Genomic DNA, 56,557 nt, shown 5'->3' on the forward strand with positions numbered 1-56,557 from the left:
AAGTAACCAAAAAACGCTGGCTCCTATCATCCGGCCCCTGCGCTACGCTCCGGGGTTCCCTCGCTACGGTCTTGCTCCCGGGAGTACGCGCTGCAGGCCCCATCCATGGGGCCTCAGCGCTTGACGGGCATCCATGCCCGTCACCTCCCTTCGCAAGCCCTGCGCTCGGCCTCCTGAAGTCGCAATCTGCGTCGCCTGATCTATCGCGCGCTTACAAGCAAAATCAAAATCAAGAGCAGAAACAGAAACAGAAACAGAAGCGAATACAGAAATAGCGTTACTGTGCGAACGCCCGCCCTAACCCACCTGGTACACCACTGCTGTCAGTTTCCTGCCAAGGCCCATTCGGGCTCAACGACCAGCTCCAGCCGTTATCAAACCGATAGTAGGTACGCTGCCGGTAGAAGGTATTGGGCTGCTTCTCCAACACATATACACCCAGCTTGGGATCCCAGTGGCTTGCCCCGCCAGGCGGTGGCGCAAAGCTGGCCGAGGTGCGCGGCATGGGCTTGGGTATCGCCGCCGGCTTGCTCGGCTGAGTGGAAGGCTGCCTGCCCGGCAAGGGCTTGACCACCGGCCCCGACGGCGGCACACGCTCGATCGGAGGCGCGGGCTGCTCGTACGGCTCATGCACCGTACACGCAGACAAACCCAGGGCCAGGGTAATCAGGGTCAGGCGGACGGTGCTGTGCATGGCATTGCTCTCTTACTGGTCTGGAGTGTCGATGGTCAGGCGCTGGGTAGCCTGGGTGGCGCTAGACAACGGCGCACCCCGGCCAATCCACTCACCCTGGGTAGGCTGACCCGCGCGTGATACACGTGCAACCAGTTGGACTTCGGCATACTGCGACAGTTTCATCTGCGGCATCATCGCATCAGCATCAGACAACTCCACCTCGATCGGCAACTGCGCCACGGTCACCCGCTTGGCCGCCAGCGGCATCGGCGGGCCATTGCTGGCGCGAGCGAAGATAAACACCGTGTCGTCCGGCTGAACCTTGTCCTTCAAGGCAGCCGCCAGTTCCACCCGCACTTTCAGGCGAGCCGCCACAGGTGCAGGCTCGGTCGCCTCTGCTGGCGCGCCACCCAGGCGCTCGGCGGCGCGGTCGATACCACCCTGCAGGGCCGCTCGCGATGCATCACCTTCTGGCAACTGCGCCAGCAAGCGCTTCCAGTAGTCGATGGCTTCCTGATAACGCTCGCCTTCAAACGCAGCAATACCGCGCAGGCCCAGGCTGGTCACTTCGTTGGGGTCCGCCTTCAGCGCTTCGTCAGTCAGCGCCTGCAATTGCGGGCTCCACTGCTTGTTGGCGGCAAAGTAGAGCGCCTGCGCCCACTGCCCCAGCAGCTCGGGCTGGCGGCCAGCCAAGGCCACGGCCCGTTCGAACGTACGCGCGGCATCCGCCGGGCGCTGCTCGGCCATGTAGGCCCGGCCAAGGAAATACATGGCCTCGGCCGAATCCGGCTGGGCCTGCACCACGCGCTCAAGGCGCGTGGTCATTTCTTCCATCGACTTGGGTGCCTCGGCAAACTCCTGGGTCAGCGCCACCTTGTCGGCCGCCCCAAAATGCAGGTACAGCCCCAGCGCCATCAGCGGTACCAGTACCGCAGCCAGCAGCGGCAGGAGCTTGCCCAAATGCCCCTGGCGCGGGGCCTCGGCGCCTTCGGTATCGGCCAGCAGCTCGCGGGCAGCCTCGTCCCGGCCCTTGGCCATCTGCGCCTCATCGAGCACACCGGCGGCTTGCTGGGCCGCCAGTTCGGCGACACGTTCCTGATAAAGGGCCACGTTCAAGGCCGTGCGGTCTTCTTCCTCTTGGCGACGGCGGCCACGCAGGATCGGGAGCAGCAAAAAGCTGAGGGCAGCGAGCAGCAGAAGGCCCGCGCTAAGCCAGAATTCAATCATGGGTCTGTTCTTTTTCCAGCAGTTTGGCGAGACGCTCGCGTTCTTCGGCAGACAACTCATCGGCGCCCTGCACGGCCGTAGCACGGCGCCGGCGTACGATCACCGCCAGCACCACGAAGCCACCGGCCAGCAAGATCCCCGGGCCAAACCACAGCAGCCAGGTACGCCCGCTGAGCGCCGGCTTGTAGCGCACGAAGTCGCCATAGCGGTCGACCATGAAGTCGATGATCTGCTGGTTGCTCTGGCCTTCGCCAAGCATGCGGAAGATTTCTCGGCGCAGGTCGGCAGCAATCGGCGCGTTGGAGTCGGCAATATCCTGGTTCTGGCACTTGGGGCAGCGCAGTTCCTTGGTCAACTCTTGGTAACGCTCGCGCTCTGCCTCGTCGCGAAACTGGTAGGTGTCGATAGCCGCCTTGGCCACACCGGCCAGGCTCATGCCCAGCACCGCAGCTGCCAGCCAACGCCTCATGGCTTGGCCTCATCAATCAGGCCCTGGTACAACGGCGCCAGCTGTTCACGCCAGACCGTGGCATCGACGATGCCGACGTGCTTGTAGCGGATGATGCCCTTGGCATCGATCAGGAAGGTTTCGGGCGCCCCATACACCCCAAGGTCCAGACCCAGGCTGCCCTGTTCGTCACGAATATCCAGCTGATAGGGATTGTGGAACTCGGCCAACCACTTCTGCGCGGCGGCGTTGTCATCCTTGTAGTTGACCCCATGGATCACCACCCCCTGCTGTGCCAGCTGGTTCAGGTACGGGTGCTCGACCTTGCACGACGGGCACCAGGTGGCCCACACGTTGACCAGTGCCGGGCGCCCCTGCAAGTCGGCCTGAGTCAGGGTGCGGTCCCCCTGTGTCGACGCCAGGGAAAACGCCGGGAACGGTTTGCCGATCATTGCCGAAGGCAGCTCGTCGGGCTTGAGGAAAAGCCCCTTGTAGAGGAACACCGCCACCAGCAGGAACACTGCAAGGGGCACTACCATGATCCAACGCTTCATGCAGCTGCTCCAGACACGCCCAGGACATCACGCACCCGGGTCTTGACCTTGACGCGGTAGCGCCGGTCGAGGGCCGCCAGCAACCCGCCCAGGCCGGTCAGCAGACCGCCCAGCCAGATCCAGCGGACGTAAGGCTTGATATGTACGCGCACAGCCCAGGCGCCATTCGCCAGTGGCTCGCCAAGCGCGACGTACAGGTCGCGGGTAAAGCCGGCGTCGATACCTGCTTCGGTCATCATCGACTGCTGCACGGTGTACAGGCGCTTCTCCGGGTACAGTGTGGTCACTTCACGGCCCTCGCGGCTGACCACGATGGTGCCCTTGTCAGAGATGAAGTTCGGCCCCTCGAAGTGCTTGGCGCCCTGGAACAGGAAGTGGTAGCCACCCAGCTCCACGCTTTCGCCCGGCGCCATGCGCAGGTCGCGCTCGGCGCTGTTGTTGCTGGACAACACCACGCCCAGCGCACACACCGCCAGGCCCAGGTGCGCCAGTTGCATGCCCCAGTAGCTGCGGCCCAGGCCCGGCAGGCCTTTGACCAAGCCCTTGTGGCGGGTCTTGTCGAAAATGTCACGCAGCCCGCCAAGCACTACCCAGGCGGCCAGGGCGAAGGCCGTCAGCGTCGGCCAGTCGAAGTCGTCGACGATAAAGCCGGCAACCGGGGCAAGGATGGCACTGCCGATCAATACCGGGGTCATCATGCCTACCAACCATTTGCCCGGGGTGTCCTTCCAGCGCACCACCACGCCCACGCTCAGCACCACCATCAGCAGCGCCATCAGCGGCAGGAACAAGGCGTCGAAATAGGGCGGGCCGACCGACAGCTTGGCCCCGGTCAGGGCATCGAGCACCAATGGGTACAGGGTACCGAGCAGAATCATCGAAGCTGCGACCACCAGCACCAGGTTGTTGGCCAGCAGCAGCGTTTCACGCGACCACAGGGCGAAACCGACCTGGCTCTTGACCACCGGTGCGCGCAGGGCGAACAGGGTGAGCGACCCGCCGACCACGAACAGCAGGAAAAACAGGATGAAAATACCCCGCGACGGGTCGGCGGCAAACGCGTGCACCGAGGTCAGCACCCCGGAACGCACCAGGAAGGTACCCAGCAGGCTCAGCGAAAATGCGGCAATTGCCAGCAGCACCGTCCAGCTCTTGAATACCCCGCGTTTCTCGGTCACCGCCAGCGAGTGGATCAGTGCGGTGCCCACCAGCCAAGGCATGAACGAGGCGTTTTCCACCGGGTCCCAGAACCACCAGCCACCCCAGCCCAGTTCGTAGTAGGCCCACCACGACCCCAAGGTGATGCCAACACCCAGGAACGCCCAGGCGACGATGGTCCACGGCCGCGACCAGCGCGCCCAGGCAGCGTCCAGCCGGCCGCCGAGCAAGGCGGCAATGGCGAACGCGAAGGCCACCGAGAAGCCCACATAGCCCATGTAGAGCATGGGTGGGTGAACGATCAGGCCAAAGTCCTGCAGCAGCGGGTTGAGGTCACGGCCATCGGTCGGCACCTGCGGCAGCAGGCGCTGGAACGGGTTGGAAGTAATGATCAGGAAACTCAGGAAGCCCACGCTGATCATGCCCATTACCGCCAGCACGCGGGCCAGCATTACCTGCGGCAACTGCCGGGAGAACACCGACACGGCAAAGGTCCAGCCACCGAGGATCAGCGCCCAAAGCAGCAACGAACCCTCATGGGCGCCCCACACCGCACTGAACTTGTAGTACCAGGGCAAGGCGCTGTTGGAGTTGCTGGCCACATAGGCGACCGAGAAATTGTCTGTCATGAAGGCATGGGTCAGGCAGGCAAAGGCAAACGCCAGGAAGGCGAACTGCCCCCACGCTGCCGGCCGCGCCAGGCTCATCCACAGGCTGTCGCCACGCCACGCGCCAAGCAACGGCACACTGGCCTGCACGACGGCAAAGCAGATGGCCAGAATCATCGCCAACTGGCCCAGTTCGGGGACTACCAGTGCTGCGTTCATGGCTTCGTCTCCCCGCCGGCAGCGGCCTGGCCACTTTCCTTCAGGGCCTTGGTGACTTCGGGCGGCATGTATTTCTCGTCGTGCTTGGCCAGCACTTCATCGGCTACCACCACACCGTCGGCATTGAGCTTGCCAAGGGCGACGATGCCCTGCCCTTCGCGGAACAGGTCGGGGAGGATGCCGCGGTAGGTGATGGGTACCGACTTGTTGAAGTCGGTTACCACGAAACGCACGTCCAGCGAGTCGGCCGAACGCTGCACCGAGCCTTTCTCCACCATGCCGCCGGCGCGGATGCGCGTGTCCAGCGGGGCTTCGCCATTGGCGATCTGGGTCGGTGTATAGAACAGGTTGATGTTCTGCTGCAATGCGCTCAAGGCAAAGCCGACGGCAACCCCGACGCCGACCAGCAGGCCGACGATGAGCAACAGGCGTTTCTTGCGCTGCGGATTCACTGGTTGTTCTCCCGGCGCAAACGGCGCGCCTCTTCTTGCAAATAGCGACGACGAGCCAGCAGTGGCGCACCGACATTCAGCGCCAGCACCGCCAGGCAGATGCCATAGGCCGACCACACGTACAGGCCATGGTGGCCCATGGCGAGAAAGTCACCGAAGGTGGCAAAGCTCATTGTGTGGCCCTCCGCCCCAGGCTGTTCAATACTTCGTCCCTGACCCAACTGGCGCGTGCTTCGCGCTTGAGCACTTCAAGGCGCATGCGCAGCAGCAGGACGGCGCCGAAGAAACAGTAGAAACCCAGCGCCGTGCACAACAGCGGCAGCCACATTTCGGCCGGCATCGCCGGCTTTTCGGTAAGGGTGAAGGTGGCGCCCTGGTGCAGGGTGTTCCACCACTCCACTGAATACTTGATGATCGGGATATTCACCACACCGACAATCGCAAGCACCGCACAGGCCTTGGCTGCACTGTCACGATTACTGATCGCCTGGCCCAGCGCAATAATGCCGAAGTACAGGAACAGCAGGATGAGCATGGACGTAAGGCGGGCATCCCACACCCACCAGCTGCCCCAGGTCGGCTTGCCCCAGATGGCGCCGGTAACCAGCGCCACGGCGGTCATCCAGGCGCCAATGGGCGCGGCACATTGCAGGGCGACGTCGGCCAGTTTCATCTTCCACACCAGCCCCACCACCCCGGCCACCGCCAGTAGCACATAGCAGGACTGCGCCAGCATCGCCGCCGGCACGTGGATATAGATGATGCGGAAGCTGTTGCCTTGCTGGTAGTCCTGGGGGGCGAAGGCCAGGCCCCAGGTGATACCGACCAGCAGCAGGAGCACGGCAGCACCGGCCAGCCACGGCAGCATGCGGCCGCTGATGGCATAGAACCATTTCGGGGAGCCCAGCTTGTGGAACCACGTCCAGCTTATTTTCATCAGGGTACATCCAGGGTATTTGCCGGGCTTGAGAGCCCGGGACTCGTTATTCGCCGACGCTGATCTTCAGGCCGGCCGCTATCGCAAAGGGTGCCAGGGTAACGGCCAGGGCCGTCAGGCTGGCGAGCCAGAGCAGATGGCCGGTTGCCGGCATATTTTGCAACGCCGCTTGCAACGCACCACTGCCCAGGATCAATACAGGGATATACAACGGCAGAATCAGCAACGCCAGTAACAAACCTCCGCGTTTAAGGCCGACTGTCAGTGCCGCACCTACCGCGCCCAGCAAGCTCAATACCGGCGTCCCCAGCAGCAGCGAACCGAGTAGCACCGGCAGGCAATGGCTTGGCAGCCCCAGCATCAGTGCCAGCAGTGGCGCCAACAATACCAGCGCCAGCCCGGAAAAGATCCAGTGCGCCAGCACCTTGGCCAGCACCAGCAACGCCAGTGGGTGCGGCGACAGCACCCATTGCTCCAGCGAGCCGTCTTCAAAATCGCTGCGGAACAGGCCGTCCAGCGACAACAACACGGCCAGCAACGCCGCCACCCAGACCAGGCCCGGCGACAAGGTTTGCAACAATTGGCTCTCTGGGCCCACCGCCAGCGGGAACATGGCCACGACAATGGCGAAGAACACCAACGGGTTGGCCAGTTCGGCCGGGCGACGGAACAGCAGGCGCGCTTCGCGGCGCAACAACAAAATGAATACGCTCATGCAGCCCATTGCCCCAGGTTCAGTTCTCGGTAACCGGAGGGCTTGCGTTCCAGTGTGTGGTGAGTCGTCAGCACCACCGTGCCGCCCTGCTCGCAGTGGGCTGCCAGGTGCGCTTCAAGCTGCGCCACGCCTTGCTTGTCGAGCGCGGTGAACGGCTCGTCAAGAATCCATAGCGGCGGGCAAGCCAGGTGCAGCCGGGCCAGCGCCACGCGGCGCTGCTGGCCGGCCGACAGGGTATGGCAGGGGACGTCTTCGAAACCGCGCAGGCCGACAGCCTCCAGCGCCGCCCAGATCGCCTCGCGGCTGGCCGGCTGGTGCAAGGCGCACAGCCAGGTGAGATTCTCCTCGGCGGTGAGCAAGTCCTTGATGCCGGCGGCGTGGCCAATCCACAGCAGGGCGCTGGCCAGGGCATGACGCTGTTCTGCCAGTGGCTTGCCACCCAGCAGAATCTGCCCGGCCGTCGGCTGCATCAGCCCGGCCAGCAGGCGCAACAGGCTGGTCTTGCCACTGCCGTTGGGGCCACTGATCTGCAGCATGTCACCGGCGCCCAGCTCGAAATCGAGCTGTTCGAACAGCAGGCGCCAGTCGCGCTCGCAGGCCAGGCCTGCGGCTTGGAGGTGAAGGGTCACGGTTTCGCCTTATCTTCAGTAGGGCTTTGGAGCGGCGTCGCCTGTTTCGCGGGTGAACCCGCTCCCACAGAACCCTGTAGGAGCGGGTTCACCCGCGAAGCAGCCAACACCGCTCCAGAACCCTTGTGTCTCAAGTCGCCCCGCGCGCTGCCGTTATACTGGCAACCACGGGCGCTCGGCATTATTACACGCGCCGCCGCGCTGCCAAGAGGCCGGGCTCGACAGGTTGTATACAATCATGACTGAAATCAATAGTCTCGGCGCACAAACCGCGATCAACAGCCAAGCCATGAAGGCGGGCACGACCGGCGAACTGCTGCGCCTTATCCAGGCGCAGCCTGGGTTGCTGGCTCCGGGCGAAACCGCGCAAGCCGAGGTTTTATCGTTGCGCCAGACGGGCCAGGACTTTCAGCTGGTGCTAAGGCTGATGCAGGCCAACGGCGTGCAGACCCAACTGCAGGCCAACGCCAGCCAGCCGCTGCCCCAAGGCAGCCAGATCACCGTCAGCCAGACCGAAAGCAATCGCCTGGCGATCATGTTGCAACAGGCCAGCGCCAGCCAGGTCGCCACCCTCACCCAGCTGGACACCAGCAAGGTGCCGGTCGGCACCTTGCTGCAAGGCAAGGTCCTGACCAACCAGCCGCTGGCCCAGGCTCCCGGCCAACCGGCCGTGTACCGGGCGCTGGTCAGCTTGCTCAACAGCACCCAGGCCGGTGCCACGCTGAGCATCGACAGCCCGCGCCCGCTGGCCATTGGCAGCCTGCTCAGCGCCCTGGTGCAGGGTGATCAGTCATTGCGCTTCGTGCCGCTCAGCGGCAGGCAGGACCAACTCAGCATTGCCCAACAGCTGCTGACACAGCAAAACCGTCAAGCCTCGCTGCCCGGCCTGCTCAACGCCCTGCAACAGCTCACCCGCGACCCAGGCGTCGATGGCGAGCTGCGCGCCAGCGCCGAACGCCTGCTGGCCGGCCTGCCGGACGCCCGACAACTGGGCGACGCCAAGGCAGTGGCCCAGGCCTTGAACAACAGCGGCAGCTTTCTCGAAGCGAAGCTGCTGAGTGGGTCCACCGCCAGCGTCGACACCGACCTCAAAGCGCATTTACTGCGGCTGATGGCCCAGGCCCCTGCCCTCCCGGCAGGGGCCACCACTCTCAGCACCGCCAGCCTGGCCATGACCATGCCGATACTGGCGCGCAGCGCGCTGGGCATGCTCGAGCGGGTCAGCCCCAAGCCGCAGCCGGGCGCGTTCCCATTACCGTCGCGCCTGCTCAAGGCCCTGGAAGAGGAAGGCGACCTGCAACAGCTGCTGCGCCTGGCTGCCGCTGCCATTTCACGTTTGCAGAGCCACGCCATGAGCAGCCTGCAACAAACCGGCACGCTGGAAAACGGCAACCTGCAGACCACCTGGCAAACCGAAGTGCCCATCCGTCACGGCCAGGACTTCATTCCGCTGCAAGTCAAACTGCAGCGCGAAGAAACCCCACAACAACAGGCCGACCGCCAACATGAAGCCCAAAACCCTCGGCAAGCCCTGTGGCGCATCGAGCTGGCCTTCGACTTGTCCCCGCTCGGCCCCCTGCAAGTGCAGGCACAACTGAGCGAGGGCCGCCTGAGCGGGCAGCTATGGGCAGAGCGCGAGCAGACCGCGCGGTTGATCGACGCCCAGCTTGGCGCGCTGCGCGCGCGCCTGGTGGCCCAGGGCCTGGAAGTCGGCGACCTGGAGTGCCACCCGGGCATCCCGCCGCAGGGGCCACGCACACGGATGGAACAACGCTGGGTGGACGAAACCGCATGAACGATACGACACCACGCCAAGCCATAGCGCTGAACTACGACGGCCATCAGGCACCGACCCTCACCGCCAAGGGCGACGAGGACCTGGCCGAGGCCATCCTTGCGCTCGCCCGCGAACACGAAGTGCCGATTTACGAAAACGCCGAGCTGGTGCGCCTGCTGGCGCGGCTGGAGCTGGGCGATCAAATACCCGAAGCGCTGTACCTGACCATTGCCGAAATCATCGCCTTCGCCTGGCAACTGCGCGGCAAGGTACCCGCCGGCTTCGATGATCCGCGCCCGACAGAACGCGATATCACCCCACCATTGCCCCCGCTGCCCGGCACTGGCCAGTAACTATCTACCACCCCCTCCCCCACCATGCGCCCAACCTTGTCGGCCTCCCACGTACAAGGTGACCGTCATGATCGACAGCAGAATCAACGCCAAGGGCGTGCAGTTCGTAGTAGACCATCTGGCCAACATCCCACGCCCGGACCGCGAAGCCAATCGCTTGATCCGGCAGTGGCTTGCCGGGCAAGGTGTGCATATCGACCCCGATCGCGTCGATGTGGTCACCCTGCACTACCGGCCGGATGACCAAGGGTATGTGGCAGCGATCCAGCAGACCCAGAGCATGACCCAGGCGCTGCTGGGCAACTGGCAAGGGGAGTCCGATAACAACCTCATCGGCGCGCTGTTCGCCAACCCGTGGGCAGGCACCTTCCCCCAAGGGCCATTGAGGCTGGTCGATCGCCTGCCAGCGCTGGGCTTTGGCCATCAGGGAGCAGCCTTCGAGGTGTATAACGGCCTGTTCCAGCGATCGTCCCCTGCCCGTTACGATGCTTCGACCCACATTCAAGTTCCGGCTGAAGCCTTCCAGCGGTTCATAGAAGCGCTGGACTTTCACCAGCCATTCAAAGCCATGCTCGACGCTTACTGGCAGGAGCATCAGGACAGTCACCGCCTGGCCAGCAAGCTCAATTTCATCGCCGCCTGCAACGCCCAGGTCAGCCAGGGGCGCCTGAGTGATGCCGCCAGGGAGCTGGCATGGCAAGCCGCCGGCATGATGCCGCAGCGCTTCAAGATACGGGTGAGCACGCTGAGCATCTATGGCTATGCGGCCACCGACCTGCTGTACATCAATGCCCCCCACAGCGATCTGACCCTGCTGTACATGCCAGGTAACAGCTCGCCCTTGCTCGAATTCGCCAGCGAGAACCTGCTCAAGGACTGGGTAGGCGATCAGTGCAAGGACCCTGCCCGACGCGAGGCACTCAAACAACACTTCAGGCTCGCCGACCGCCCTCAGGGCCTTGATTTCAGCGGCCTGGACACCGCGCTCGAGGGTCTTGGCGACTATCCGGACCGGCACCGGCTGCCGCCTGAACATGGTTATTTCAACGATGATGGTGTCTGGCCCCCCAGAACCTACGTGAACTACAAACCTGGCAAGTACAACCCCAAACTGACCGGGGATATGTTCGCAGCCCTGACCGAGCGCCAGCGCCAGCGCAGCTACGACGATGCCGATTTTGTCATCACCACCGATAGCCAGGTTACCAAAGCCAAATGGCGTGGCTACCTCACCAACACGCTCAACCTGCTAGCGCCACTGTGCCTGGTGGTGCCGGGGCTGGCGCCACTGCTGGCGCTCGGTGGCATTGCCCAGTTGGGCCTGGGCCTGGATCAGGTGATCAACGGCCACAGCCTGAAAGCCAAACAGGACGGAGTGGGCGACATCGCCTGGGGGCTGTTCAACGCCGTACCGCTGGCAACGGAGGGCACAGCAGGCATCAAGGCCTTGTTCGAGTTCAAAAGTGATGGTTTTGTCATGCCGCGTGAGGTCAACGAGCAGCTCGGCTATCCGCTAAGCCCGACCAGTCCACCACGGCTTCCTGAGCCAGAAGGCGCGGAGTACTTCCACCACCACGAGCCGATTACACCGCTTGACGAAGGCGACCCGGCTGTTGCCGGCGCGGTGATACGCTTGCCACACTACGATGGCGAACTGGACGACCTGGAATGCAGCATCGAAACCTACAATGCACGCGTGGTCTATGACCTGGAGCACGACGCATTCATCATCAAGGAAACCGTCAACGAGGTCGAGCCGCAAGCCTACATCGCAGTGCCTGGCAGCCGTGACCTTGTGGCGCTCGACAGGCAGCGCCCAGTCACCGACGCCATGCGCACCCGCACCTTGCGCGCGCTGGGTGTCGACCTGCCACTGCCCGTCACCATTCCGACACCGGCCCCGGACAGCACCCCCATCCCCAAACTTATCTCCAGCCTCTGGGTCGGCGACAAAGTCATAAGCGAGCCATTGCTGGCCAACCTTGCCGCCAACGCCGCGCGCCTGAGCGACAGTGAATACAGCATGCGCCTGTTTCTGTCGAAGGCTTCGCCTACCGCCTACGAACAGAACGCAAGGCTATTGGCAGCCCGGGCGCCAGGGCTGCAGGTATTGCCGCTTGAAGAGCAAGGCTTCTTCCGGGCCTTCCGCCAGAGCCGCTATTACGCGCAGTACGAGGCAGCGCTGGATGGCAACGGTGGCATCGCCACCAATTACGCGTCTGCGACCGATGTGCTGCGCTACCGGATGCTGCACCATGAGGGTGGGCTGTACATGGACGTGGACGACTTCCTGCTGCCGGACGGCAAGGGCGAAACGATCGATCAGGTCGAGCTGCGCACCCCACCCGATGGGCTGCTGCTGCCACCGCCGATGTCCAACGAGAAGATGAGTATGAATTGCCTGTACAACACCAGCCTCATTGGTAGCCACCCAGGCAACCCACTGCTGAATGCGATCTCCGATGAAATGCTCGCACGTTTTCAGACCCATGCAGACTTCTACGAAAGCCGACCGAGCCTGGAACAGGACCCGAGCGGTTTCTATCGCTATGCCAACACGCTCAGCTATCTCACCGGGCCGGCGCTGCTCACTGAAGTGGTCGATCGCCATCTACCCGGGTTGCGGACCCTGCGCCAGATCATCAACCTGCACACCATGCCACGTGTCAACACCTATCCATTCATCAACCCTTCGCAAGCCAATACAGCCCTGAAGCAACTGCTGCCCCTGAACCGGTTCGCCGGCGTGGGCGGCAATCACTCCTGGGTTCGCAACTGAAATGAACAGCGGTTACTGAACGGGCCTGGCGACACCTTTCAAATCGAGCGACGCATGGGCGCCGCTCGATTTCCCAGGCGACGTACCTGCTGCCGAGGGTACCCCCGTCAAGGAGCCCGATACACCTTGCTCATCAACTCCGCCTCGGCCTGGGTCAGGCCGCAGCTCTGGGTCAACTCATCGATACTCGCCCCCATCCCCACCAGCTTGGCCGCCTGGCTAAAGGTAACGTTGCTGGGGTCGCGCTGCTCCAGGCGCTCCAGCCGGTCTGGCAGGGTAGCCACCGTCGCACGCAGCTCATGGATGGCCTCACCCATGCGCACCGTGCCGTTCTGGTAGTCATCCAGACGCTTGGCCAAGTCCTTGATGCGCTGGTCACGCAGCGCATCGCCCTCGGCCTGCTGCGCAGCCAGCTCGCGCTGGCGCTTGCTGTAGTTGAGGAAAAACCACAGGCTCAGCGCCCAGGCCAGCGCCAGGAAGATGACAGCAACCTCTAGGATCAACTCAGATGTTCTCCAGCTCGGACCACTCTTCCTCGGTCATCATCTTGTCCAGTTCGACCAGGATCAGCAGTTCGCCATTCTTGTTGCACACGCCCTGAATGAACTTGGCCGACTCTTCGTTACCCACGTTCGGCGCGGTCTCGATTTCGGACTGGCGCAGGTAAACCACTTCGGCCACGCTGTCGACCAGAATGCCGACCACTTGCTTGTCGGCTTCGATGATGACGATACGGGTGTTGTCGGTCACTTCGGTCGGCATCAGGCCAAAACGCTGACGCGTGTCGATCACCGTCACCACGTTACCGCGCAAGTTGATGATGCCCAGCACGTAGCTCGGCGCACCCGGCACCGGGGCAATCTCGGTGTAGCGCAGTACTTCCTGCACCTGCATCACATTGATGCCGTAGGACTCGTTGTCCAGACGGAAGGTAACCCACTGCAGGATCGGATCTTCGGAACCTTGTGCAGACGACTTTTTCATTCCCCTACCCTCAAAATCCGCCGTTGGCGGTATGTTCTGTGTCATTTCTGTTTGGCGTGCATCTGCTTGACCGCACCGCTGGCGATCAGCTCGGCCAGTGCGGCGACGTCGAGCAGTGCGCACATGTGTTCGATTACGGTGCCGGCCAGCCACGGGCGCTGGCCACGCTGGCTGCGCCACTTGATCTCCGACGGGTCCAGGCGCAGCGAGCGGCTGACCTGATGCACCGCCAGCCCCCATTCGTAGCCCTGTACCGAAATCACGTATTGCAGGCCCTGGCGAAAATCATCGCGGTAGCGGTCGGGCATTACCCAACGCGCAGTGTCCAGCACCTTCAGGTTGCCGGCCTGGCAGGTCAGGATGCCGAGGAACCAGTCGGGCTGGCCGAACAGTGGCGTCAGCTCCTGGCCAGCCAGGGTGTAGATCGAGCCCAGGCACACCAACGGCACCGCCAGGGTCAGGCCGGCAACGTCGAACAGCAGGCATTCGAACGGCTCGGCCGCCCACACCGGACGACCGTCGACAGTGGCCGGGGGTACGGGCAGGTTGGGTGCCGGCAGATGCACATCGACCAGCGGCACAGCCGGTTCCACGGTTTGTTCTTCGACCAGTACCGGGATGCTGGCTTCGGCCACGACCTCCTGCTCGACCACCGTCACCACCGGGGCTTCCACCGGCATCACGCTGGGCAGTACCGCCAGACGGGGTTCGGCGAACGGCCGCGGGGCAAAGCTGGCGGCGGCGGCTTCGGCGGGCTCAGGCCGGGCTGGCTGACGGGCATCGCGTGCCTGCTCCTCGCGCACCGCCTCGGCGAACTCATCCGCCACTGCCGGCTGCTCGCTCAGGTCTTCGGCCTCGGTGGCCTCCTGCAGCAGGCCGTCCAGGTACGATTGCAGGGCCATCTGGGGCCGGGTGCTGGTTTGCCGGGTTTGAGTCATCAGGCCACCTGCACTGCGTTCTTGTAGGTGAGCAGGTGCTTGAGCAGCGCCCTGTAGGCGATCAACCCACGGCTCTTGCTGTCGAACTGCGAAGGCGTAACGCCCTTGCGACTGGCATCGCGCAGGCGCGTATCCACCGGAATGTAGCCCTGCCACACATGCTGCCCGTAGGTGTCACGCAGCAGCTTGAGGGTGCCCAGCGACGCCTGGGTACGACGGTCGAACAGGGTCGGCACGATCTGGTACGGCAGCGCCTGCTTGCGCGAACGGTTGACCATGGCCAGGGTGCCGACCATGCGCTCCAGGCCCTTCACCGCTAGGAATTCGGTTTGCACCGGGATCACCAGCTGCTGGCTGGCGGCCAGGGCATTGACCATCAGCACACCCAGCAAGGGTGGGCTGTCGATCAGGGCATAGTCGAAATCCTGCCACAGCTGCGCCAGACTCTTGGCGATTACCAGGCCCAGGCCATTCTGCCCTGGCGACTGGCGCTCCAGCACCGCCAGGGCGGTACTCGACGGCAGCAGCGAAATGCGCTCATCGCTGGTGGGCAGCAGCAGTTGCCCGGGCAAGCCTTCGGGCACCGTGCCCTTGTGCAGGAACAGGTCGTAGCAGCTGTGTTCCAGGGCATCCGGGTTGTGCCCGAAGTAGCTGGTCATCGAGCCGTGCGGGTCGAGATCGACGACGACCACGCGCTTGCCGGCCTCGGCCAGCAGGCCGGCCAGGGCAATGGTAGTGGTGGTCTTGCCGACGCCACCTTTTTGATTGGCTACTGCCCAGACTCTCATCAAGCAAACTCTATCTATTGATTTGGCAGGGACACTGTAGAAACAACCGTCATGCGCAAAACTTCAAAGCTCGCACGCCCCTCTGTGGGCGCGGGCAAGCCCGCGGACACCGGCGTAGCCGGTGCCATTCACCGAGTCGCTGGCTTCGCGGGCATGCCCGCTCCCACAGGGGGCGGCGGCACATTCAAAATCGTGTTCGTATCAGCGACGGGGAATTGACGTATCACGGCCTCGCTACCGTTGCTTGTATTGCCGGTGCACTTTGTGTGCCAGCCCGGCGCAATGCGGCATCCGGTGTGGCATTGGCGCTGCCCGAGCCTGTCAGGCTGCGGCGCACTTCCAGATTACGGGAAATCACCAGCACCACCCGGCGGTTGCGTGCGCGCCCTTCGGCGGTATCGTTGCTGGCCACCGGCTGGTACTCGCCATAGCCCACCGAAGCCATGCGTGCCGGGTTGACGCCTTCCATGGCCAGCAGCCGCACGATGCTGGCCGCGCGCGCCGAGGACAACTCCCAGTTGGTGGGGTACTGAGCGGTGCGGATCGGCAGGTTGTCGGTGAAGCCTTCGACGTGCACCGGGTTGGCGAACGGTTTGAGGATGTTGGCCACCTTCTCGATGATCGCAAACGCCTTGTCACTGGGCATCGCGTCACCACTGCCAAACAGCAGCGACGAGTTGAGCTCGATCTCGATCCACAGCTCGTTGCCGCGCACAGTCATCTGGTCGCTGTTGATCAGGTCGCCGAAGGCATCGCGCACGTCATCGCTGATGGTTTTCAACGGGTCGACATTGGTCGCCGCCAGGCCCGCTTCGGTCTGCTCGCTGTCTTTGACCAGCGGTTCGGCCGGGCGCACGCTCAGCGGCTGCTCATCGCCAATCGGGATCGGCTTCATGCTGCGCTCGGGGTCGTTGAATACCCCTAGCAAGGCCTGGGAAATAACCTTGTACTTGCCCTCGTTGATCGAGGAAATGGAATACATCACCACGAAGAAGGCGAACAGCAACGTGATGAAGTCGGCGTACGACACCAGCCAGCGCTCGTGGTTTTCGTGTTCCTCGGTATGACGACGGCGACGCATGGGTTACTCCATGAAGCCTTGCAGCTTCAGCTCGATCGAGCGCGGGTTTTCACCTTCGGCAATCGACAGCAGGCCTTCGAGCAGCATTTCACGGTAGCGCGACTGGCGCATGACGATGGCCTTGAGCTTGCTGGCGACCGGCAATAGCACAAGGTTGGCACTGGCCACACCGTAAATGGTGGCGACAAAGGCCACGGCAATGCCATTGCCCAGTTGCGACGGGTCGGCCAGATTGCCCATCACATGGATAAGGCCCATGACCGCCCCGATGATGCCGATGGTCGGCGCATAGCCGCCCATGCTTTCGAATACCTTGGCTGCCTGGATGTCACGGCCTTCCTGGGTAAGGAAGTCGACCTCAAGGATGCTGCGGATCGCTTCCGGCTCGGCACCGTCCACCAGCAGTTGCAGGCCCTTGCGCGCATAGGGGTCGGGCTCGCTGTCCGCTACCCCTTCCAGGCCCAGCAGGCCTTCTTTGCGAGCGGTCAGGCTCCAGTTCACCACGCGGTCGATGCCGCCCGCCAGGTCAACCCGCGGAGGAAACAGGATCCAACGCAAAATCTGCAAGGCGCGCTTGAACGACGACAGCGGCGACTGCAACAACGCCGCCGCCAGGGTGCCTCCCAGCACGATCAGAGCCGCCGGGCCATTGACCAGAGCACCGACATGACCGCCTTCAAGGAAGTTGCCACCGACGATGGCAACGAAAGCCAGAATCAGACCGATCAGGCTAAGGACGTCCATCAGACGCACGCCTCCACCAGGTGCTTGCCGATTTCGTCAAGGCTGTACACGGCATCCGCCAGGTTGGCCTTGACGATGGCCATGGGCATGCCATAAATCACGCAGCTGGCTTCATCCTGAGCCCACACCGTGCTGCCCCCCTGCTTGAGCAGGCGCGCGCCCTCGCGGCCATCGGCGCCCATGCCGGTGAGCACCACCGACAACACCTTGTCGCCGTACGACTTGGCCGCCGACCCAAAGGTGATGTCCACGCACGGCTTGTAGTTCAGGCGCTCGTCGCCGGGCAGGATCTTCACTGTGCCACGGCCATCGATCATCATCTGCTTGCCACCGGGGGCCAGCAGGGCCAGGCCCGGGCGCAGCATGTCGCCGTCTTCGGCTTCCTTGACGCTGATGCGGCACAGCTTGTCCAGGCGTTCGGCAAACGCTTTGGTGAACGCCGCCGGCATGTGCTGGATCAACACGATCGGCGCCGGGAAATTGGCCGGCAGCTGGGTCAGTACCCGCTGCAGCGCCACCGGCCCCCCCGTGGAGGTACCGATGGCCACCAGTTTGTAGGGTTTGCGCTTGGGTGCCGGCGACTGCGAGGCCGCCGGTGTCGGGGCCGCTGCACGGGCAGGCGCTGCCGGGCGCGTCTGCGCCTGGCTGGCGAAGGTGCTGGCCGGCGCTGGCGCGGCGACCGGCGCCGTTCTGGCATAGCTGCCAATCCTGCGGTTGCTGCGCGAAATGGTGTGCACCTTCTCGCACAGCAACTGCTTGACCTTGTCAGGGTTGCGCGAGATGTCCTCAAAGTTTTTCGGCAGGTAGTCCACTGCGCCGGCATCCAGCGCGTCGAGGGTGACGCGGGCGCCTTCATGGGTCAGCGACGAGAACATCAATACGGGCGTCGGGCAGCGCTGCATGATGTGCCGCACGGCGGTAATGCCATCCATCATGGGCATTTCGTAGTCCATGGTGATCACATCGGGCTTGAGCGCCAGCGCCTGGTCGATTGCTTCCTTGCCGTTGGTCGCGGTACCCACTACCTGGATCGTTGGATCCGCCGAGAGGATTTCCGAGACACGGCGGCGGAAGAAACCAGAATCATCCACCACCAGGACCTTGACTGCCATAAACACTCCATTAGGCGGCGCAACCCGCCAGGGCGCGCCACCGAAATCAAATACGCCGCGCGGCGTAACGCTTGAGCATGCTCGGGACGTCGAGAATCAACGCGATGCGACCGTCGCCGGTAATGGTGGCCCCGGACATGCCCGGGGTGCCTTGCAGCATCTTGCCCAGCGGCTTGATGACCACTTCTTCCTGGCCCACCAGTTGGTCAACGACAAAACCGATGCGCTGGGTGCCGACCGACAGAATGACCACGTGGCCCTCGTGCTGCTCTTCGTGCACCTGGCCCTGGACCAGCCAGCGCTTGAGGTAGAACAGCGGCAGCGCCTTGTCGCGCACGATCACCACTTCCTGGCCGTCCACCACGTTGGTGCGCGACAGGTCAAGGTGGAAGATCTCGTTGACGTTGACCAGCGGGAAGGCGAACGCCTGGTTGCCCAACATCACCATCAGGGTGGGCATGATCGCCAGGGTCAGCGGCACCTTGATGACGATCTTGGAGCCTTGGCCCTTGGCCGAGAAAATGTTGATCGAGCCGTTGAGCTGGGAGATCTTGGTTTTCACCACGTCCATGCCCACGCCACGCCCGGACACATCGGAAATCTCGGTCTTGGTCGAGAAGCCAGGGGCGAAGATCAGGTTGTAGCAGTCCGACTCGCTCAGGCGCTCGGCGGCGTCCTTGTCCATCAGGCCCTTTTCCACGGCCTTGGCGCGCAGGATGTTCGGGTCCATGCCCTTGCCGTCGTCCGAGATCGACAGCAGGATGTGGTCGCCTTCCTGTTCGGCCGACAGCACTACGCGGCCGGTACGTGCCTTGCCAGACGTTTCACGCTCCTCGGGCATCTCGATACCGTGGTCGACCGCATTGCGCACCAAGTGCACCAGCGGGTCGGCCAAGGCTTCTACGAGGTTCTTGTCAAGGTCGGTCTCTTCGCCGACCAGCTCCAGATTGATCTCTTTCTTCAACTGGCGCGCCAGGTCGCGGACCAGGCGCGGGAAGCGGCCGAAGACTTTCTTGATCGGCTGCATACGGGTTTTCATCACCGCGGTCTGCAGGTCGGCGGTGACCACGTCAAGGTTGGACACGGCCTTGGACATGGCCTCGTCGCCGCTGTTCAGGCCCAGGCGCACCAGGCGGTTACGCACCAGCACCAGTTCGCCGACCATGTTCATGATCTCGTCCAGGCGCGCGGTATCGACGCGTACCGTGGTTTCCGCTTCGCTGGCGGCATGCTTTTCGGCGGCCGGGGCCGGCGCGCGAGGCGCCGCGGCAGGTTTGCTGGCCGGCGAAGGCGCTGGCGCGGCAGCGGGCTTGGCCACCGGCGGGCTTTCGGCCTTGGCGGCAGCCGGCGCTTGCGCCTGGACAGCAGCCGGGGCCTCTACAGCGGCAACATCGCCACCGAACTTGCCCTTGCCGTGCAACTGGTCCAGCAGGGCTTCGAACTCGTGCTCGCTGATTTCATCGCTGGCGGCACTGTTGTCGGGTGCGGCAGGCGCTGGTGCCTGGGCGGCTGGCAAGGCGCCAGCCTGGAAGGTGCCCTTGCCATGCAGCTGGTCGAGCAGCGATTCGAATTCGGCGTCGGTGATCTCATCACTGACCGCTTCGCTGCTGACGGCCACCGGCGGCGCGGCAACCTCGGCATTGAACTGGCCCTTGCCGTGCAACTGGTCGAGCAGTGATTCGAACTCGGCGTCGGTGATTTCATCACCCGCACCGCTGACAGTCTCGCCCTGCATCTGCTCGTCGGCCGCCGCTTGCGCCTTGACCGCATCGAGCGAATCGAGCAACTGCTCGAATTCGCTGTCAGTGATGTCCTGGTGTTGCTCCTCGGCCTCGGCCGGCGCGGCAACCGACACGTCGGCAACCGGTGCCGGTGCAGGCGCTGCAACAGTTTCGGCTGCGCCAGGTTCGGCCAGGCGCGACAACGCTGCCAGCAGTGCGGGGGTGGCCGGTGTCACTTCGGCACGCTCGCGCACCTGGCCAAACATGCTGTTGACCGTATCCAGTGCCTCGAGCACCACATCCATCAGTTCCGCATCGACCCGGCGCTCACCTTTGCGCAGGACGTCGAACACGTTCTCGGCGATATGGCAGCACTCCACCAGCTCGTTCAGCTGGAGGAAGCCGGCGCCCCCTTTTACGGTGTGGAAACCGCGAAAGATCGCATTGAGCAGGTCGGCATCGTCAGGTCGGCTTTCCAGCTCGACCAGTTGCTCGGACAATTGCTCAAGAATTTCGCCGGCTTCTACCAGGAAATCCTGGAGGATTTCTTCATCGGCGCCGAAGCTCATCAAACGTGCTCCTTAAAAACCAAGGCTGGACAGCAGATCATCGACATCGTCCTGACCGGACACGACGTCTTCACGCTTATCGGCATGAATCTGCGGACCTTCACCCCGAGTCGGATGTTTTTCTCGATCTTTTTCTGCACGCAATTGATCGTGGTCATGTTTTATACCGGCAAAGCGGTCGACCTGGCTGGCCATCAGCACCAGCTTGAGCAGGTTGCTTTCCACCTCGGTCACCAGTGTGGTGACGCGCTTGATCACCTGGCCGGTCAGGTCCTGATAGTCCTGGGCCAGCAAAATGTCATTGAGGTGCCCGGAAACCTTGCGATTACCCTCGGCGCTGTGCGTCAGGAAACTGTCGACGCGCTTGACCAGATCACGAAATTCCGGCGCAGCCACTTCGCGGCGCATGAAGCGTTGCCAGTCGGTGCTCAAGGCCTTGGCCTCGCTGGCCAGCTCATTGAGCACCGGCGTGCTTTCCTCGACCAGGTCCATGGTGCGGTTGGCCGCGCCCTCGGTCAGCTTGACCACATAGGACAGGCGCTCGGTGGCGTCGGTAATCTGCGACACCTCTTCTGCCTGTGGCATGGTGGGGTCGATCTGGAAACTGACGATGGCACTGTGCAGCTCGCGAGTCAGCTTGCCGACTTCCTGGTACAGGCCGCGGTCGCGGGTCTGGTTCAGTTCGTGAATCAACTGCACCGCCTCGCCGAAACGGCCCCGCTCCAGGCTTTCGACCAACTCCTGGGCATGCTTCTTCAGGGTCGACTCGAACTCGCCCAAAGACGTTTGTGATGAATCCATGACGCGCCCCCCTGACGTGACTCAGCCGTTGACGCGTTCGAAGATCTTCTCGATCTTCTCTTTGAGCACCTGAGCGGTGAACGGCTTGACCACGTACCCATTGACCCCGGCCTGTGCCGCTTCAATGATCTGGTCGCGCTTGGCTTCAGCGGTCACCATCAGGACCGGCATGCTTTTCAGCTTGTCGCTGGCACGCACTTTACGCAGCAGGTCGATGCCGGACATGCCCGGCATGTTCCAGTCTGTCACCAGGAAGTCGTAGTGGCCGTTTTCCAGCATCGGCAACGCCGTGGTGCCGTCATCGGCTTCGTCGGTGTTGGTGAAACCCAGGTCACGCAACAGGTTCTTGATGATCCGCCGCATCGTCGAAAAGTCATCAACGATGAGGATTTTCATGTTCTTGTCCAATTAGACCTCCAAGCAGTCTCAAACGCGCTCGGCCTACCGAGCACGCACTCATTCAATTCGGTACAACGTGGAAAACGACTGCAACGACAGTGGGCTCAACGCGCCCGCCATTCCCCCAGGCGGCTGCGCAGGCGCGCGGCACACTGGCTGTGCAACTGGCTGACCCGCGACTCGCTGACACCCAGCACCTCACCGATTTCCTTGAGGTTCAGCTCTTCGTCGTAGTACAGCGCCAGCACCAGGCGCTCACGCTCCGGCAGGTTGGCAATAGCCTCGGTCAGGGCAGCCTGGAAGCGCTCCTCCTCCAGGCCGCGCGCAGGTTCGACCTGGCCACTGGCGCCATCCTCATGCAGCCCTTCGTGCTCGCCGTCCTGCAACAGGTCGTCGAAGCTGAACAGGCGGCTGCCCAGGGTATCGTTCAAGATCCCGTAGTAATCATCGAGACTCAATTGGAGTTCGGCAGCAACTTCATGATCTTTAGCGTCACGGCCTGTTCTGGCCTCAACTGCACGCATGGCATCACTGACCATACGGGTGTTGCGGTGTACCGAACGCGGTGCCCAATCGCCTTTGCGCACTTCGTCCAGCATGGCCCCGCGGATGCGGATGCCGGCGTAGGTCTCAAAGCTGGCGCCCTTGCTGGCGTCGTATTTGTTGGCCACTTCCAGCAGGCCGATCATGCCGGCCTGGATCAGGTCCTCGACTTGCACGTTGGCCGGCAAGCGCGCCAACAGGTGGTACGCGATGCGCTTGACCAGCGGGGCGTAGCGTTCGATCAGCTCGTACTGGGCGTCCTTCGCCGCCCGGCTGTACATCTTGAAGCCGCTGGCGTTCATAGTACGGGTCCCGCGCTGGTGGGTTGCACCAAGCGCTCGACAAAGAACTCCAGATGGCCGCGCGGATTGGCCGGCAGCGGCCAGCTGTCGACCTTCTGGGCAATCGCCTTGAAGGCCAGCGCACACTTGGAGCGAGGGAAGGCTTCGTAGACGGCACGCTGCTTCTGCACCGCCTTGCGCACGCACTCGTCGTACGGCACGGCACCCACGTACTGCAGGGCAACGTCAAGGAAGCGGTCGGTGACCTTGGTCAGCTTGGCAAACAGGTTGCGCCCTTCCTGCGGGCTCTGCGCCATGTTGGCCAATACACGGAAACGGTTCATGCCATAGTCGCGGTTGAGCAGCTTGATCAACGCGTAGGCGTCGGTAATCGAGGTAGGTTCATCACACACCACCAGCAGCACTTCCTGGGCGGCGCGAACGAAGCTGACCACCGAGTCACCGATACCCGCAGCGGTATCGATCACCAACACATCGAGGTTGTCGCCGATCTCGCTGAACGCCTGGATCAGCCCGGCATGCTGGGCCGGGGCCAGATGCACCATGCTCTGGGTGCCCGAGGCTGCCGGTACGATGCGCACACCGCCGGGGCCCTGCAGCATCACGTCACGCAGCTCGCAACGCCCTTCAATCACATCGGCGAGGGTACGTTTGGGGGTAAGGCCCAGCAACACGTCGACATTGGCCAGGCCCAGGTCGGCGTCCAGCAGCATGACCCTGCGGCCAAGCTCGGCCAGCGCCAGGGACAAGTTCACTGAAACGTTAGTCTTGCCGACGCCACCTTTGCCACCGGTCACGGCGATCACCTGTACGGGATGCATGCTACCCATGTCTGTTCTTTACCTTGTCTCGCTGGGACTCAGGCCACACGTAGGGCAATTCTGCGTGCCCCTTGGCATAGCGACTTTGCACACGCTTCATGGTCAACCCGCTCGCCGTGGGTTGTGATAGAGATCAGCGAACATGTCGGCCATGGCCTCTTCGCTGGGCTCGTCCTGCTGCTGCACATTCACCGCCCGCGTGACCAACTGGTGGCCCCTCGGCAGGTGCAGGTCGTCAGGAATGCGTGGGCCATCGGTAAGATAGGCCACTGGCAGTTCATGACTGATGGCAAGGCTCAGCACATCGCCAAGGCTTGCCGTTTCATCGAGTTTGGTCAGGATGCAGCCGGCCAGGCCACAGCGCTTGTAGCTGTGGTAGGCGGCGGTCAGCACCTGCTTCTGGCTGGTGGTGGCCAGCACCAGGTAGTTCTTCGCGGCAATGCCACGCCCGGCCAAGGTTTCCAGCTGCATGCGCAGCGCAGGGTCGCTGGCTTGCAGGCCGGCAGTATCGATCAGCACCACGCGCTTGCGCAGCAGTGGTTCCAGCGCTGCTGCCAGCGACTGGCCCGGGTCGACGTAAGTCACCGGCACGTTGAGGATGCGGCCCAGGGTCTTGAGCTGCTCCTGAGCGCCAATACGGAAGCTGTCCATGCTCACCAGCGCCAGGTTCTGCGCGCCGTACTTGAGCACGTAGCGCGCGGCCAACTTGGCCAGCGTGGTGGTCTTGCCCATGCCCGCCGGGCCGACCATGGCGATCACCCCGCCCTCTTCGATCGGCTCGATTTCAGGTACTTCGATCATCCGCGCCAAGTGAGCCAGCAGCATGCGCCAGGCCTGGCGCGGTTCCTCGATCTCGGCGGTCAGGTCCAGCAGCTCGCGGGCGATCGGCCCGGACAGGCCGATGCGCTGCAGGCGGCGCCAAAGGTTGGCCTGCTGCGGCTTGCTGCCCTGCAGCTGATTCCAGGCCAGCGAACCGAGTTGCACTTCCAGCAGCTCGCGCAGGCCCGACAGCTCCGAGCGCATGGCATCGAACAGGCGCGGGTCAACCGGCGCAGCAGCCGGTACGGCGGCGGCCTCAGGGGCATCGACGTGCGGCTCGATCAACGGTTCGGCAGCGGTCAAAGATTGCCCGGCGAACAGTTGGCGGTTGTTGTCGCTGCTGTCCTGGCGCTGGTCCAGCTCGGCCTGGGCAGTGGCAATGCGCGTATGGGTCTTGCGCAGCTCTTCTTCCAGCTCGGCGTTGGGCACACGCGGGGCCAGGGCGGACAGCTTGTAGTCCAGCGCGGCCGTCAGCTCGACACCACCGGCAATGCGGCGGTTGCCAATGATCGCGGCATCGGCGCCCAGCTCGTCACGGACCAGTTTCATGGCCTGACGCATATCGGCGGCGAAAAATCGCTTAACTTGCATTATCCCCTACCTCAGCCGTTAGGGCCCACGGTGGCAACGATGGTGACTTGCTTGTTGTCAGGTATTTCCTGATACGCCAGAACATGCAAATTCGGTACAGCCAGGCGACCGAAACGCGACAACATGGCGCGGATCGGGCCGGCGACCAGCAGAATGGCCGGCTGACCCTGCATTTCCTGGCGCTGGGCCGCCTCGATCAGCGAACGTTGCAGCTTCTCGGCCATGCTAGGTTCCAGAAGAACACCGTCTTCCTGACCCTGCCCGGCCCTTTGCAGACTATTCAGCAAAATCTGTTCCAACCTTGGCTCCAGGGTAATCACTGGTAGCTCCGACTCAACGCCGACAATGCTTTGCACGATGGCGCGACACAATCCGACGCGCACCGCCGCCACCAGCGCGGCGGTATCTTGACTCTTGCCCGCGTTGTTCGCGATGGCCTCGGCAATACTGCGAATATCGCGCACTGGCACCTGTTCCGACAACAGGGCTTGCAGCACCTTGAGCAGCCCCGACAAGGAAATGACACCCGGCACCAGCTCTTCTGCAAGTTTAGGCGATGCCTTGGCAAGCACCTGCAGCAGTTGCTGAACCTCTTCGTGGCCGATCAGCTCGTGGCAATGTTTCTGCAGGATCTGGTTGAGGTGGGTGGCCACCACCGTGCTGGCATCGACCACGGTGTAGCCCAGCGACTGCGCCTGTGAGCGCTGGCCGACGTCGATCCACACCGCTTCCAGGCCAAACGCCGGGTCGCGCGCGGCAATACCGTTGAGGGTGCCAAACACCTGCCCAGGGTTGATCGCCAGTTCGCGGTCCGGGTAGATCTCCGCCTCGGCCAGAATCACCCCCATCAAGGTCAGGCGATAGGCGCTGGGTTGCAGGTCGAGGTTGTCACGAATGTGCACGGTGGGCATCAGGAAGCCCAGGTCCTGCGACAGCTTCTTGCGCACGCCCTTGATCCGCGCCAGCAACTGGCCGCCCTGGTTGCGATCGACCAGCGGGATCAGCCGATAGCCGACCTCCAGGCCGATCATGTCGATGGGGGTGACGTCGTCCCAACCCAGCTCCTTGGTTTCCAGCGCGCGTTGTGGCGAGGGCAGCAGGTCCTGCTGACGCTGCGCCTCTTGCTGGGCTTTGACCTTGGCCTGTTGCTGCTTCTTCCACACCAGGTAGGCGCCGCCGGCCGCCATCAGGCCGAGGCTGAGGAAGGCAATGTGCGGCATGCCCGGCACCAGGCCCATGACGATCATCAGCCCCGCCGACACCGCCAGCGCCTTGGGCGAATCGAACATCTGCCGATTGATCAGCTTGCCCATGTCTTCAGAGCCTGAAGCACGGGTGACCATGATCGCGGCGGCGGTGGACAGCAGCAGTGATGGCAATTGCGCCACCAAACCGTCACCAATGGTCAGCAGGGCATAGACCTTGCCGGCCTCGCTGAACGACATATTGTGCTGCAGCATGCCGATGAGCATGCCACCGATCAGGTTGATGAACAGGATCAGCAAGCCGGCGATGGCGTCGCCGCGCACGAACTTGCTGGCACCGTCCATCGAACCGTAGAACTCGGCCTCCTGCGCCACCTCGGCACGGCGGTGCTTGGCCTGAGCCTGGTCGATCAGGCCGGCATTGAGGTCGGCGTCGATGGCCATCTGCTTGCCGGGCATGGCGTCGAGGGTGAAACGCGCACTCACTTCCGAGATACGCCCGGCACCCTTGGTCACCACCACGAAGTTGATGATCATGAGGATGGCGAACACCACGGCACCGACCACGTAGTTACCGCCGATCACCACCTCACCGAAGGCCTGGATCACTTTACCGGCAGCGCCATGGCCCTCCTGGCCATGCAGCATGACCACACGGGTGGACGCGACGTTCAGAGCCAGGCGCAACAACGTGGCCACCAGCAGGATAGTGGGGAACGCGGCAAAGTCGAGCGGGCGCAAGGCGTATACACAGACCAGCAGCACCACGATCGACAGGGCGATGTTGAACGTGAAGAACACGTCGAGCAGGAACGGCGGTATTGGCAACATCATCATTGCCAACATCACCAGCAGCAACAGCGGCACCCCCAGGTTGCCCCGGCCGAGCCCGGCCAGGTTGTTGCGGGCGTTGCTGATTAACTGAGTGCGATCCACCGCGAGTCCTCTTGATGCAAAACTTTGACGCCCAGGGGGCGCCTGGGCGTGGCTTTGCAAGAAGCTTTCCAACTTTGCTCGGCGAAGGATTTATGTTGCTGGTACCGGCCCTTTCGCGGGTAAACCCGCTCCTACGACGGCCTGCGCCCCAACACCAATGTGTGTCCACCCCCGATAGGTGTAGGAGCGGGTTTACCCGCGAATACGGTAGCGGCGGCAACGGTGAACGGCGGGTGGAAATTGGCCAGCAGGCCCGGCCCTTTCGCGGGTGAACCCGCTCCTACGACAGCCTATGCCCCAATCACCAACATGTGCCCACCGTGGGAGCGGGCGCGCCCGCGAAAGGGCCAGAAGCCGTGACACAAGCTCAACTGTCGCGGCGCAGGTCCGGCGGGATCGGCAGGTCGTCCTTCAGCGGCTCTGGGCGCTTGCCCTTGCCGGCGCGGTATTGGCGAATCTGGAACACATACGCCAGCACCTGCGCCACCGCCAGGTACAGCCCCGCCGGGATCTCCTGCTCAAGTTCGGTGGAGTAATAAATCGCCCGCGCCAGCGCCGGCGATTCGAGGATCTGGATGTTGTGCTCCACGCCAATTTCACGAATCTTCAACGCCATGAAATCGCTACCCTTGGCCAGCAGCAACGGCGCCGCACCGCCTTTCTCCGGGTCGTACTGCAAAGCCACCGCATAATGCGTCGGGTTGGTGATGATCACGTCTGCATCCGGCACCGCCGCCATCATGCGCCGCTGCGACACCTCGCGCTGCAGTTGGCGAATACGTTGCTTGACCTCGGGCTTGCCCTCGCTGTCCTTGTACTCATCGCGCACTTCCTGCTTGGTCATCTTCATTTTCTTGTGCGTCTGGTACAGCTGGAACGGCACATCTGCCGCGGCAATCAGCAACAGCCCGGCCGACATCCACAAGGCACTCCAGCCCACCACCTGCAAGCTATGGATGATCGCCTGTTCCAGCGGCTCATTGGCAATCGACAGCAAGGCCTGGCGGTCACCGGAGAGCACCACCACCGCCACCACCAGAATCACGAAAAACTTGGCCAGCGCCTTGAGCAATTCAGTCAAGGCCTGCATCGAGAACATGCGCTTGATCCCCGAAAGCGGGTTCATGCGGCTGAATTTGGGCTGCAGCAAGCTGCCCGAGAACAAGAAGCCGCTAAGCGCGATGGGCGCCACGAAGGAAATCACGAACAGCAGGATCAACACCGGCTGCACCGCCCAGATGGCCATCTTGCCCGAGGCCAGCAGGAAAGCCCCCATCGCCCGCTCGTCGACGATGATGTCGCGGGTCAGGCTGAAGTTCATGCGCATCAACGCCAGCAATGTTTCGGCCAAGTGACCACCGAATGCCAGCAGGCCACCCGCGCCCGCCAGGGTCACCGCCACCGTGTTCAGCTCCTTGGAGCGCGCGACCTCGCCCTTCTCACGGGCGTCGCGCTTGCGCTTTTCGGTGGGGTCTTCTGTCTTGTCCTGACCGCTCTCGCTTTCTGCCATGTTCAGCGCGCCCTCGCCAGCTCACGCAGCCACTGCAGCGTTTCACTGGCCAATGCCTGATAGTGAGACAGTATATCCGCCAGGCCCACCCAGAAGACGAACATGCCCATAACCAAGGTCAGCGGGAAGCCGATTGAGAAAATATTCAGCTGTGGCGCTGCGCGGGTCATTACGCCAAAGGCGATGTTCACCACCAGCAGCGCAGCGATCACCGGCAGAATCAACAGCAGGCCGGCACCGAACACCCAGCCCATGCGCCCGGCCAGCTCCCAGAAGTGGTTGACCACCAGCGCACTCCCCACCGGCAAGGTGGTAAAACTTTCGGTCAGTACCTCGAACACCACCAGGTGGCCGTTCATCAACAGGAACAACACACTCACCAGCATGGTCATGAACTGGCTGATTACCGTGACGTTGACACCGTTGGCGGGGTCGACCATCGAGGCGAACGCCATACCCATCTGTACCGCGACGATTTGCCCGGCAACCACGAAAGCCTGAAACAGCAACTGCAAGGCCAGGCCAAACAGCGCACCGACGATGATCTGCTCGGCGCACAGCAGCATACCGCGCAGGCTCAACGGGTCGAACTCGGGCAGCGGCGGCAATGCCGGCACGATCACCACGGTCACCGCCACCGCCACGTACAGGCGAATCCGCGCCGGCAACATGCGGGTACCGAAGATCGGCATGGTCATCAGCACCGCAGTCACCCTGAACAACGGCAGGATGAAGGTGGCGACCCAGGTGCCAATCTGCGTGTCGGTCAGCTCCAGCATCGCCGCGTCAACCAATGAGCTGCGGGATGTTGGTGTAAAGGGTGGTGAAGTACTCCATGAACTTCTGCACCAGCCACGGCCCGGCGATGATCAGCGTGATCAGCATCACCAGCAGGCGCGGCAAAAAGCTCAAGGTCTGTTCGTTGATCTGCGTGGCAGCCTGGAACATCGCCACCACCAGGCCCACCAACAGGCTCGGCACCACCAGCACGGCGACCATGAGGGTGGTCAGCCACAGGGCATCACGAAACAGGTCGACAGCAACTTCAGGTGTCATCGGCGGCTCTCCTTGACGGCGTCAGACGCCGCCGAAACTGCTGGCCAGGGTACCCATGATCAGCGCCCAGCCGTCGACCAGCACAAACAGCATGATCTTGAAGGGCAGCGAAATGATCAGCGGCGACAGCATCATCATACCCATGGCCATCAGCACACTGGCCACGACCATGTCGATGATCAGGAACGGGATGAAGATCATGAAACCGATCTGGAACGCCGTCTTCAGCTCGGAAGTGACGAACGCCGGCACCAGGATCGTCAGCGGCACCTGGTCGGGGCCGGCGATGTCGGTACGCTTGGACAAGCGCATGAACAGGTCAAGGTCGCTTTGCCGGGTTTGCGCCAGCATGAAGTCCTTGAGCGGGCCCTGGGCCTTGTCGATCGCCTGCTGGGCAGTCATCTGCTCCTTCAGGTAAGGCTGCAGCGCGTCCTGGTTCACCCGATCGAACACCGGCGCCATGATGAACATGGTCAGGAACAGCGCCATGCCGGTCAGCAACTGGTTGGATGGCGTCTGCTGCAGGCCCAGGGCCTGGCGCAGGATCGAGAACACGATGATGATGCGGGTAAAGCTGGTCATCAGAATGACGAACGCCGGGATGAAGCTCAGCGCAGTCATGATCAGCAGGATTTGCAGGCTGACCGAATATTCCTGCTGCCCGTCCGGGGTATTGGACAGGGTGATGGCCGGAATCGACAGCGGGTCGGCGGCCAGGGCCAGCGGCGCAGCCAGCAGCAGCGCCAGAGTCAACAACGTACGCAGCGCGCCGCTCATCACTTGTTGTCCTTAGGGTCCTTGCCCATCAGCTCCATCAGCCGCTGGGCAAACTCCGGCGTCGCCTGACGGACGCTTGCCGGTACTTCCACGGGTTCGGCCAGTACATGCAGGGCCTCGATGGTGCCCGGGGTATGGCCTATCAGGATCTGCTCCTTGCCTACCTGCACCAGCAGCAGGCGGTCACGCGGGCCGATGGCACGGCTGCCGACAATCTCGATCACCTGCCCACCCTTCACTGCGGTGCTCTGCAGCCGCCGCAGCAGCCAGGCCAGGAAGAAGATCAGGCCCACCACCAGCAGCAGCCCCAAGACCATCTGCGCCAACTGCCCGCCGAGACTGCCAGGTTGAGCCACCGGGGTGGCCGCTGGCGTGGCCGCAGCCAGGCAGGCGTGGCTGGCGAAAAGCACCGCTGCCGCAGCGATGGCGCGCATTGTGCCCTTCACTCAGCGCAGCTTCTTGATACGTTCGCTGGGGCTGATCACGTCGGTCAGGCGGATGCCGAACTTTTCGTTGACCACGACCACTTCGCCATGGGCGATCAGCGTGCCGTTGACCAGCACGTCGAGCGGCTCGCCGGCCAGACGGTCGAGCTCGATCACCGAGCCCTGGTTGAGCTGCAGCAGGTTGCGGATGTTGATCTCGGTGCTGCCCACCTCCATGGAAATGTTCACCGGGATGTCCAGGATCACGTCCAGGTTCGGGCCTTCGAGGCTGACATTTTCGTTCGGCTTCGGCGAGCTGGCGAATTCTTCCATCGGCAGGCGGCCCGGGCCGCTGCTGCCGGTGTCCCCGCCCAGCAGTGCATCGATGTCGGCCTGGCCGGCAGAACCGGTTTCTTCCAACGCTGCGGCCCACTCATCGGCCAGTGCCTGGTCCTCTGGTGAGGTGATCTCGTTTTCGTTAGCCATGATTTCCTCGACAGGCATTCAATTCGTTGTAAGCGACCGGCACACCGTCAGCGGCGTTCGATCGGGTCAATGATCTGCAGGGCCAGGTTGCCCTTGTGCGAGCCCAGCCGCGCCTTGAACGCTGGCACCCCGTTAGCGCGCAGCACCAGGTGCTCGGGCAACTCGACCGGGATCACGTCACCCGGCTGCATGTGCAGGATGTCGCGCAGCTTCAGCTGGCGTCGGGCGACCGTGGCGGTCATTGGCACGGCCACGTCCAGCACGTCCTCGCGCAGGGCCTTGACCCAGCGCTCGTCCTGGTCGTCCAGGTCCGACTGGAAACCGGCATCAAGCATTTCCCGCACCGGCTCGATCATCGAGTACGGCATGGTCACGTGCAGATCGCCGCCGCCGCCGTCCAGTTCGATGTGGAAGGTGGACACCACCACCGCCTCGCTGGGGCCGACAATGTTGGCCATGGCCGGGTTGACCTCGGAGTTTATGTACTCGAAGCTGACCGGCATGATCGCCTGCCAGGCTTCCTTGAGGTCGACGAAACACTGGTCCAGCACCATGCGCACCACACGCAGTTCGGTGGGGGTGAACTCGCGCCCTTCGATCTTGGCGTGGCGGCCATCACCGCCAAAGAAGTTGTCCACCAGCTTGAACACCAGCTTGGCGTCAAGGATGAACAGCGAAGTGCCGCGCAGCGGCTTGATCTTGACCAGGTTGAGGCTGGTCGGCACGTACAGCGAGTGCACGTATTCGCCGAACTTCATGACCTGCACGCCCCCCACGGCCACGTCTGCGGAGCGGCGTAGCAGGTTGAACATGCTGATACGGGTGTAGCGGGCGAAGCGCTCGTTGATCATTTCCAGGGTCGGCATGCGACCCCGCACGATACGGTCCTGACTGGTCAGGTCGTAGCTTTTGATACTGCCAGGCTCGGATGCACTCTCGGTCTGCACCAGCCCGTCGTCGACACCGTGCAACAGGGCATCGATTTCATCCTGGGACAGCAGGTCCTGTACGGCCATTGCGGACTCCTACTGCAATACGAAATTGGTGAACAGCAACTGGTCGATGACCGGCTTGCCGACTTCCTTCTGCGCCACTTCCTGGACCACCGCGGTGGCCTTCTGACGCAGCATCTCCTGCCCTACCGGGCTGCTGGCGAGGGTGTCGAACCCTTGCCCGGAGAACATCATCACCAGGTTGTTGCGGATCACCGGCATGTGCACCTTGAGGGCATCCAGGTCGGCCTGGTTACGCGCCTGCAGGGTGATGCTCAGCTGCATGTAGCGCTGGCGGCCGTTCTGGTTGAAGTTGACCACGAAGGCCGGGGTCAGCGCCTCGTAGATCGCCCCTGGCTTGACGTTGCTGGCCGTGGCCTCGGCGGCCGGAGCCGGCTCGCTCTTGTGCATGATGAACCAGGTAGCGCCCACCGAAAGGCCGATCGCCAGCAACAGGCCGACGACAGCCAGCAGGATCAGCTTGAGTTTGCCTTTAGTGGCGGGGTCTTTGACTGCTTCGCTCTTCGCCATGCCAATAATCCGTCGTCCATCGGGGGGTTCAAGGGAGGATGGCTTGGCTTGAGCAAGTGTTATGCCAGATTTTGCAGGGGATGGATTCCAGCAGGTTTTGCGGTGCTGGCTGCTTCGCGGCCACGCCCGCTCCCACAGCTACCGCACAGGGTTCGAAATCAACGAAACGCCTGTGGGAGTGGGCTCGCCCGCGAAGAAGCCAGCCCAGGCCAACCGTTATCAGGCGTAGTAATCGACCGCACTGTCGCCGACAACCACCTGCTGCTCCAAAGGCCGGGCGCTATCGACCGCCTCGACCCCACCCTGCTCGGAGCGGCGCGCCGCCACCCCGGAAAGGTTGCTGCCCTGCGCCTGCCCCTGCTGTTGTTGCTGCCCGCGCGACTGGTCAGCCACGTTGACATCCGGCTGCGCCAACCCCTGCTGGGCAAACAGTTCGCGCAGGCGGTGCACCTGGCTGTCGAGGGCATCACGTACGCCGGCGTGGCCGCTGATGAAGGTGACCTGGGTGGCCTGGTCCGCCGCAACATTGACGCGAATGTCGAGGCGACCGAGTTCCGCTGGCTCCAGTTGGATATCAGCCGACTTGAGGTTCTGGCTGGACAGGTACATGACCCGGTTGACCAGGCCTTCGGCCCAAGCGTTCTGGTTCATTGGCAATGGCTGATGCAGCGGGTTCGCATTGGCCGGTACGGCGTTGGCGGTCTTGGCCGTGGCCGCCTGGGTCAGGCTGGCCAGGCGGTTGGCAAAATCATCGATGCGGGTGTCGCTGCTGGCACTCTTGGTGTCTTTCAGGCCGTCCTCAAGCAAGGCGCCAAAGGCCTTGCCACCGGATTCGGTGCTTTCGCCATCGGTATTCTCGACCAAATTCGCCAAGGTATTGACGGCTGTCTGCCCTTCCTCGCCCTCAGCCTGGGCAGCATCAAGGGCATGTGCCGAAGTGCCACCCTTGGCCTGGGCACTGTGCTCCAGCGCGAAGCGCAGGGTTGGCAGGTTGGCCAGGGGGTCAGCATCGGGATCGAAGGCCTCCTCGGCGGACGGCTCTTCAGGCAGTGCCGCGGCAAACTGGGTTTGCGCCGTGGCCGCCTGCAGCACCGGCGCCACCGCCTCGGCCTGAGCCTGGATCAGTTGCGCGCCGGGCTGGGCATCAGTGACCTGACCGGCCACCAGACTGGCATCACGCACACCCGTATCGGCCTGGGCCGAATCCCCTTCTGGCAACTTGTTGCCGTCATCGGCAACTGCAGCTTTGCCAGCCGGGTCTTTCTTGCCGCCAGCTGCCGCATCAGGTTTGTCCTTGGGCTTGGCCTGTGCGACCTTGTCGTCCTGCCCGGTAACCTTGTCGCGGCCCTGCCTGGCCATCACCTGGCCAAAGGCATCGCCCTTGTCGCCCAGCGCCTGCAGCGGCTTGTCCGCCTGTACGGTGGCCGAACGCGAAGTCTTGGCAACGGCATTGGCTTGCAACAAAGGGTTGGGTGCGACAGGCATCGAGCGGTCTCCGCGCCAGAAACAAAAATCATCGGGGCGGAGACAGGCAAGACTCGCGCCAACTCGCGTATCAGCCTGCGGAAATACGTTGCTGCTCACCGCGGTAAAAGTGCTGCACCACGACGAATTCCATGTCGATGCGGCTGATCAAGTCTTCAATTCCATATAACGGGGGCCGCCGTGCGCGCTCTTCGAGCTGCTGACACAGGCTGGCCAAGGCCACCGCGCCCATGTTGCTGCTGCTGCCCTTGAAACTGTGGGCTGCCGCGCCAAGTTCCTCGGCGCTTTTGGCCGCGTGCAACTGGCCAAGACGCCGCTCTGAGTCGTCGAGAAAAGTCTGCACCAACTGCAGGTAGCCATCTTCCATGACCTCACGCAGGTCACTGAGTACCTTGTGGTCAATATGCATGTCAGTCACTTGTTCACTCCTTGATCAAGCCAGATTATGCCCGAGCCAACCCGTGGCTCACCATACGAACTCCACATGCGCGCAACGCCCGCCTTCACTCCAGCGCGCGTCACTGGCCAACTGCCGCACCAGATTCAGACCGCGACCGCTCAGCCCCTGGTCCGGCGAAGGCCGCGCAAGCACGCGCTGCACGTCGAAGCCGGCACCGCTGTCGCGCACTTCGATCATCAGACGCCCACCGCCGCCATGCGGTTCAACCTTGAAATCGATGCTTACAAAGCCTTCGGTCAGCGAACCCAGGCGCCGGGCACGCTCCTGGTAATAGTCGGTAAAGCCTCGCACATCGCGCTTGAGCTGTGAGTCCAGGCCCAGCACACCATGCTCCAGCGCATTGGCATACAACTCGCTAAGCACACTGTGCAAGTTGCCGGTACGTGCGCGCAGGCCATGAATTTCCTGCAACAACTGCACCAGGTAAGGCACAGGGTTGAAGCGCTTGAGGCTTTCGCCCCGCACTTCGAAGCTCAGCGACCAGTCCAGCGGGCTGGAGCGGCCACTATCAGAGTAGATCATCGGTGCCGGCACCCGCTCCTCGGCAGTGAACATGCGAATGTCGCACAAGCTGATGTCATCGCGTGGCTGCCCACCAAAACGCTCCAGGGCCAGCATCAGCTCATCGAACAACTGCACAGGGTCGCGGTTGTCGGCCAGCACCGCTCGCAGGCGCTGTACGCCAAACAGGCGCTCCTGGTCGTCGGCGGTATCGAGCACACCGTCTGACAGCAGCAACAGGCGCTCGCCCGGTGCCAGCGGCAACACCTCTGTGCTGTCATCGAAGCGCTCAGCGGCCAGAATGCCCAGCGGCAAGTGCCGCGAACTCAGTGCCGACAGCACCTGGCCATCCACCGACAGGCGATAGCCATCAGGCATACCGCCATTCCACACCTCCACCGAGCCGCGCTGCATGCTGAGGTTGAGCAGCAGCGCACAGCAGAACATGTCCACCGGCAGGATGCGCTTGAGCTTGGCATTCATCTCGCGCAGGATCTGCGCCATGCCGTAGCCCTTGGCGGTCATGCCGTAGAACACCTCAGCCATCGGCATGGCGCCGACCGCCGCCGGCAGGCCGTGACCGGTGAAATCGCCAAGCAGCACACGCATGTCGCCGGCCGGGGTAAATGCCGCCAGCATCAGGTCGCCATTGAACAGCGCGTAAGGCGATTGCAGGTAGCGAATGTTGGGCGCTGAAAGGCAACCAGAGTGGGCCACCTTGTCGAACACCGCCTTGGCCACCCGCTGCTCGTTAAGCAGGTGATGGTGATGCCGGGTGATCTGGTCGCGCTGCTCCAGTACCGTTGCCTGCAAGCGACGCAGGCGATCCATGGCGCGAATCTTGGCAGCGAGGATCACCGCACTGTAGGGCTTGGCCATGAAATCATCGCCCCCCGCCTCCAGGCAACGCACCAGGCCTTCTTCTTCATTCAGCGACGTCAGGAAAATGATCGGCACCAGCGCTTCGCCAGCCAATGCCTTGATCTGCCGCGCCGCCTCGAAGCCATCCATGACCGGCATCAGGGCGTCCAGCAGCACCAGTTGCGGGCGCCGCTCGAGGTACAGCGCTACCGCCTGCTCGCCGTTTTCCGCAGTGAATACCTGATGCCCCTGGCGGCGCACGATCTGCGCAAGCAGAAGGCGATCGACAGCACTGTCTTCGGCGACCAGCACGGTCAACGCCTGTTCGGCCGGCATGTCGGCGCTCAACTGATATCGAAGAGTTTTTCGAAATTGGAGATAGCGAGAATCTTGCGCACGTCGGAGCTGGCATGCACTACCCGCACATCCGACTCGTCGCCGCCCGCGTGGTCGCGCAGCAACAGCAGCATGCCCAGCGCGGAGCTGTCGAGGTAGGTGGTGTCCTTCAGGTCGACGACCACCGAATCCGGGCGCCTGGGCTGGCGTTCGTAGGCGTCGCGAAACTCCTGATGCTTGCCGAAATCGAAGCGCCCCTTGATCTTGATGGTCAGCTTTTTCCCGTCCTGCGAAAAATCAGTCTCGACTGCCATGCTAGCGATTCCTTCGATGATGGCGGATGCAACTGCTCTAAGGTTTAGCAGGCGATGGTGGGGGTGGCAAGCGGATGCAGGCTCGTGGCTTTGATGGCCTGTACGGCCTCTTCGCGGGTAAACCCGCTCCTGCATCAATCGGTGGTATCGCCCAATACCGTGGTAGGAGCGGGTTCACCCGCAAATAGGCCGGACCTGCCAGCCAATATACCCGGTCATACACCGTCGCAGCCGCCACCGCATTCGCGGGCAAGACCTCGCATTTGTTTCGGGCCAATTATTCCGCTGCAAGGCCTGCGGCGAACACCTATAGAGGGTTTTGCCGCGGCAGGCGCTGCGACAGCTCATCCAGCAAGCGCTGCTCGCGCTTGTCTTCAGCGCGCCGGGCCTCGTCCTGGTAGCGCTGTACCAGCTTGCGCAAACCTTCCACCCGGGCATAGGCCTGCTGCCAGGCACCACGGGCATTATTGAGGTTGTTCTGGTGCCAGACCAGGCTTTGCCGCTGCTGGGTCATGGCCGTTTCCAGCTGCCCCAGAAAACGCTGATAATTGACCAGCCAGCTGCCATTGACCCCTTGCCCGCCGCGGTTGATCCACTGCAACTGGTAATCCTCGCGAAAGCGCTCCAGCTCAGCCAGCTTGGCCTGGGCCGTGGCCACCTGCTGCTGGAAATGACCAAGGCGCTGAGCCGCCTTGCGCTCGGCTTCTTCGGCCATGTCCACCACCGGCGCCAGGCGCGCGGCACGTCCGGGCAGCGCCATGGCTTATCAACCTGCCGGGGGCGTGAAAATTGCCCCCAGCTGTTCGCGGCTCTGCGCCATGCCCACATTCTCGCGCAGGCCTTGGCGCAGGAACTCAACCAGCTTCGATTGCAAGGCAATGGCCAGGTCGGTCTCCGGATCACCGCCGGCCACGTAAGCCCCCACGCTGATCAGGTCGCGGCTTTGCGACAGGCGCGACCACAGTTGCTTGAACTTCTGCGCCTGGCGCAAGTGGTCGGCATCGACCACTTGGGGCATGACCCGGCTGATCGACGCTTCGATGTCGATGGCCGGGTAATGGCCCTCCTCAGCCAGCCGACGCGACAGCACAAAGTGGCCGTCAAGCACGCCCCGCGCCGAGTCGGCGATCGGGTCTTGCTGATCGTCGCCTTCAGACAGCACGGTATAGAACGCAGTGATCGAACCACCGCCAGGTTCGCCATTGCCTGCCCGCTCCACCAGCTTGGGCAGCTTGGCGAACACCGAGGGCGGGTAACCCCGGGTGGCCGGTGGCTCGCCGATGGCCAGGGCAATTTCCCGCTGGGCCTGGGCGAAACGGGTCAACGAGTCCATCAGCAACAGCACATTCTTGCCTTTGTCGCGGAAGTATTCGGCAATGCGTGTGCAATACATGGCGGCGCGCAGGCGCATCAGCGGCGCATCGTCGGCCGGCGACGCCACCACCACCGAGCGCTTGAGGCCCTCTTCACCGAGGATGTGCTCGATGAACTCCTTCACCTCGCGCCCCCGCTCACCGATCAGGCCGACCACGATGATTTCGGCTTCGGTGAAGCGGGTCATCATGCCCAGCAGCACCGATTTACCCACCCCGGTACCGGCAAACAGGCCTAGCCGCTGGCCACGGCCGACGGTAAGCAGGCCGTTGATACTGCGAATGCCCACATCCAACGGCTTGCTGATAGGGTCGCGGTTGAGCGGGTTGATCACCGGGCCGTCCATCGGCACCCAGTCCTCGGCCTTCATCCCGCCCTTGCCATCCAGCGCACGGCCGGCGCCGTCGAGCACCCGGCCCAGCATGCTCATGCCCATGGGCAGGCGGCCACCGTCATCCAGCGGCACTACCCGGGCCCCCGGCGCGATGCCGACGATACTGCCCACCGGCATCAGAAACACCTTGGGCCCGGCAAAGCCCATGACTTCGGCCTCGACCTGCACCGGGTGATAACTGTCATCGTTGATCACCAGGCAGCGGCTACCGACTGCTGCGCGCAGGCCTTCGGCTTCCAGGGTGAGGCCAACCATACGCAGCAGGCGGCCTTCGACGATGGGCTGGGCCGGCAGCGCGATGGCCTCAGCGTAAGTGCCGAGGCGCTTGCCGAAACTGGTGCGTTCAAGGTGCATCTGGGCTGTCCACAGCACGCTCGGCCGGCGCGTCCAGGTCTATCGACAGGTCTGGCGCCGCCGGGTGCAGGGAATGGTCATGCAACTGGTCGAACAGCTGCGCCACCGCTTTTTCGATACGCGTTTCCATGGTGGCATCGATACGGCTGTGGGCCGTCTCGATGCGGCAACCACCCGGTAGCAGCGCGCTATCTTCCAGCAGCCGCCAGTTCTCCTCATGGCGTTCGCGCAGGGCCTTGGCCAGCTCGAAATCCTGCGGGTTGAGGTGGATGCGGATATTGTCCGCGCCCATGGGCAGCAGCTTGAGCGCTTCGCGCAGCACCTGAGTGATCTGGCTGGAATCGTTGCGCAGCTCGCGGCCAATCACCTGACGGCTCATGTGCGCGATCAGGTGCACCAGGCTTTTCTCGATCTGCGTATCCTGCTCGGCGATCGGCTCCATCAGGTTGGCCATCAGCCGCTCAAGGCTGTCCAGCTTGGCCTTCAGGGCCTCTTCGGCCTCCTGGCGAACCTTGAGCTGGGTGCTGTGGAAGCCCTCGCGCTCACCGGTGGCGAAGCCCTCGTTGTAGGCCTCCTGACGGATGGCTTCGAGCTCTTCCAGGGTCAGTGGCTGGACTTCTTCCAGCGGCACTTCCTCGACTTCCTCAATGACCTCGGGCTCAGGCTCAGGCTCCGGTTCGGGCTCCGGTTCCGGGTCGAAGCTGGGCAGCGCCCACACGTCCACGCCCTCGAGGTCGCGAGCGCGGATCAGGTCGCTGGGGTGGTGTTCTTTGGTAGGCATGCTGTCATGTTCTCAAACCATGTTCGGCCAACACGGTCCCTTGTAGGAGCGGGTTCACCCGCGAATGCGTCGGCAGCGACAACCTCGATTGCCAGGGCCGACGCCTTTGCGGGTAAACCCGCGCCTACAAAAGGCGGCGTCGGCCATGGGATCGCGAATACCTTAGATCATTTCCTCGGCGCCCTTGCCGCCGAGGACGATCTCGCCGGCCTCGGCCATACGCCGGGCAATGGTGAGGATTTCTTTCTGCGCGGTTTCCACGTCACTGACCCGTACCGGCCCTTTGGCCTCCAGATCGTCGCGCAGCAACTCCGAAGCACGTTTGGACATGTTCTTGAAGATCTTGTCCTTGACCCGCTCGTCGGCGCCCTTGAGCGACACCACCAACACGTCGGAGGACACTTCGCGCAACAGCGCCTGGATGCCCCGGTCGTCGACGTCGGCCAGGTTGTTGAAGACGAACATCAGGTCTTCGATCTGCTCCGACAGGTCGCTGTCGATTTCGCGGATCGCGTCCATCAGTGCGCCTTCCACCGAGCTGTCGAGGAAGTTCATGATGTCGGCCGCCCGCTTGATGCCACCCAGGGTGGTACGCGCGGCGTTGGAGTTGCCCGAGAACTGCTTCTCGAGAATCTGGTTCAGCTCCTTCAGCGCCGCGGGTTGCACGGTGTTCAGCGATGACACGCGCAGGACGATGTCCAGGCGCACCTTGTGGTCGAAGTTGCTCAGCACTTCACCGGCCTGGTCCGGGTCGAGGTAGGCGACCACGATGGCCTGGATCTGGGGGTGCTCGTAGCGGATCACATCGGCCACGGCACGCGGTTCCATCCACTTGAGGCTGTCCAGGCCGCTGGTATTGCCGCCGAGCAGGATGCGGTCGACCAGGCCGTTGGCCTTGTCCTCGCCCAGGGCCTGGTTGAGCATCTTGCGGATGTACGCATCAGAACCGACGCCCAGGCTGGTCTGGTCGCCGACGATGTCGACGAACTCGCTCATCACCTGTTCGACCTGGTCACGGTGCACATTGCCCATCTGCGCCATGGCCACACCCACCCGCTGCACTTCCTTCGGGCCCATGTGCCGCAGCACCTGGGCCGCATCGGTCTCGCCCAGCGAGAGCAGGAGGATCGCCGCCTTGTCGACGCGGCTCAGCTTGGCGGTAACGGCTCGGTTATCACTCATCGGCGTTGATCCAGTCTTTCACGACCTGAGCCACACGGCCCGGGTCTTCGGCCACCAGGCCTTTGATTGCGTTGAGCTGTGCCTCGTAACCCTCGCTCGGGCTAGGCAGCAGAATGCTTGTCGGGCCACCCAGGCTGACGCGGTCGTTGGCCAGTTCGCCATCCAGACCCATCATGCCGCCCAGCTCCATGTCGCTGTCCGGGGCAGCCTGCTTGCCGCCCCCGGTAATGTTGTTCAGCACCGGCCGCAGCACGCCGAACACCAGCACCAGGATGAACACCACGCCCAGCACCTGTTTGACGATATCCCAGAACCAGGGCTGCTGGTAGAAGGCGATATCGGCGATTTCCTCACCACGGTCGGCGGCGAACGGCACGTTGATCACCGTCACGCTGTCGCCACGGCTGGCATCGAAGCCGACTGCGTCCTGCACCAGGCGGGTAAAGCGCGCCAGGTCTTCGGCACCCCATGGCGCCCGCGTGGTATCGCCAGTGGCCGGGTCGATCTTGACCTGGTCGTCCACCACCACCGCTACCGACAGGCGGGTCATGCGCCCCTGCTGCTGACGAGTGTGGCTGATGGAACGGTCCAGCTCGAAGTTCTTGGTGCTTTGCTGACGCTTGTCTGACGGGTACGGCGCGAGCATCGGCTGACCGGTAGCCGGGTCCATGATCTGCTGACCGTTGGCATCCACCAGCGGTTGGCCAGGCTGAATGGCGGCAGCCGGGGTAGCCGCGCCACCGGTGGTCTGCGGTGCCGAAGCGGCGCCTGGCGGTTGGTTGCTCAGCGCGCCAGGCACGCCTTGCGGGCCCTGGCTGCTGGCACGTTGTTCGTCGACCGACTGCTCGCTGCGCAACGCCGGCTGGTCGGGGTTGAACTGTTCGGAGGTGGACTCGACCGCGCTGAAGTCGAGGTCGGCGGACACCTCGGCCTTGTAGCGGTCGTTGCCCAACACCGGCAGCAGAATGTTGTGCACACGCTGGGTGAGCATGCTTTCCACCCGGCGGCTGTAGTCGAACTGCTTGCCGGCCTGGGTCAGCGCGGAATCCTGAATCTGTTCGGACAGCAGGTTGCCTTTCTGATCGACGACGGTGACCTGGGACTTATCCAGTTCCGGCACGCTGGTGGCGACCAGGTTGACGATGGCCATCACCTGCCCGGCTTCCAGTGCACGGCCTGGGTACAGCTCGACCAGTACCGAGGCGCTGGGCTTGCGTTCATCACGCACGAACACCGAACTTTTCGGGATGGCCAGGTGCACGCGCGCAGCCTTGACGTTGTTGAGGCTGGAAACGGTACGGGCCAGTTCGCCTTCAAGGCTGCGGCGGTAGCGGGTGGCTTCCATGAACTGGCTGGTGCCCAGGCCCTGCTCCTTGTCGAGCAGCTCGAAGCCGACATTGCCGTCGCTCGGCGCCACGCCGGCGGCTGCCAGTTTCAGGCGCGCACGGGAGAGGTCGTCGGCCTTGACCAGCAGGGCCCCCGAGTTGGGCTCCACGTTATAGGGGATGTCAGCAGCGGCCAGGGTGTCCATGACCTGCTTGGTGTCCATGCCCGACAGGCTGCCGTACAACGGACGGTAATCGGGTTGTTGCGACCACAGCACCACGGCAAAGCCGATGGCCACGCTGGCCGCCAGGCCGACCATGAGGCCGATCTGGCGCAGCATGGGCATCTGCGAGATGTTTTCCAGAAACGCCATGCCAAACAGCGGCGGCTTGGCCGCTGGCGAGCCAGCTTTGGCGGGGGCGTTTTCGACGACTGCTTCAGCCATGGGTTACATCCGTCCTCAAACCGGCATCTGCATGATGTCCTGGTACGCCTGGACCAGCTTGTTGCGTACCTGGGTCATGGCTTGCATCGACACGCTGGCCTTCTGCGAAGCGATCATCACGTCAGTCAGGTCGACGCCGCTCTTGCCGATTTCGAACGCGTTGGCCAGTTGGGTCGAGGCCTGCTGCGTCTCATGCACCTTGCCGATGGCCTGGCCGAGCATGTCGGCGAAGGTGCTTTGCCCTGGCGCCAGCTCGGGGGCGGCCGTTACCTTGGGCAGCGACATGGCATCGGCCTGCATGGCCCGCATGTCCAACATCAGACGATTGAATTCAACACCTTGGCTCATGACCCTTCTCTCTCCTGCGGCCGCATTTTTTTGACAGTCATGCGGCGAATGACCTACCTAAAGCAACAAAGGTGCCAGCCTTCGCAACTCATTTCCCAGGGATCACACAATTCCTGTGGGAGCGGCCTTGCGTCGCGATGGGGGCGCGAAGCGGCCCCAGGACTTCAGCTGCGCCGCAAAGATCGCCGGGGCCGCTTTGCGCCCCTATCGCGACGCAAGGCCGCTCCACAGAGGTCCGCGCCAGTTGCAGATGATTGGCCTGTCAGCCGAACAGGCTGGCCTCGACGTCAAACCCGGCATCGCGCATCTGCGCCAGCTTGTAGCGCAACGTACGTGGACTGATCCCCAGGCGTTCGGCCGCCTCTTTGCGGCGGCCGCGCTCGGCGCGCAGGGTGTCGATGATCATCTGGTACTCGTGACGACGCATGTCATCCCCCAGCCCGCCGGCATCAGCAACCACGTCGAGAGATGGCTCGGTGCCAGCTGACAATGGAATGGCGCCTGCCAGACAAAAATCCGCCGCCTCGATCACGCCACCCTGCTGCAGAATCAACGCCCGCTGCAGGGCGTTGTCCAGTTCGCGCACGTTGCCCGGCCAGGCATAGGCTTGCAGGCAGGCCCGAGCCGCTGGCGAGAGGCGCACCGGGGCGTGCTTCATCTTGGCCACATGGCGCGCCAGCAAGCGCTCAGCCAGCTGCAGGATATCGCCCGGCCGCTCACGCAGCGGGCGCCAGGCCAGCGGAAACACTGACAGGCGGTAGTACAGGTCTTCGCGGAAGCGCCCGGCTGCCACTTCGCCTGCCAGGTCGCGGTTGGTGGTGGCCAGCACCCGAATGTCCAGGCTGATCGGCTTGCGCCCGCCTACCCGCTCCACCTCGCGCTCCTGCAGCACACGCAGCAGCTTGGCCTGCAAGGCCATGGGCATTTCCGAGATTTCGTCGAGCAGCAGGGTGCCGCCTTCGGCCTGCTCGAACTTGCCCGCCTGAGCCGCAATAGCGCCGGTGAAGGCACCCTTCTCGTGGCCGAACAGGGTGGCCTCGAGCATGTTGTCGGGGATCGCCGCGCAGTTGATCGCCACGAAGGGCTGCGCCGCACGCGGCGACTGCTGGTGAATGTAGCGCGCCAGCACTTCCTTGCCAGTACCGGACTCGCCGGAAATCAGCACGGTCGAGTCACTGCGCGCCACACGGGCCGCCAGTTCCAGCAATTGGCGGCTGGCCGGCTCGCAGGCCACCGGCCCCTCTTCGCCGGTCACACGCCCGGCGGCATGCCGCTCCACGAGGCTGAGCAGCGCCTTGGGCTCGAACGGTTTGACCAGGTAGTCGGCGGCGCCTTGACGCATGGCCTCGACCGCACGCTCGACGGCAGCGTGCGCCGTCATCAACAGCACCGGCAACTGTGGCTGCTGGCGGCGCAGTTGGCTGAGCAACTGGTGCCCGTCCATACCGGGCATGTTGACGTCACTGACCACCAGGCTGAACGCGTCATCCACTACGGCCTCCAGCGCTTCTTCGGCACTGCCCACGGCCTGGTAGGCGAAACCGCCGATTTCCAGGGTATCGCCCAGCGCCTGGCGCAATACGCGGTCATCCTCGACCAGCAGCACCTTGATTGCCATTACACCCCCTCCGCCAATTGCCCGTCGATCAACGGCAGCTCTACCCGTACGCAGGTACCACGGCCGACTTTCGAGCGCAGGTTGATCGTGCCCTGGTGCGCACGCACCACCGCCTTGACCACGGCCAGGCCCAGGCCGGTACCGGTGGCCTTGGTGGTAAGAAACGGCTCGCCCAAACGGCCGAGCAAGCCTGCATCGATGCCACTGCCGGCATCGCTGACGCACAGGTGCAAGCTACGTTCGCGGCGGTAAAGGTGCACCTTCAGCCGTGCCGGGCCATCGCTGGCCTGCAGGGCATTTTCAATCAGGTTGAGCAAGGCGCCCACCAAGGTGTCGCGGTTGCACAGCAGCTCACCCAGATGACTGTCGCACTGCCAGCGCACGGCGTGCCCCTGCACATGCGCCTGGGCCGCCTGCTGCAGGGCCTGGAACAGCGCTTTCGGGGTCACCCGATCCCCCAGCGGCAACTCGCCACGGGCAAACACCAGCATGTCGCGCACCTGGTGTTCCAGCTCGTGAAGGCGCTCCTTCAAGGTCGCGGCGAAGCGCAGGCGGGTTTCCGCGCTCAGCGCTTGCTCGCTATCAGCCAGATGGCTGGCATACAACATGGCTGCCGAAAGCGGCGTGCGGATCTGGTGGGCCAGCGAGGCAACCATGCGCCCCAACGACGACAGCCGCTCGTGGCGAGCCAGCTGGTCCTGGAGGCGACGGGTTTCAGTCAGGTCGTTGAGCAGCACCAATTGGCCAGGCTCGGCATCCAGCGAGCGGGTGGCGATCGACAGGCGGCGACCGTCGCGCAGCGAGACTTCGTGGCCGTCGTCCTTGCGCGGGGCAAAGCTACGGGCGATCACCTGGCGCCACAATTGGCCGATCAGAGGCTCGCCGAGCAACTCGCAAGCCGCCGGGTTGGCTTCGCGCACCAGGCCCTGGCCGTCGATCACGATCACCCCGCCGGGCAGCAAGTCCAGCAGGTTCTGCAGGCGGTTGGCCAGGCGTTCCTTTTCACTCAGTTCGTCGATGCGCTGGGCGCTGACCACGGCCAGCTCACCTTTGAGCTCACTGACCCGGGCTTCAAGCAGGCTGTAGGACTGGCTCAGCTGGCTGGACACCTGATTGAACAGGGCGAAGGCTTGCGCGATACCCTGGCCGCTGTCCTGCGCGACCGGGGTTTGCCCCTGCTGATCGGGGGCTCGGGATACGTGGGCGGCCTGGGGCATCGTGCTCTCTCGCGTGGCTGACCGTCATAAAAACGGTGTGTTGCCAGCGATGTAGCAATAGCCGTGCCGGAGATAGGGATTTGTGCCGGCCTCTTCGCGGGCACGCCCGCTCCCACAGGGATATCACCGAATTGAAGATGTGTATCGATCCTGTGGGAGCGGGCGTGCCCGCGAAGAAGCCATCATAGGCAACCGCCAGGCTTCAATCTTCCGCCTGTTCCTCACCGCCCTGGCGGCTCATGCCGTACTTGCGCATTTTCTCCACCAGGGTGGTACGGCGAATACGCAAACGTTCAGCCGCGCGCGCAACGATACCGTTGGCATCGTCCAGCGCCTGCTGGATCAGGCCCTGCTCCAGGCTACCCAGGTAGTCCTTGAGGTCCAGGCCTTCGGGCGGCAGCATGGCGTGATTGCTGAAGTTGGGTGTATGGCCATTGATCGCCACGCGCTCTTCAAGGTCGCTGCGCAGGCTGTCGACCATCTGCTCGTCTTCGTCATCGACATAGCGGAATTTCTTCGGCAGTTCCGACACGCCAATGACCCCGTACGGGTGCATGATCGCCATGCGCTCGACCAGGTTGGCCAGCTCGCGCACGTTGCCCGGCCAGCCGTGACGGCACAGCGACATGATCGAGGCGGAATTGAAGCGAATGGAACCGCGCTTCTCGTGCTCCATGCGCGAAATCAGCTCGTTCATCAGCAACGGAATGTCTTCCACCCGCTCACGCAGCGGCGCCATTTCGATAGGGAACACGTTCAGGCGGTAGTACAGGTCTTCGCGGAAGGTGCCGTCCTCGATCATGGTTTCGAGGTTCTTGTGCGTCGCAGCGATGATGCGCACGTCGATGCTCTGGGTCTTGTTGCTGCCCACGCGCTCGAAGGTACGCTCCTGCAGCACACGCAGCAGCTTGACCTGCATCGGCAACGGCATGTCGCCGATTTCGTCGAGGAACAGGGTACCGCCGTTGGCCAGCTCGAAACGCCCGGCACGGCTGGTGATGGCCCCGGTAAAGGCGCCCTTCTCATGGCCGAACAGTTCGCTTTCCAGCAGCTCGGCCGGGATCGCGCCACAGTTGACCGGCACGAACGGCGCTTCACGGCGCTTGGAATGGTAGTGCAGGTTGCGCGCTACCACTTCCTTGCCGGTGCCCGACTCACCCAGGATCAGCACGCTGGCGTCGGTATCCGCCACTTGCTGCATCATTTGCCGCACGTGCTGAATGGCACGGCTGGTGCCCACCAGGCTACGGAACAGATTGGGCTCGCGCTGGCGACCGCGCTCGCGCGCCTGGTCGTACATTTCGCGGTAAACCTGAGCACGGTGCAGCGAATCCAGCAGCTGGCTGTAGCTTGGCGGCATTTCCAGGTTGGAAAGCACCCGGCGGCGAAGGTCTTCCGGCAGCTCGGCAGAAGAAATTTCACCTAAAAGCAGAACCGGAAGGAACTCATCCCAGGTAGCTACTGTCTTAAGCAGCCCAAGCAGATTGCCCGGAGCATTCACGGTGCCGATGAGCACGCACAGCACTTCGCGGCTCGAGGACAATGGCTCGACCGCCTGCTGCCAGTCATGGCTGGCACACGCGAGGTTTTCTTCGCCGAGGAAGTTCAGCACCACCGCAAGGTCGCGGCGGCGCGCGCTGTCGTCATCGATCAGCAGAATCTTGGTTTCACGCCACATGCAATAGCAACTTCCCTAGTCATATCGGCGCCCTGCAGGGGCGTGCTCGACATCATTCCGACTGAATGGTCAGTGTTCGGACGTCTGAAATTCGAAAACAGCCACTAGTAAAGTCAAAAAGGCCCACACAGTCAAATTTATGGCGCCTTTTGTTAAGTTGTGCGCATCTTAACTGAAGAGATGGTAAACCTTCGATGCATTTTTCGCTTGATTGATCTGCATCATCTCTTCGGCAATTGCCTGGCGTTCACCGGTTGTCACATCGATCAGGTTGCGGTAGACCTGCAACACCCCTTCCAGCTTCTCGCGCAGCAACGCCTGGTCCATCGCATGGGTTTCCAGCACTTCGTCGATGCACGCGCGGCACGCCACATCCAGCTTGGCAATGGCTTCCCAGTCACGCACACCCAAGGCCCCAATCAGGGCATCGCAGGTGTCATCGAGGCGTTGCAGTGCGGTCACGGTAATCTCCTTGCCATCAGCTGGCAGGCTGGGCGTCGGCAATGCCGTCCCAGCCACTTTTCACGGTAATCAGCAGCTGGGCAACTTCGTCGATAATGCTGGCATCGTTGTCCACATTGGCCTGCATCAGGCGATTGGTCATGTAGACATAGAGCGCGTCGAGCTTTTCGACGTACTCCGGGTTTTCGCTCTTTTCAGGCGACAAGCCATCGCGCAAGCCGATGATGATGTCGATCGCCTTGCCCAGCATCAGGCCCTTTTCCGCAATGTCGCCACGCGCCATCGCACCCTTGGCCTGCGCCATGCGATCGAGGCCACCTTCCATCAGCATCTGCACCAGGCGATGGGGCGTGGCTTCGGAAATCTGGGCATGGGAATTGACCTTCTGGTACTGACGAAGGGCTCTCATGGGATTCATCTTGCGACCTCGTGACGGGCAGGCTTAAGGGGGAGATATTCCTTGTATCGGGCAGGCGGCGAAAAACTTTACCGACCGATGACATGAAGCCCGGCATCTTGCACGGACTTCATGCAAGGTTCACGGATCAATCGTCACTGTTCGCCTTGTTCAGTGCGTTGAGGGTGCTCAGCACCGAGTTCTGCTGCTGACGCAGCTGGGTGACCAGGGTGTCCATGTTGTTGTACTTGTCCTGCAGGCTCTTCTGCAGGGCTTCCATGCGGGCATCCAGGGTTTCCTGCTCGGCCGTGAGCTTGGTCAGGCTCTCGCTCAGGACCTTGGAGCGTTCGGCCAGGGTACCGGTTGCGGCCTTGGCGAATGGCTCGGTGACTTTTTGCAGACGCGCCAGCAGGCCATCCTTACCATTGAAAATACTGGTCAGGTCCGCTGCGTTGGTGGAGGCAACCTTGTCCCACTTCTTGTCGTCCAGGCTCAGCGCACCGCCATCCTGGGACGAACTGACACCAAAGGCAGCGAGCGATTTCAAGGTTCCGTTGCCCGATACCGCATTGAGCTCCTCACGAATGGAGGTCATCAACGTACGCATTGTGGCATCACCGGTCAGCGCCGCAGCTGTCATGGTGCCATTGGCGTTTTTGGTGACCTTGGTTTCCTCGTTCATCACGGCGAGCAAGGCATTGTAGGTATCGATGAAACCTTTGAGGCCCGACTTCAACGTTGTGGAACTGGTAGTCAGCGAGAGAATGGTCGCCGTAGGCTCGCCACTGGTAGCGTTTATCGGTGAAACACCCACCAGTTTAATATTGAGACCACTGACAGCATCGGTGATGTCATTGGTCTTGGACTTCATGGCAATGCCGTCAAGGGTGTACTCGGCGTCCGTCGGCTCATCGACAACGGTATAACCGGTATCGATGCCCGAATTACCGGAAAGGGTAATGTCAGAGCCCTCACCCATTTTCGTCGAGGTGACGATCAGGCGAGAACCATTGGCATCCGTCAGCACGTTGGCGCTCAGGCCCGCTACGCCAAACTGGCTATTGATGCTGTCGCGCACCTGCTGCAATGTGGCGCCGGCGGGCACACTGAGGTCGAAGTCCTTGCCGCCCTGACTGATGGTCAGCGTAGTCGGCGTACTGCCACTATTGACTACCGATCCCGCACCATCTGCGTACACTTTGGTCGAAACTTTTGACGCAGTCGCCAACTTGTCGACGATCAGCTTGAACGACCCGTTCGCAGCCCCAGTCCCCATGGTGACGGTCGCGACTTTTTCATCCGAAGACTTCAGGCTCAGGCCACCAAAGCTGTTGGAATCAGTCATATTGGTCAAAGCGCCGCGGAACGCATCGAGGGCTGCCTGAATCTTGCCAATAGAGGACAACGTGGTGGTTGCCTTCAGCGTTTGGGTATTGATCTGCGCCTGTTTCGGCGCCTTTTGCGCGGCCACCAGGGATTCGACGATCGCCTGGGTATCGATGCCCGAGCCAATACCGCTGACTGTTGTACCTGCCATCATTGCTCTCCTTGTTCAGTAGCTGCCGGATCCTTGGCGGATAAATCCATCAAATAGTCGACAACAACAAAAATCATGCCAGCCTATGCCTGACCGTCGAACAGCAGGCTGCTGGCTTCACTGAGGCTCTGCGCCAATTTCAGCGCAGCTTCCGACGGAAGTTGCCGGATTACCTCACCGGACTGGGTAGCAATCACCTTGACTACAATCCGGCCCGTGGAATCATCAATGGAAAAGTCCAGCTGGCGCTGGCTCGACTGGACGAAATCACGAATTTCGCCAACCGCTTTTTCCAGGTCCTCGCGCGAGTGCGGCTGATTATCGGAAGCAGCGGCTTCCTGCACCTTGGCAGGCATGGCCGGGTCCCGCTCGCGATCAGCTCCTGGCACCTGGGGTAACACGGTTGGATACACCTGGTTCAGCTTGACACTCATGTCCATGTTTCGAACTCCTCATGTCAAAAAGGGTGAAAGGGCACGTAAACGCACCCTTTCACCCTTCACTCAAGCGCCTGAATTACTGAAGCAGTTTCAGGACCGACGATGGCAGCTGGTTAGCCTGCGACAGGATCGCGGTCGAAGCCTGCTGCAGAGTCTGCTGCTTGGTCAGCTCGGCAGTTTCCGAAGCGAAGTCCACGTCCTGCACGGTGGAGCGGGCAGCGGTGGAGTTCTTCTGGATGTTCTGCAGGTTGTCGACGGTGGTTTGCAGACGGTTCTGGGTAGCACCCAGGCCCGAACGGACGCTGTCGATGGAGCCGATCGCTTTGTCGATAACAGCCAGAGCGTTCTGAGCGTTGGTGGCGTCGGTCACGTCGGTTTCGGCGATAGAGGTCTTGGCCGAAGTCACAGCTTGTGCGCCGGTGACGAACAGATCTTCAACGCCAGCGCCGGTCAGCGAGTAGCCTTTGGCGGAATCCAAGTTCACCGCGCCGGTGACGATCAGAGTGGCGGCATCCAACGCGGCGGCAGTACCAAGCTTGCCCGAACCGTCTTTGGCAGCAACTTCGATACCTGCAACGGCACCTGGGTCGGCAGCAGTGAACTTGAGGTTTTCACCGGTATCGGACTTGACCGACAGAGTGCCCTTGGTCTCGTCATAGTTGACGCTGATACCCAGCTTGGCAGCGTTGGATTTCAGCTGGTCAGCAAGGCCAGCGGTGTCGGTGACACCCACGAAGTCGACAGTCTGACCACCGACTTCGAGTTTGAAGTTGGCGGATGCCGGGGTGGCAGCAGCGATAGCTGCTTCGTCAATGGTGAATTCGACTTCGGTGCTTGCGGTAGCGGTCAGGCCACCCACTGCGCCGTTCAGGGTCTTGGCGATTTCCTTGGCGGAAGCACCTGCAGCGAGCGTCACGTCAGTGCTCTGGCCGTTACCGGTTACGGTGACAGCACCACCTGCAATACCATCGGCATCTGGCAGGATGCCAACACTTTTCACTTGCTGCGAACCGATGCTCTTGGCCGAAACGTTATCCAGAGTCAGGTTGATGGTTTCGTTGGCGTTTGCGCCGACCTGAATGGCCTTGGTGCCGTACGAACCGTCAAGCAGCTTCTGGCCACCGAAGGTAGTGGTATCCGAGATACGGTTCAGCTCAGCGGTCAGAGCCTGGTATTCGTCGTTGTTCGACTTACGGTCTTCGGCGCTCAGCGAGCCAGTAGCCGAGGACAGGGCCAGGGTACGCATTTTCTGCAGGATGTCGGTCGAAGCCTGCATTGCACCTTCAGCGGTCTGGGCGATCGAGATGCCGTCGTTGGCGTTCTTCACAGCCTGGCCCAGGCCATTGATCTGGCTGGTCAGACGGTTGGCGATCTGCAGGCCGGCAGCGTCGTCTTTAGCGCTGTTGATGCGCAGACCCGAGGACAGACGCTGCATCGAAGTGGTCTGAGCGTTGCTCGCCTTGGTCAGGTTGCCCTGGGTGGTGATCGACGCAATGTTGGTGTTTACAGTTAAAGCCATGACGAAATCCTCGTTGGATGGGTACTGCGGCTTCCGGCCTTGGCAACCGCCGGATTGGCCTAGAGAACCTTCGTAATGGTTATCGTCGGGTGCGCGGGTTGCTTGAGGGTTTTTTCAAAAAAAAAATACTGGCATGGGGCCAGCCCTGAGAAATCAAGAGGTTAAGGGCGGTTTATTGGCGTCAAAAACTGTTTGAACTAGACTGAATGCCTCATCCCGTCTGTAGGAGCGGGTTCACCCGCGAACACCGGCGAAGCCGGTGCCATAGACCGAGCTGCCTTCTTCGCGGGTGAACCCGCTCCTACAATGGGCTGCGTCAGGCAGACATTTATTTTCGGCAGAGAAAAAGCGCCGGGCGGTGGCCGCCGGGCGCTTTTGTGGGCTGACAGGGGGTCAGTCGCGGTACAGGATGGCCGAGCCCCACGACAGGCCCACGCCAAAGCCACTGATCGCCACGCGCTTCCAGCTGCCATCGAGCATGTGCTTCTGCAGCAGCAGCGGAACACTGGAGGACACCGTATTGCCGGTTTCCAGCATGTCCTTGACGAACTTCTCCGGGTGTTGCTCTTCAAAGCGTCGCGCCACGGCGTCGACAATCGCCGCACTGCCCTGGTGGATGCAGAAGGCGTCGATATCCGACGACTTCAGGCCGCTGGCATCCAGCAGCTCGTGCAGGTGCGCTGGCACTTTGATCAGGGCGAAGTTGAATACCTGGCGGCCGTTCATGAAGAACTTGCCGTCGCTGACTTTCAGGTGCTCGGCACCGGAACCGTCAGTGCCGAAACGCGCCTGGCCCAGGTTCCATACCGCGTTTTCACCCATCCAGGTAGCGGTGGCGGCGTCGCCGAACAGCATGGTGGTGTTGCGGTCTTCCGGGTCGACGATCTTCGAATACGGGTCGGCGGTGATCAGCAGGCCGTTCTTCAGGCCTGCCGCTTCCATGAAGCCTTTGATCGCATACAGGCCATACACATAGCCGGAGCAGCCCAGCGACACGTCGAACGCCGCCACGCGGGTAGACAGGCCAAGTTTGCTCTGGACGATGGCTGCGGTGTGCGGAAGGCCTTCTTCGTCGCCGTTCTGGGTGACCACGATCAACGCATCGATCGATTGCGGATCAAGGTCGGGGTTGCTGGCGAACAGTGCCTGGGCGGCCTCTACGCACAAGTCGGAGGTTTCTTGCTCTTCGGCCTTGCGCGGCAGGAACGACGCACCGATCTTGCCGAACATGAACTCTTCGTCCTTGCCGAACTTCGCACCCTGAACGTAGTTGTCCAGGCCAGCGGTGGGCACGTAACTCGCAATGCTTTTGATGCCAATCATTCTGGCTTCCCAATGAAAACAGCCAAAGACCACCACTCGATGAATTGAGGGCGCCAAATACCGGAGCGGTCACCGCCAGGGGTTGTAGCCAGGGCTCGCCTGCGCACCGGTAACAAAATGCTGCAACAGCTGCTGCATAGAATACAGGGAAGATGAGCGTTTTGACTCATTGGTCACATTGAAATGCTACGAAAGCCGTGGCGAGGGTGTGGAGACTGGGGAATTTGCGGAATGACCGGGCGGGCACTGGACCCCGAATGATCAGCTTCGCAGCCGATATCGATGGGGCCGCTTCGCGGCCCTTTCGCGACGCAAGGCCGCTCCCACAAATACGCCACCTTCAGGAGAGAGGAGTACCTGGAATGCCCCAAGAAGCTGGACACCAATCCAACCCTTGGGAGCAGTCCAAATACGCCACCTTCAGGAGAGAGGAGGACCTGTGGGAGCGGCCTTGTGTCGCGATAGGGCTGCGCAGCAGCCCCAGGATCAGGCAGGCAGATCAGAGCTTGTTGAACAGGCTCAGCTGGGAAATACGCGAGAAGGCCAGCTGCGAGGCCTCCAGCATGGCCTGCTGCAAGGTCAGGGTGATGGCCGCCTGCGACATGTCGGTGTTGCCGATGGCGTTCTGGGTGGTCTTGTTGGCCAGCCCCAGGCTGGTGTTCTCCTGGCGTTGAATCTCAAGCGAGTTGCCGCGAGCACCGATCGAACCACGGGTGATATCGACCTGCTCACGGGCACTGGCCAGGTTTGCAATGGCCGAGGCCGCCGCATCTTTCAACGCATTCGCGGCGCCAGCACCGGTCACCGGCGTTTCCAGTGCCGCCCGCAACTGACTGAGGGTTTCCAGCACGTTCTGGTTCTGGTGGGTATTGGCCGTGACCGCAAACTGGTCGCCTGCCTCCGGCGAACCGGACACCTGGTAGGTCACCCCGGCCACCGTCAACGACGGCGCCGTAAAGGTACCTTTGGCAACCGGCTTGCTGTCGGCCGTCAGCGGCTGGGCATAGAACTCGTAAGCACCCGGCCCCGTGAACTTGATCACCGCACCATCACTGGGGAACGTGCTGCGATAGGCGGCCTCATCAGTCACACTACTGCTGGTGACCTGGGCGCTGGAGGTGTTGCTGCCATTTCGGGTGGTATTGAACGAATCCGGGCGTGCTTCCAGAGAGAACTCGCGACCGCCCACGGCGGCGTCGGCATCGGCCCCCTCCTCCAAGGTAACGGTTATTTCGAACTCCACGCCACGCAAGGCAATCTTGTTGGCACCTTCGGTTTTGCTGTCAAAGGTACCGTTGGTGGGCGTTTCCGAAGTGATGTCATTACCGTTGGCGTCAGTGATGGTGTACTGCGTCGCGCTGGTGAAGGTCAGCTTGTAGGGCTGGCCTGCCGTAAAACTGTTGTTGTAGGTGGTGCTTGAGGTCAGCAGACCAGACGACACCCCGACCACGCTATCGTCAGTCGCCGGCACCAGCAGGGTCGACTGGGTGCGGCTCTTGTTGCTGGCCGAGTCGAAGATGCTGAAACCGGTGTCGTTGGTGGCCAGGCTCAGGGTATCGGATACCTGCAGACTCAGCTGGGTCTGGTCGCCGTGGTAGCTATAGGTGCCATCGGAGTTACGCACATAGGGCGGCGTGGTGCTCTTGGAGCCTCCGAACATGTAGTCGCCGTTGGCATCGCGCGAGTTGAGCAGGCCAAAGATGTTGGCCTCGATCTCTTTCAGCTCGGTGCCGATGGCCACGCGGTCAGAATCGGTCACCCCGGCGCCACCGGCACGGATTGCCAACTCGCTGGCGCGCTGCATGGCCTCGTTGATGGTGGAGAGCACGCTCTCCTCCTGCAACAGCGAGTTGCTCACGGTGTTGATGTTGCCGCTGTACTGGTCCAGCAACGATTGCTGCTGTTGCAGCAGCAGCAGGCGCGCAGCACCGACCGGGTCATCGGCTGCGGTCTGGATACGGATACCCGACGTCACCTGGTCGTTGGTCTTGTTCATGCTGGAGAAGTTCTTGGAGTAGCTACTGGCGCTGGCCTCATAGAACTGAGCAGTGGAAATACGCACGATAGTCTACTCCTTACAAAGCGTTGATCAGGGTGCTGAAGGTTTCTTGCGCCGCCTTGATGATCTGCGAGGACGCCGTGTAGTAATGCTGGAACTTGACCAGGCTGGCCGCTTCGTCATCCAGGTTGACCCCGGACACCGCGCTGCGGCTTTCGCTGGCGGACTTGAGCACCGCCTCGGTCGCGGTGCTGTCGATGGACGCCTGGTTCGCCTTGGCACCCACGCGCTCGACCAGCGAGGCATAGGCCGAAGTGAAGCTGGTACCGCCACCGGAACCGGTATTCACCGTCGATTTGGTCTGCAGGTCGAGCAGCGCCGTTGCGTTGCGGTTATCGGCCTTGCCGTCGGCATTGAACGACAGGGTAAAGCTGTCATTGGCCGCAGGGCTGCCGCCGATGGTGGTCTCGACGGCAAACGTGCGCGGGTTACCGCTGCCATCCAGAATCGGGTCGCCGGCCGCATCCAGCATCGGCACAGTCACCGACAGTTTGTTGTCGGTACCGGGTACAACGCTGCCGGTACCAATCTGGGTGCCCTTGGCATCGAACAGCTTGTAGCCCTGGGAGCCGCCACTGGCAGCATCGAACACCACGCGCACCGGCATCGAATCGCGAATCGACTGCTGGATCAGCGCGGTATCGGCACCGCCGTAGATGTCCAGCGACTCACCCAGGGTCGGCTGGGTGATGGTGCCAGTACCGCTGTTGCCACTGCCCGAGGTAGCGCTGATAGGCCCGGCGAAGGCCAGCTTGTTGGCATCGGTCAAGGTCGTGGTAATGCTCCCGGCAGCTGCACGGGTGGGGATGACCTTGAAGCTGTCGCCGGCCGCCAGGCCGCCGCCTTTCAACGCCAGGCTGAAACCATCGATCACCGGTGCCGGGTCGGCATTCAGGTCGAAGCTGCCCATGTCGGTGCCGTCCGAGCGGCGCACACTGTACTGGTTGGCGCTGGTGAACTTCACTTCGTAGTCGTAGGTGGTCAGCGCACCGCTGTTGGCGATGGTGACATCCAGATTGCCGGAGCCGGCACTGTTGTTCGACGAGGCCAGGCTGCGCTGGGCAATGGCGGTGGCGCTGTTGATGCTGGAGAACAGCGAGCTGCCGAACTGACCGTTGGCATCCAGGCCCTGACCCAGCTGGCTATTGATGCTGTCGGCGACGACCAGGGCAACGCGACCAAGCTCGTTCATCGACGGCGTCAGCACGTCCTGGCGATAACGCAACAGGCCGCCAATGGCGCCACCGGACACCACCGAGGTCACGTCCGAGCTGAACGAGTCATAGTTGATGCGCAGGGCAACCTGGCTCTTGTCGGCCACACCCGGCTCCACCGACAAGGTGTTGGCCTTGGTTCCGGTGACCAGCGATTGGCCACTGCCCAGGTACACGTCGTAGTTGCCATCACGCTCCTGCACCGTCACCCCTACCAGCTCGTTGAGCTGGCGCACGGCTTCGCTGCGCGCATCCAGCAGGCTGTTGGG

Annotated in this window: 56 protein-coding genes (1 of these 56 cut by a window edge); 3 read left to right on the forward strand and 53 right to left on the reverse strand. The window is 62.7% G+C overall.

The window, feature by feature from the left end; all coding sequences use genetic code 11:
* Window positions 1-277 precede the first annotated feature (277 nt).
* Genes ACF8Q6_RS01465 through ccmA form a run of 10 tightly spaced genes read right to left on the reverse strand, consistent with a single transcriptional unit; the run spans window position 278 to window position 7,623 of the window.
* Window positions 278-694: a hypothetical protein gene (locus tag ACF8Q6_RS01465; RefSeq protein WP_004577461.1), complete on the reverse strand. Its 417-nt coding sequence runs from the start codon at window positions 692-694 to the stop codon at window positions 278-280.
* A 12-nt stretch (window positions 695-706) separates the two neighbouring features.
* Window positions 707-1,903, reverse strand: a complete 1,197-nt coding sequence (ccmI, locus tag ACF8Q6_RS01470) for a c-type cytochrome biogenesis protein CcmI (RefSeq protein ID WP_392491245.1) — start codon at window positions 1,901-1,903, stop codon at window positions 707-709.
* Window positions 1,896-2,372, reverse strand: coding sequence for a cytochrome c-type biogenesis protein (locus ACF8Q6_RS01475; RefSeq protein ID WP_014860172.1), 477 nt, complete (start codon window positions 2,370-2,372; stop codon window positions 1,896-1,898). Before ACF8Q6_RS01475 ends, ccmI begins: the two co-directional genes overlap by 8 nt.
* On the reverse strand, window positions 2,369-2,905 hold the full coding sequence (locus ACF8Q6_RS01480) for a DsbE family thiol:disulfide interchange protein (protein ID WP_014590171.1): 537 nt from the start codon (window positions 2,903-2,905) through the stop codon (window positions 2,369-2,371). The genes ACF8Q6_RS01475 and ACF8Q6_RS01480 overlap by 4 nt, the downstream gene beginning before the upstream one ends.
* Complete coding sequence (locus ACF8Q6_RS01485) at window positions 2,902-4,890, reverse strand: heme lyase CcmF/NrfE family subunit (RefSeq protein WP_392491246.1); 1,989 nt, start codon at window positions 4,888-4,890, stop codon at window positions 2,902-2,904. Before ACF8Q6_RS01485 ends, ACF8Q6_RS01480 begins: the two co-directional genes overlap by 4 nt.
* Window positions 4,887-5,342, reverse strand: a complete 456-nt coding sequence (gene ccmE, locus ACF8Q6_RS01490) for a cytochrome c maturation protein CcmE (RefSeq protein WP_003254379.1) — start codon at window positions 5,340-5,342, stop codon at window positions 4,887-4,889. The genes ACF8Q6_RS01485 and ccmE overlap by 4 nt, the downstream gene beginning before the upstream one ends.
* A complete protein-coding gene (gene ccmD, locus ACF8Q6_RS01495; protein WP_003254380.1) occupies window positions 5,339-5,515 on the reverse strand; it encodes a heme exporter protein CcmD in 177 nt (58 codons plus the stop codon). The genes ccmE and ccmD overlap by 4 nt, the downstream gene beginning before the upstream one ends.
* Window positions 5,512-6,279 carry a heme ABC transporter permease gene (locus ACF8Q6_RS01500; RefSeq protein ID WP_012051654.1) on the reverse strand — a complete coding sequence of 256 codons (768 nt, stop codon included), beginning with the start codon at window positions 6,277-6,279 and terminating at the stop codon, window positions 5,512-5,514. The genes ccmD and ACF8Q6_RS01500 overlap by 4 nt, the downstream gene beginning before the upstream one ends.
* Before the next feature lie 46 nt (window positions 6,280-6,325).
* Complete coding sequence (ccmB, locus tag ACF8Q6_RS01505; RefSeq protein ID WP_012051653.1) at window positions 6,326-6,994, reverse strand: heme exporter protein CcmB; 669 nt, start codon at window positions 6,992-6,994, stop codon at window positions 6,326-6,328.
* On the reverse strand, window positions 6,991-7,623 hold the full coding sequence (gene ccmA, locus ACF8Q6_RS01510; RefSeq protein WP_003254385.1) for a cytochrome c biogenesis heme-transporting ATPase CcmA: 633 nt from the start codon (window positions 7,621-7,623) through the stop codon (window positions 6,991-6,993). The genes ccmB and ccmA overlap by 4 nt, the downstream gene beginning before the upstream one ends.
* Window positions 7,624-7,861: 238 nt before the next feature.
* Here ccmA and ACF8Q6_RS01515 point away from each other — a divergent pair, with 238 nt between their 5' ends.
* The 3 genes from ACF8Q6_RS01515 (at window position 7,862) to ACF8Q6_RS01525 (ending at window position 12,532) form a co-directional block, all read left to right on the forward strand.
* On the forward strand, window positions 7,862-9,418 hold the full coding sequence (locus tag ACF8Q6_RS01515; protein ID WP_392492364.1) for a flagellar hook-length control protein FliK: 1,557 nt from the start codon (window positions 7,862-7,864) through the stop codon (window positions 9,416-9,418).
* Window positions 9,415-9,753, forward strand: coding sequence for an EscU/YscU/HrcU family type III secretion system export apparatus switch protein (locus ACF8Q6_RS01520; protein WP_004577455.1), 339 nt, complete (start codon window positions 9,415-9,417; stop codon window positions 9,751-9,753). The genes ACF8Q6_RS01515 and ACF8Q6_RS01520 overlap by 4 nt, the downstream gene beginning before the upstream one ends.
* Before the next feature lie 67 nt (window positions 9,754-9,820).
* Window positions 9,821-12,532: a dermonecrotic toxin domain-containing protein gene (locus tag ACF8Q6_RS01525; RefSeq protein WP_392492362.1), complete on the forward strand. Its 2,712-nt coding sequence runs from the start codon at window positions 9,821-9,823 to the stop codon at window positions 12,530-12,532.
* A 107-nt stretch (window positions 12,533-12,639) separates the two neighbouring features.
* Here the strand turns inward: ACF8Q6_RS01525 and ACF8Q6_RS01530 are convergent, their stop codons facing one another.
* The 43 genes from ACF8Q6_RS01530 to flgK all read right to left on the reverse strand — a co-directional run.
* Window positions 12,640-13,035, reverse strand: a complete 396-nt coding sequence (locus tag ACF8Q6_RS01530) for a DUF2802 domain-containing protein (protein ID WP_012051649.1) — start codon at window positions 13,033-13,035, stop codon at window positions 12,640-12,642.
* Window position 13,036: 1 nt separating this feature from the next.
* A complete protein-coding gene (locus tag ACF8Q6_RS01535; protein WP_003254393.1) occupies window positions 13,037-13,516 on the reverse strand; it encodes a chemotaxis protein CheW in 480 nt (159 codons plus the stop codon).
* Window positions 13,517-13,557: 41 nt separating this feature from the next.
* A complete protein-coding gene (locus tag ACF8Q6_RS01540; RefSeq protein WP_012051648.1) occupies window positions 13,558-14,454 on the reverse strand; it encodes a CheW domain-containing protein in 897 nt (298 codons plus the stop codon).
* On the reverse strand, window positions 14,454-15,242 hold the full coding sequence (locus ACF8Q6_RS01545; RefSeq protein ID WP_010955064.1) for a ParA family protein: 789 nt from the start codon (window positions 15,240-15,242) through the stop codon (window positions 14,454-14,456). Before ACF8Q6_RS01545 ends, ACF8Q6_RS01540 begins: the two co-directional genes overlap by 1 nt.
* A gap of 223 nt (window positions 15,243-15,465) precedes the next feature.
* Complete coding sequence (motD, locus tag ACF8Q6_RS01550) at window positions 15,466-16,323, reverse strand: flagellar motor protein MotD (RefSeq protein ID WP_014755793.1); 858 nt, start codon at window positions 16,321-16,323, stop codon at window positions 15,466-15,468.
* A gap of 3 nt (window positions 16,324-16,326) precedes the next feature.
* Entirely contained in the window at window positions 16,327-17,067 is a 741-nt protein-coding gene (locus ACF8Q6_RS01555) for a flagellar motor protein (protein WP_003254399.1), read from the reverse strand.
* A complete protein-coding gene (locus ACF8Q6_RS01560; RefSeq protein ID WP_003254400.1) occupies window positions 17,067-18,179 on the reverse strand; it encodes a chemotaxis response regulator protein-glutamate methylesterase in 1,113 nt (370 codons plus the stop codon). Before ACF8Q6_RS01560 ends, ACF8Q6_RS01555 begins: the two co-directional genes overlap by 1 nt.
* 46 nt (window positions 18,180-18,225) lie before the next feature.
* Window positions 18,226-20,469 (reverse strand): chemotaxis protein CheA, encoded by a 2,244-nt coding sequence (locus tag ACF8Q6_RS01565; protein WP_012051646.1) that lies wholly within the window; start codon window positions 20,467-20,469, stop codon window positions 18,226-18,228.
* Between the two features lie 12 nt (window positions 20,470-20,481).
* The gene (locus ACF8Q6_RS01570) at window positions 20,482-21,270 is read right to left on the reverse strand and encodes a protein phosphatase CheZ (protein ID WP_014590161.1); all 789 of its coding nucleotides are present in this window, start codon (window positions 21,268-21,270) and stop codon (window positions 20,482-20,484) included.
* Between the two features lie 21 nt (window positions 21,271-21,291).
* A complete protein-coding gene (locus tag ACF8Q6_RS01575) occupies window positions 21,292-21,666 on the reverse strand; it encodes a chemotaxis response regulator CheY (protein WP_010955070.1) in 375 nt (124 codons plus the stop codon).
* 107 nt (window positions 21,667-21,773) lie between these two features.
* Window positions 21,774-22,514 carry an RNA polymerase sigma factor FliA gene (gene fliA / locus ACF8Q6_RS01580; protein ID WP_003254406.1) on the reverse strand — a complete coding sequence of 247 codons (741 nt, stop codon included), beginning with the start codon at window positions 22,512-22,514 and terminating at the stop codon, window positions 21,774-21,776.
* Window positions 22,511-23,344 (reverse strand): flagellar synthesis regulator FleN, encoded by an 834-nt coding sequence (gene fleN / locus ACF8Q6_RS01585; RefSeq protein WP_003254408.1) that lies wholly within the window; start codon window positions 23,342-23,344, stop codon window positions 22,511-22,513. Before fleN ends, fliA begins: the two co-directional genes overlap by 4 nt.
* Window positions 23,345-23,437: 93 nt before the next feature.
* A complete protein-coding gene (flhF, locus tag ACF8Q6_RS01590) occupies window positions 23,438-24,745 on the reverse strand; it encodes a flagellar biosynthesis protein FlhF (RefSeq protein ID WP_003254409.1) in 1,308 nt (435 codons plus the stop codon).
* Window positions 24,746-24,756: 11 nt separating this feature from the next.
* Complete coding sequence (gene flhA / locus ACF8Q6_RS01595) at window positions 24,757-26,886, reverse strand: flagellar biosynthesis protein FlhA (protein WP_088513375.1); 2,130 nt, start codon at window positions 26,884-26,886, stop codon at window positions 24,757-24,759.
* A 367-nt stretch (window positions 26,887-27,253) separates the two neighbouring features.
* Window positions 27,254-28,396 carry a flagellar biosynthesis protein FlhB gene (flhB, locus tag ACF8Q6_RS01600; protein WP_004577675.1) on the reverse strand — a complete coding sequence of 381 codons (1,143 nt, stop codon included), beginning with the start codon at window positions 28,394-28,396 and terminating at the stop codon, window positions 27,254-27,256.
* 2 nt (window positions 28,397-28,398) lie between these two features.
* Window positions 28,399-29,175 carry a flagellar biosynthetic protein FliR gene (gene fliR / locus ACF8Q6_RS01605; protein ID WP_143494353.1) on the reverse strand — a complete coding sequence of 259 codons (777 nt, stop codon included), beginning with the start codon at window positions 29,173-29,175 and terminating at the stop codon, window positions 28,399-28,401.
* 7 nt (window positions 29,176-29,182) lie between these two features.
* A complete protein-coding gene (gene fliQ / locus ACF8Q6_RS01610; RefSeq protein WP_014590156.1) occupies window positions 29,183-29,452 on the reverse strand; it encodes a flagellar biosynthesis protein FliQ in 270 nt (89 codons plus the stop codon).
* 21 nt (window positions 29,453-29,473) lie between these two features.
* A complete protein-coding gene (gene fliP, locus ACF8Q6_RS01615; RefSeq protein WP_003254415.1) occupies window positions 29,474-30,229 on the reverse strand; it encodes a flagellar type III secretion system pore protein FliP in 756 nt (251 codons plus the stop codon).
* The gene (gene fliO / locus ACF8Q6_RS01620) at window positions 30,229-30,663 is read right to left on the reverse strand and encodes a flagellar biosynthetic protein FliO (RefSeq protein ID WP_012051632.1); all 435 of its coding nucleotides are present in this window, start codon (window positions 30,661-30,663) and stop codon (window positions 30,229-30,231) included. The genes fliP and fliO overlap by 1 nt, the downstream gene beginning before the upstream one ends.
* 12 nt (window positions 30,664-30,675) lie before the next feature.
* On the reverse strand, window positions 30,676-31,140 hold the full coding sequence (gene fliN, locus ACF8Q6_RS01625) for a flagellar motor switch protein FliN (RefSeq protein ID WP_003254417.1): 465 nt from the start codon (window positions 31,138-31,140) through the stop codon (window positions 30,676-30,678).
* 47 nt (window positions 31,141-31,187) lie between these two features.
* The gene (gene fliM / locus ACF8Q6_RS01630) at window positions 31,188-32,156 is read right to left on the reverse strand and encodes a flagellar motor switch protein FliM (protein ID WP_392492654.1); all 969 of its coding nucleotides are present in this window, start codon (window positions 32,154-32,156) and stop codon (window positions 31,188-31,190) included.
* Between the two features lie 9 nt (window positions 32,157-32,165).
* Complete coding sequence (gene fliL, locus ACF8Q6_RS01635; RefSeq protein ID WP_010955083.1) at window positions 32,166-32,663, reverse strand: flagellar basal body-associated protein FliL; 498 nt, start codon at window positions 32,661-32,663, stop codon at window positions 32,166-32,168.
* A gap of 219 nt (window positions 32,664-32,882) precedes the next feature.
* Window positions 32,883-34,148 carry a flagellar hook-length control protein FliK gene (locus ACF8Q6_RS01640; RefSeq protein WP_392492653.1) on the reverse strand — a complete coding sequence of 422 codons (1,266 nt, stop codon included), beginning with the start codon at window positions 34,146-34,148 and terminating at the stop codon, window positions 32,883-32,885.
* A 70-nt stretch (window positions 34,149-34,218) separates the two neighbouring features.
* Window positions 34,219-34,566, reverse strand: a complete 348-nt coding sequence (locus ACF8Q6_RS01645) for an Hpt domain-containing protein (protein WP_004577674.1) — start codon at window positions 34,564-34,566, stop codon at window positions 34,219-34,221.
* A gap of 48 nt (window positions 34,567-34,614) precedes the next feature.
* Entirely contained in the window at window positions 34,615-36,306 is a 1,692-nt protein-coding gene (locus tag ACF8Q6_RS01650) for a SpoIIE family protein phosphatase (RefSeq protein WP_392492651.1), read from the reverse strand.
* 8 nt (window positions 36,307-36,314) lie between these two features.
* A complete protein-coding gene (locus ACF8Q6_RS01655; RefSeq protein ID WP_003254426.1) occupies window positions 36,315-36,620 on the reverse strand; it encodes an STAS domain-containing protein in 306 nt (101 codons plus the stop codon).
* A 307-nt stretch (window positions 36,621-36,927) separates the two neighbouring features.
* Entirely contained in the window at window positions 36,928-37,380 is a 453-nt protein-coding gene (gene fliJ, locus ACF8Q6_RS01660; RefSeq protein ID WP_012051629.1) for a flagellar export protein FliJ, read from the reverse strand.
* Window positions 37,381-37,386: 6 nt separating this feature from the next.
* Window positions 37,387-38,742: a flagellar protein export ATPase FliI gene (gene fliI, locus ACF8Q6_RS01665; RefSeq protein ID WP_103462205.1), complete on the reverse strand. Its 1,356-nt coding sequence runs from the start codon at window positions 38,740-38,742 to the stop codon at window positions 37,387-37,389.
* Entirely contained in the window at window positions 38,732-39,523 is a 792-nt protein-coding gene (gene fliH, locus ACF8Q6_RS01670; protein WP_392492649.1) for a flagellar assembly protein FliH, read from the reverse strand. The genes fliI and fliH overlap by 11 nt, the downstream gene beginning before the upstream one ends.
* A 162-nt stretch (window positions 39,524-39,685) precedes the next feature.
* Complete coding sequence (gene fliG, locus ACF8Q6_RS01675) at window positions 39,686-40,705, reverse strand: flagellar motor switch protein FliG (protein WP_003254434.1); 1,020 nt, start codon at window positions 40,703-40,705, stop codon at window positions 39,686-39,688.
* The gene (gene fliF / locus ACF8Q6_RS01680) at window positions 40,698-42,476 is read right to left on the reverse strand and encodes a flagellar basal-body MS-ring/collar protein FliF (RefSeq protein WP_012051625.1); all 1,779 of its coding nucleotides are present in this window, start codon (window positions 42,474-42,476) and stop codon (window positions 40,698-40,700) included. Before fliF ends, fliG begins: the two co-directional genes overlap by 8 nt.
* A gap of 15 nt (window positions 42,477-42,491) precedes the next feature.
* On the reverse strand, window positions 42,492-42,824 hold the full coding sequence (gene fliE, locus ACF8Q6_RS01685; protein ID WP_003254438.1) for a flagellar hook-basal body complex protein FliE: 333 nt from the start codon (window positions 42,822-42,824) through the stop codon (window positions 42,492-42,494).
* Between the two features lie 262 nt (window positions 42,825-43,086).
* Window positions 43,087-44,442, reverse strand: a complete 1,356-nt coding sequence (locus tag ACF8Q6_RS01690; protein ID WP_392490797.1) for a sigma-54-dependent transcriptional regulator — start codon at window positions 44,440-44,442, stop codon at window positions 43,087-43,089.
* On the reverse strand, window positions 44,442-45,659 hold the full coding sequence (locus ACF8Q6_RS01695; protein WP_064491810.1) for a PAS domain-containing sensor histidine kinase: 1,218 nt from the start codon (window positions 45,657-45,659) through the stop codon (window positions 44,442-44,444). The genes ACF8Q6_RS01690 and ACF8Q6_RS01695 overlap by 1 nt, the downstream gene beginning before the upstream one ends.
* Window positions 45,660-45,861: 202 nt before the next feature.
* Window positions 45,862-47,337 (reverse strand): transcriptional regulator FleQ, encoded by a 1,476-nt coding sequence (fleQ, locus tag ACF8Q6_RS01700; protein WP_003254443.1) that lies wholly within the window; start codon window positions 47,335-47,337, stop codon window positions 45,862-45,864.
* 168 nt (window positions 47,338-47,505) lie between these two features.
* Window positions 47,506-47,799: a flagellar protein FliT gene (locus ACF8Q6_RS01705; RefSeq protein ID WP_392490904.1), complete on the reverse strand. Its 294-nt coding sequence runs from the start codon at window positions 47,797-47,799 to the stop codon at window positions 47,506-47,508.
* 16 nt (window positions 47,800-47,815) lie between these two features.
* On the reverse strand, window positions 47,816-48,217 hold the full coding sequence (gene fliS, locus ACF8Q6_RS01710; protein WP_019438376.1) for a flagellar export chaperone FliS: 402 nt from the start codon (window positions 48,215-48,217) through the stop codon (window positions 47,816-47,818).
* Window positions 48,218-48,344: 127 nt separating this feature from the next.
* On the reverse strand, window positions 48,345-49,733 hold the full coding sequence (gene fliD, locus ACF8Q6_RS01715; protein ID WP_392490905.1) for a flagellar filament capping protein FliD: 1,389 nt from the start codon (window positions 49,731-49,733) through the stop codon (window positions 48,345-48,347).
* Window positions 49,734-49,816: 83 nt separating this feature from the next.
* Window positions 49,817-50,173 carry a flagellar protein FlaG gene (locus tag ACF8Q6_RS01720; RefSeq protein WP_060545056.1) on the reverse strand — a complete coding sequence of 119 codons (357 nt, stop codon included), beginning with the start codon at window positions 50,171-50,173 and terminating at the stop codon, window positions 49,817-49,819.
* 76 nt (window positions 50,174-50,249) lie between these two features.
* Complete coding sequence (locus tag ACF8Q6_RS01725) at window positions 50,250-51,692, reverse strand: flagellin (RefSeq protein ID WP_392490906.1); 1,443 nt, start codon at window positions 51,690-51,692, stop codon at window positions 50,250-50,252.
* Window positions 51,693-52,085: 393 nt separating this feature from the next.
* Window positions 52,086-53,015, reverse strand: coding sequence for a ketoacyl-ACP synthase III (locus ACF8Q6_RS01730; RefSeq protein WP_003254453.1), 930 nt, complete (start codon window positions 53,013-53,015; stop codon window positions 52,086-52,088).
* Window positions 53,016-53,514: 499 nt separating this feature from the next.
* Window positions 53,515-55,077, reverse strand: a complete 1,563-nt coding sequence (locus ACF8Q6_RS01735) for a flagellar hook-associated protein 3 (RefSeq protein ID WP_161773993.1) — start codon at window positions 55,075-55,077, stop codon at window positions 53,515-53,517.
* Window positions 55,078-55,090: 13 nt separating this feature from the next.
* On the reverse strand, window positions 55,091-56,557 hold the 3' portion of the coding sequence (gene flgK / locus ACF8Q6_RS01740; protein ID WP_392491407.1) for a flagellar hook-associated protein FlgK. Its footprint extends 576 nt past the window's final position; only the last 1,467 of its 2,043 coding nucleotides appear in the window; its start codon lies off the right edge, out of view — the gene reads right to left on this strand; the stop codon is at window positions 55,091-55,093.

The sequence above is a fragment of the Pseudomonas sp. GLN_2 genome, from assembly GCF_043106005.1.
GTDB lineage: Bacteria > Pseudomonadota > Gammaproteobacteria > Pseudomonadales > Pseudomonadaceae > Aquipseudomonas > Aquipseudomonas alloputida.

Excerpts from the sequence above, each read along its gene's own strand:
- fliN (WP_003254417.1), bottom strand. The coding sequence starts at position 31,140 with ATGGCTAACGAAAACGAGATCACCTCACCAGAGGACCAGGCACTGGCC.
- ACF8Q6_RS01535 (WP_003254393.1), bottom strand. The coding sequence starts at position 13,516 with ATGAAAAAGTCGTCTGCACAAGGTTCCGAAGATCCGATCCTGCAGTGG.
- motD (WP_014755793.1), bottom strand. The coding sequence starts at position 16,323 with ATGCGTCGCCGTCGTCATACCGAGGAACACGAAAACCACGAGCGCTGG.
- ACF8Q6_RS01570 (WP_014590161.1), bottom strand. The coding sequence starts at position 21,270 with ATGGATTCATCACAAACGTCTTTGGGCGAGTTCGAGTCGACCCTGAAG.
- ACF8Q6_RS01650 (WP_392492651.1), bottom strand. The coding sequence starts at position 36,306 with ATGCCGGCCGAACAGGCGTTGACCGTGCTGGTCGCCGAAGACAGTGCT.
- fliH (WP_392492649.1), bottom strand. The coding sequence starts at position 39,523 with ATGCCTACCAAAGAACACCACCCCAGCGACCTGATCCGCGCTCGCGAC.
- fliI (WP_103462205.1), bottom strand. The coding sequence starts at position 38,742 with ATGCACCTTGAACGCACCAGTTTCGGCAAGCGCCTCGGCACTTACGCT.
- fliS (WP_019438376.1), bottom strand. The coding sequence starts at position 48,217 with ATGAATCCCATGAGAGCCCTTCGTCAGTACCAGAAGGTCAATTCCCAT.
- fliM (WP_392492654.1), bottom strand. The coding sequence starts at position 32,156 with ATGGCCGTACAGGACCTGCTGTCCCAGGATGAAATCGATGCCCTGTTG.
- ACF8Q6_RS01575 (WP_010955070.1), bottom strand. The coding sequence starts at position 21,666 with ATGAAAATCCTCATCGTTGATGACTTTTCGACGATGCGGCGGATCATC.
- fliJ (WP_012051629.1), bottom strand. The coding sequence starts at position 37,380 with ATGGCGCTGCCCGGACGTGCCGCGCGCCTGGCGCCGGTGGTGGACATG.
- ACF8Q6_RS01640 (WP_392492653.1), bottom strand. The coding sequence starts at position 34,148 with ATGCCTGTCGCACCCAACCCTTTGTTGCAAGCCAATGCCGTTGCCAAG.
- ACF8Q6_RS01520 (WP_004577455.1), top strand. The coding sequence starts at position 9,415 with ATGAACGATACGACACCACGCCAAGCCATAGCGCTGAACTACGACGGC.
- flhB (WP_004577675.1), bottom strand. The coding sequence starts at position 28,396 with ATGGCAGAAAGCGAGAGCGGTCAGGACAAGACAGAAGACCCCACCGAA.
- fliF (WP_012051625.1), bottom strand. The coding sequence starts at position 42,476 with ATGGCTGAAGCAGTCGTCGAAAACGCCCCCGCCAAAGCTGGCTCGCCA.
- ACF8Q6_RS01730 (WP_003254453.1), bottom strand. The coding sequence starts at position 53,015 with ATGATTGGCATCAAAAGCATTGCGAGTTACGTGCCCACCGCTGGCCTG.
- fliQ (WP_014590156.1), bottom strand. The coding sequence starts at position 29,452 with ATGACACCTGAAGTTGCTGTCGACCTGTTTCGTGATGCCCTGTGGCTG.
- ACF8Q6_RS01525 (WP_392492362.1), top strand. The coding sequence starts at position 9,821 with ATGATCGACAGCAGAATCAACGCCAAGGGCGTGCAGTTCGTAGTAGAC.
- ACF8Q6_RS01515 (WP_392492364.1), top strand. The coding sequence starts at position 7,862 with ATGACTGAAATCAATAGTCTCGGCGCACAAACCGCGATCAACAGCCAA.
- fliE (WP_003254438.1), bottom strand. The coding sequence starts at position 42,824 with ATGAGCCAAGGTGTTGAATTCAATCGTCTGATGTTGGACATGCGGGCC.
- ccmB (WP_012051653.1), bottom strand. The coding sequence starts at position 6,994 with ATGAGCGTATTCATTTTGTTGTTGCGCCGCGAAGCGCGCCTGCTGTTC.
- fliL (WP_010955083.1), bottom strand. The coding sequence starts at position 32,663 with ATGGCGAAGAGCGAAGCAGTCAAAGACCCCGCCACTAAAGGCAAACTC.
- ACF8Q6_RS01655 (WP_003254426.1), bottom strand. The coding sequence starts at position 36,620 with ATGGCAGTCGAGACTGATTTTTCGCAGGACGGGAAAAAGCTGACCATC.
- fliP (WP_003254415.1), bottom strand. The coding sequence starts at position 30,229 with ATGAGCGGCGCGCTGCGTACGTTGTTGACTCTGGCGCTGCTGCTGGCT.
- flhF (WP_003254409.1), bottom strand. The coding sequence starts at position 24,745 with ATGCAAGTTAAGCGATTTTTCGCCGCCGATATGCGTCAGGCCATGAAA.
- ACF8Q6_RS01565 (WP_012051646.1), bottom strand. The coding sequence starts at position 20,469 with ATGAGCTTCGGCGCCGATGAAGAAATCCTCCAGGATTTCCTGGTAGAA.
- fliD (WP_392490905.1), bottom strand. The coding sequence starts at position 49,733 with ATGGCAGGTACAACAGTCAGCGGTATTGGCTCGGGCATCGATACCCAG.
- fliO (WP_012051632.1), bottom strand. The coding sequence starts at position 30,663 with ATGCGCGCCATCGCTGCGGCAGCGGTGCTTTTCGCCAGCCACGCCTGC.
- ACF8Q6_RS01480 (WP_014590171.1), bottom strand. The coding sequence starts at position 2,905 with ATGAAGCGTTGGATCATGGTAGTGCCCCTTGCAGTGTTCCTGCTGGTG.
- ccmD (WP_003254380.1), bottom strand. The coding sequence starts at position 5,515 with ATGAGCTTTGCCACCTTCGGTGACTTTCTCGCCATGGGCCACCATGGC.
- ACF8Q6_RS01485 (WP_392491246.1), bottom strand. The coding sequence starts at position 4,890 with ATGAACGCAGCACTGGTAGTCCCCGAACTGGGCCAGTTGGCGATGATT.
- ACF8Q6_RS01720 (WP_060545056.1), bottom strand. The coding sequence starts at position 50,173 with ATGGACATGAGTGTCAAGCTGAACCAGGTGTATCCAACCGTGTTACCC.
- fleN (WP_003254408.1), bottom strand. The coding sequence starts at position 23,344 with ATGGGTAGCATGCATCCCGTACAGGTGATCGCCGTGACCGGTGGCAAA.
- ACF8Q6_RS01695 (WP_064491810.1), bottom strand. The coding sequence starts at position 45,659 with ATGCCCCAGGCCGCCCACGTATCCCGAGCCCCCGATCAGCAGGGGCAA.
- ACF8Q6_RS01555 (WP_003254399.1), bottom strand. The coding sequence starts at position 17,067 with ATGGACGTCCTTAGCCTGATCGGTCTGATTCTGGCTTTCGTTGCCATC.
- ACF8Q6_RS01725 (WP_392490906.1), bottom strand. The coding sequence starts at position 51,692 with ATGGCTTTAACTGTAAACACCAACATTGCGTCGATCACCACCCAGGGC.
- fliA (WP_003254406.1), bottom strand. The coding sequence starts at position 22,514 with ATGAACGCCAGCGGCTTCAAGATGTACAGCCGGGCGGCGAAGGACGCC.
- fleQ (WP_003254443.1), bottom strand. The coding sequence starts at position 47,337 with ATGTGGCGTGAAACCAAGATTCTGCTGATCGATGACGACAGCGCGCGC.
- ccmI (WP_392491245.1), bottom strand. The coding sequence starts at position 1,903 with ATGATTGAATTCTGGCTTAGCGCGGGCCTTCTGCTGCTCGCTGCCCTC.
- ACF8Q6_RS01465 (WP_004577461.1), bottom strand. The coding sequence starts at position 694 with ATGCACAGCACCGTCCGCCTGACCCTGATTACCCTGGCCCTGGGTTTG.
- fliR (WP_143494353.1), bottom strand. The coding sequence starts at position 29,175 with ATGCTGGAGCTGACCGACACGCAGATTGGCACCTGGGTCGCCACCTTC.
- ACF8Q6_RS01545 (WP_010955064.1), bottom strand. The coding sequence starts at position 15,242 with ATGAGAGTCTGGGCAGTAGCCAATCAAAAAGGTGGCGTCGGCAAGACC.
- fliG (WP_003254434.1), bottom strand. The coding sequence starts at position 40,705 with ATGAGTGATAACCGAGCCGTTACCGCCAAGCTGAGCCGCGTCGACAAG.
- ACF8Q6_RS01560 (WP_003254400.1), bottom strand. The coding sequence starts at position 18,179 with ATGGCAGTCAAGGTCCTGGTGGTGGATGATTCTGGTTTCTTCCGCCGC.
- ACF8Q6_RS01500 (WP_012051654.1), bottom strand. The coding sequence starts at position 6,279 with ATGAAAATAAGCTGGACGTGGTTCCACAAGCTGGGCTCCCCGAAATGG.
- ACF8Q6_RS01690 (WP_392490797.1), bottom strand. The coding sequence starts at position 44,442 with ATGGCAATCAAGGTGCTGCTGGTCGAGGATGACCGCGTATTGCGCCAG.
- ACF8Q6_RS01540 (WP_012051648.1), bottom strand. The coding sequence starts at position 14,454 with ATGACTCAAACCCGGCAAACCAGCACCCGGCCCCAGATGGCCCTGCAA.
- ACF8Q6_RS01475 (WP_014860172.1), bottom strand. The coding sequence starts at position 2,372 with ATGAGGCGTTGGCTGGCAGCTGCGGTGCTGGGCATGAGCCTGGCCGGT.